This is a genomic window from Kitasatospora sp. Xyl93 (genome assembly GCF_055383135.1).
Window position 1 is genome coordinate 5,716,674 of the sequence record NZ_AP029185.1, and the last position, 56,094, is coordinate 5,772,767.

52 protein-coding genes and 2 pseudogenes (1 of these 54 cut by a window edge) are annotated in these 56,094 nt (G+C 72.0%); 29 read left to right on the forward strand and 25 right to left on the reverse strand.

The window, feature by feature from the left end; genetic code table 11:
• The 3 genes from ACZ5GH_RS25260 to ACZ5GH_RS25270 form a co-directional block, all read right to left on the reverse strand.
• On the reverse strand, window positions 1–435 hold the 5' portion of the coding sequence (locus ACZ5GH_RS25260; RefSeq protein ID WP_464335298.1) for a replication initiator. Its footprint begins 912 nt before the window's first position; the window shows 435 of its 1,347 coding nt (coding positions 1–435); its start codon is at window positions 433–435; its stop codon lies off the left edge, out of view.
• 136 nt (window positions 436–571) lie between these two features.
• Window positions 572–1,900 (reverse strand): FtsK/SpoIIIE domain-containing protein, encoded by a 1,329-nt coding sequence (locus ACZ5GH_RS25265; protein ID WP_464335299.1) that lies wholly within the window; start codon window positions 1,898–1,900, stop codon window positions 572–574.
• Window positions 1,900–2,226 (reverse strand): SCO3933 family regulatory protein, encoded by a 327-nt coding sequence (locus ACZ5GH_RS25270; RefSeq protein WP_464336866.1) that lies wholly within the window; start codon window positions 2,224–2,226, stop codon window positions 1,900–1,902. The genes ACZ5GH_RS25265 and ACZ5GH_RS25270 overlap by 1 nt, the downstream gene beginning before the upstream one ends.
• A 256-nt stretch (window positions 2,227–2,482) precedes the next feature.
• Here ACZ5GH_RS25270 and ACZ5GH_RS25275 point away from each other — a divergent pair, with 256 nt between their 5' ends.
• On the forward strand, window positions 2,483–3,328 hold the full coding sequence (locus tag ACZ5GH_RS25275; protein WP_464335300.1) for a GntR family transcriptional regulator: 846 nt from the start codon (window positions 2,483–2,485) through the stop codon (window positions 3,326–3,328).
• Window positions 3,329–3,398: 70 nt separating this feature from the next.
• Here ACZ5GH_RS25275 and ACZ5GH_RS25280 read toward each other — a convergent pair whose 3' ends face one another.
• Window positions 3,399–4,121, reverse strand: coding sequence for a GntR family transcriptional regulator (locus tag ACZ5GH_RS25280; protein WP_043409952.1), 723 nt, complete (start codon window positions 4,119–4,121; stop codon window positions 3,399–3,401).
• Window positions 4,122–4,276: 155 nt separating this feature from the next.
• Between ACZ5GH_RS25280 and ACZ5GH_RS25285 the strand changes: the two genes are divergently transcribed.
• The 3 genes from ACZ5GH_RS25285 (at window position 4,277) to ACZ5GH_RS25295 (ending at window position 5,822) form a co-directional block, all read left to right on the forward strand.
• On the forward strand, window positions 4,277–4,474 hold the full coding sequence (locus tag ACZ5GH_RS25285) for a hypothetical protein (RefSeq protein ID WP_339152252.1): 198 nt from the start codon (window positions 4,277–4,279) through the stop codon (window positions 4,472–4,474).
• The gene (locus ACZ5GH_RS25290) at window positions 4,471–4,701 is read left to right on the forward strand and encodes a DUF7848 domain-containing protein (RefSeq protein WP_464335301.1); all 231 of its coding nucleotides are present in this window, start codon (window positions 4,471–4,473) and stop codon (window positions 4,699–4,701) included. The genes ACZ5GH_RS25285 and ACZ5GH_RS25290 overlap by 4 nt, the downstream gene beginning before the upstream one ends.
• A gap of 707 nt (window positions 4,702–5,408) precedes the next feature.
• On the forward strand, window positions 5,409–5,822 hold the full coding sequence (locus ACZ5GH_RS25295; RefSeq protein WP_464335302.1) for a DNA/RNA non-specific endonuclease: 414 nt from the start codon (window positions 5,409–5,411) through the stop codon (window positions 5,820–5,822).
• Window positions 5,823–5,974: 152 nt separating this feature from the next.
• Here ACZ5GH_RS25295 and ACZ5GH_RS25300 read toward each other — a convergent pair whose 3' ends face one another.
• From ACZ5GH_RS25300 to ACZ5GH_RS25330, 7 genes are all read right to left on the reverse strand, one after another.
• Window positions 5,975–6,448: a DUF5959 family protein gene (locus tag ACZ5GH_RS25300; protein ID WP_464335303.1), complete on the reverse strand. Its 474-nt coding sequence runs from the start codon at window positions 6,446–6,448 to the stop codon at window positions 5,975–5,977.
• Between the two features lie 197 nt (window positions 6,449–6,645).
• Window positions 6,646–7,974 (reverse strand): tyrosine-type recombinase/integrase, encoded by a 1,329-nt coding sequence (locus ACZ5GH_RS25305; protein ID WP_464335304.1) that lies wholly within the window; start codon window positions 7,972–7,974, stop codon window positions 6,646–6,648.
• The gene (locus tag ACZ5GH_RS25310; protein WP_464335305.1) at window positions 7,974–8,183 is read right to left on the reverse strand and encodes a helix-turn-helix domain-containing protein; all 210 of its coding nucleotides are present in this window, start codon (window positions 8,181–8,183) and stop codon (window positions 7,974–7,976) included. The genes ACZ5GH_RS25305 and ACZ5GH_RS25310 overlap by 1 nt, the downstream gene beginning before the upstream one ends.
• Window positions 8,183–9,628, reverse strand: a complete 1,446-nt coding sequence (locus ACZ5GH_RS25315) for a replication initiator (RefSeq protein ID WP_464335306.1) — start codon at window positions 9,626–9,628, stop codon at window positions 8,183–8,185. The genes ACZ5GH_RS25310 and ACZ5GH_RS25315 overlap by 1 nt, the downstream gene beginning before the upstream one ends.
• Window positions 9,629–9,769: 141 nt before the next feature.
• Window positions 9,770–10,522, reverse strand: a complete 753-nt coding sequence (locus tag ACZ5GH_RS25320) for a DUF2637 domain-containing protein (protein ID WP_464335307.1) — start codon at window positions 10,520–10,522, stop codon at window positions 9,770–9,772.
• 41 nt (window positions 10,523–10,563) lie between these two features.
• Entirely contained in the window at window positions 10,564–11,958 is a 1,395-nt protein-coding gene (locus ACZ5GH_RS25325) for an FtsK/SpoIIIE domain-containing protein (RefSeq protein WP_464335308.1), read from the reverse strand.
• A 34-nt stretch (window positions 11,959–11,992) separates the two neighbouring features.
• Window positions 11,993–12,325, reverse strand: coding sequence for an SCO3933 family regulatory protein (locus ACZ5GH_RS25330; protein WP_464335309.1), 333 nt, complete (start codon window positions 12,323–12,325; stop codon window positions 11,993–11,995).
• A gap of 187 nt (window positions 12,326–12,512) precedes the next feature.
• Here ACZ5GH_RS25330 and ACZ5GH_RS25335 point away from each other — a divergent pair, with 187 nt between their 5' ends.
• From ACZ5GH_RS25335 to ACZ5GH_RS25360, 6 genes are all read left to right on the forward strand, one after another.
• The gene (locus ACZ5GH_RS25335; protein ID WP_464335310.1) at window positions 12,513–13,598 is read left to right on the forward strand and encodes a GntR family transcriptional regulator; all 1,086 of its coding nucleotides are present in this window, start codon (window positions 12,513–12,515) and stop codon (window positions 13,596–13,598) included.
• A 653-nt stretch (window positions 13,599–14,251) separates the two neighbouring features.
• Window positions 14,252–15,448, forward strand: a complete 1,197-nt coding sequence (locus ACZ5GH_RS25340; RefSeq protein ID WP_464336867.1) for a helix-turn-helix domain-containing protein — start codon at window positions 14,252–14,254, stop codon at window positions 15,446–15,448.
• A 134-nt stretch (window positions 15,449–15,582) separates the two neighbouring features.
• Entirely contained in the window at window positions 15,583–15,990 is a 408-nt protein-coding gene (locus ACZ5GH_RS25345) for a hypothetical protein (RefSeq protein ID WP_464335311.1), read from the forward strand.
• The gene (locus ACZ5GH_RS25350) at window positions 15,990–16,241 is read left to right on the forward strand and encodes a DUF7848 domain-containing protein (RefSeq protein WP_464335312.1); all 252 of its coding nucleotides are present in this window, start codon (window positions 15,990–15,992) and stop codon (window positions 16,239–16,241) included. Before ACZ5GH_RS25345 ends, ACZ5GH_RS25350 begins: the two co-directional genes overlap by 1 nt.
• A gap of 271 nt (window positions 16,242–16,512) precedes the next feature.
• Entirely contained in the window at window positions 16,513–16,848 is a 336-nt protein-coding gene (locus ACZ5GH_RS25355) for a hypothetical protein (RefSeq protein WP_464335313.1), read from the forward strand.
• An 8-nt stretch (window positions 16,849–16,856) separates the two neighbouring features.
• Window positions 16,857–17,096 (forward strand): hypothetical protein, encoded by a 240-nt coding sequence (locus tag ACZ5GH_RS25360; protein WP_464335314.1) that lies wholly within the window; start codon window positions 16,857–16,859, stop codon window positions 17,094–17,096.
• Between the two features lie 275 nt (window positions 17,097–17,371).
• Here ACZ5GH_RS25360 and ACZ5GH_RS25365 read toward each other — a convergent pair.
• Window positions 17,372–18,123 (reverse strand): annotated as a pseudogene (locus ACZ5GH_RS25365) (tyrosine-type recombinase/integrase); the annotation flags it as partial.
• Window positions 18,124–18,156: 33 nt separating this feature from the next.
• On the opposite strand from ACZ5GH_RS25365, the gene ACZ5GH_RS25370 reads away from it, so the two are divergent.
• The 4 genes from ACZ5GH_RS25370 to ACZ5GH_RS25385 all read left to right on the forward strand — a co-directional run bounded on the left by ACZ5GH_RS25370 (window position 18,157) and on the right by ACZ5GH_RS25385 (window position 21,221).
• Complete coding sequence (locus ACZ5GH_RS25370; RefSeq protein ID WP_464336868.1) at window positions 18,157–18,471, forward strand: DUF3710 domain-containing protein; 315 nt, start codon at window positions 18,157–18,159, stop codon at window positions 18,469–18,471.
• A gap of 58 nt (window positions 18,472–18,529) precedes the next feature.
• Entirely contained in the window at window positions 18,530–18,781 is a 252-nt protein-coding gene (locus ACZ5GH_RS25375; protein WP_464335315.1) for a hypothetical protein, read from the forward strand.
• Window positions 18,782–18,867: 86 nt separating this feature from the next.
• Window positions 18,868–20,973 carry a 4-alpha-glucanotransferase gene (malQ, locus tag ACZ5GH_RS25380; RefSeq protein ID WP_464336869.1) on the forward strand — a complete coding sequence of 702 codons (2,106 nt, stop codon included), beginning with the start codon at window positions 18,868–18,870 and terminating at the stop codon, window positions 20,971–20,973.
• A gap of 20 nt (window positions 20,974–20,993) precedes the next feature.
• A complete protein-coding gene (locus ACZ5GH_RS25385; RefSeq protein ID WP_387757927.1) occupies window positions 20,994–21,221 on the forward strand; it encodes a hypothetical protein in 228 nt (75 codons plus the stop codon).
• Window positions 21,222–21,375: 154 nt separating this feature from the next.
• On the opposite strand, the gene pepN is transcribed toward ACZ5GH_RS25385, so the two are convergent.
• Complete coding sequence (pepN, locus tag ACZ5GH_RS25390) at window positions 21,376–23,955, reverse strand: aminopeptidase N (RefSeq protein WP_387757929.1); 2,580 nt, start codon at window positions 23,953–23,955, stop codon at window positions 21,376–21,378.
• A gap of 164 nt (window positions 23,956–24,119) precedes the next feature.
• Window positions 24,120–25,766 carry an outer membrane protein assembly factor BamB family protein gene (locus ACZ5GH_RS25395; RefSeq protein WP_464335316.1) on the reverse strand — a complete coding sequence of 549 codons (1,647 nt, stop codon included), beginning with the start codon at window positions 25,764–25,766 and terminating at the stop codon, window positions 24,120–24,122.
• Window positions 25,767–26,237: 471 nt separating this feature from the next.
• On the opposite strand from ACZ5GH_RS25395, the gene ACZ5GH_RS25400 reads away from it, so the two are divergent.
• The 3 genes from ACZ5GH_RS25400 (at window position 26,238) to ACZ5GH_RS25410 (ending at window position 31,358) form a co-directional block, all read left to right on the forward strand.
• Entirely contained in the window at window positions 26,238–27,416 is a 1,179-nt protein-coding gene (locus tag ACZ5GH_RS25400; protein ID WP_387757932.1) for an ROK family transcriptional regulator, read from the forward strand.
• Between the two features lie 299 nt (window positions 27,417–27,715).
• Complete coding sequence (gene dxs, locus ACZ5GH_RS25405; protein ID WP_464335317.1) at window positions 27,716–29,623, forward strand: 1-deoxy-D-xylulose-5-phosphate synthase; 1,908 nt, start codon at window positions 27,716–27,718, stop codon at window positions 29,621–29,623.
• Window positions 29,624–29,831: 208 nt separating this feature from the next.
• Window positions 29,832–31,358, forward strand: coding sequence for an ArnT family glycosyltransferase (locus ACZ5GH_RS25410; RefSeq protein ID WP_387757936.1), 1,527 nt, complete (start codon window positions 29,832–29,834; stop codon window positions 31,356–31,358).
• Window positions 31,359–31,532: 174 nt separating this feature from the next.
• Here ACZ5GH_RS25410 and ACZ5GH_RS25415 read toward each other — a convergent pair whose 3' ends face one another.
• From ACZ5GH_RS25415 to ACZ5GH_RS25435, 5 genes are all read right to left on the reverse strand, one after another.
• On the reverse strand, window positions 31,533–33,680 hold the full coding sequence (locus tag ACZ5GH_RS25415) for a 3-hydroxyacyl-CoA dehydrogenase NAD-binding domain-containing protein (RefSeq protein WP_464335318.1): 2,148 nt from the start codon (window positions 33,678–33,680) through the stop codon (window positions 31,533–31,535).
• A gap of 2 nt (window positions 33,681–33,682) precedes the next feature.
• Window positions 33,683–34,900 (reverse strand): thiolase family protein, encoded by a 1,218-nt coding sequence (locus tag ACZ5GH_RS25420; RefSeq protein ID WP_387757939.1) that lies wholly within the window; start codon window positions 34,898–34,900, stop codon window positions 33,683–33,685.
• Window positions 34,901–35,181: 281 nt separating this feature from the next.
• Window positions 35,182–36,429: a ribonuclease D gene (locus ACZ5GH_RS25425; RefSeq protein ID WP_387757940.1), complete on the reverse strand. Its 1,248-nt coding sequence runs from the start codon at window positions 36,427–36,429 to the stop codon at window positions 35,182–35,184.
• 187 nt (window positions 36,430–36,616) lie between these two features.
• Window positions 36,617–37,342, reverse strand: a complete 726-nt coding sequence (locus ACZ5GH_RS25430; RefSeq protein ID WP_387757942.1) for a LuxR C-terminal-related transcriptional regulator — start codon at window positions 37,340–37,342, stop codon at window positions 36,617–36,619.
• Between the two features lie 342 nt (window positions 37,343–37,684).
• Window positions 37,685–38,347, reverse strand: coding sequence for a DUF3000 domain-containing protein (locus ACZ5GH_RS25435; protein WP_387757943.1), 663 nt, complete (start codon window positions 38,345–38,347; stop codon window positions 37,685–37,687).
• 146 nt (window positions 38,348–38,493) lie between these two features.
• Here ACZ5GH_RS25435 and hemE point away from each other — a divergent pair, with 146 nt between their 5' ends.
• Complete coding sequence (gene hemE, locus ACZ5GH_RS25440) at window positions 38,494–39,597, forward strand: uroporphyrinogen decarboxylase (protein ID WP_387757944.1); 1,104 nt, start codon at window positions 38,494–38,496, stop codon at window positions 39,595–39,597.
• A gap of 83 nt (window positions 39,598–39,680) precedes the next feature.
• On the opposite strand, the gene ACZ5GH_RS25445 is transcribed toward hemE, so the two are convergent.
• The gene (locus tag ACZ5GH_RS25445; RefSeq protein ID WP_464335319.1) at window positions 39,681–40,121 is read right to left on the reverse strand and encodes a 2-thiouracil desulfurase family protein; all 441 of its coding nucleotides are present in this window, start codon (window positions 40,119–40,121) and stop codon (window positions 39,681–39,683) included.
• Window positions 40,122–40,176: 55 nt separating this feature from the next.
• Here ACZ5GH_RS25445 and ACZ5GH_RS25450 point away from each other — a divergent pair, with 55 nt between their 5' ends.
• From ACZ5GH_RS25450 to hemQ, 3 genes are read left to right on the forward strand one after another with little or no spacing between them, the layout of a single operon-like run.
• Window positions 40,177–40,767 carry a Uma2 family endonuclease gene (locus ACZ5GH_RS25450; RefSeq protein WP_464335320.1) on the forward strand — a complete coding sequence of 197 codons (591 nt, stop codon included), beginning with the start codon at window positions 40,177–40,179 and terminating at the stop codon, window positions 40,765–40,767.
• Window positions 40,768–40,801: 34 nt separating this feature from the next.
• On the forward strand, window positions 40,802–42,232 hold the full coding sequence (gene hemG, locus ACZ5GH_RS25455) for a protoporphyrinogen oxidase (RefSeq protein ID WP_464335321.1): 1,431 nt from the start codon (window positions 40,802–40,804) through the stop codon (window positions 42,230–42,232).
• Window positions 42,229–42,954 carry a hydrogen peroxide-dependent heme synthase gene (gene hemQ, locus ACZ5GH_RS25460; protein ID WP_387757951.1) on the forward strand — a complete coding sequence of 242 codons (726 nt, stop codon included), beginning with the start codon at window positions 42,229–42,231 and terminating at the stop codon, window positions 42,952–42,954. The genes hemG and hemQ overlap by 4 nt, the downstream gene beginning before the upstream one ends.
• A gap of 83 nt (window positions 42,955–43,037) precedes the next feature.
• Here hemQ and ACZ5GH_RS25465 read toward each other — a convergent pair whose 3' ends face one another.
• The 4 genes and pseudogenes from ACZ5GH_RS25465 to ACZ5GH_RS25480 all read right to left on the reverse strand — a co-directional run bounded on the left by ACZ5GH_RS25465 (window position 43,038) and on the right by ACZ5GH_RS25480 (window position 47,006).
• Window positions 43,038–43,592: a hypothetical protein gene (locus ACZ5GH_RS25465; RefSeq protein WP_387757953.1), complete on the reverse strand. Its 555-nt coding sequence runs from the start codon at window positions 43,590–43,592 to the stop codon at window positions 43,038–43,040.
• Window positions 43,593–43,661: 69 nt separating this feature from the next.
• On the reverse strand, window positions 43,662–44,444 hold the full coding sequence (locus ACZ5GH_RS25470; protein WP_464335322.1) for a TIGR04222 domain-containing membrane protein: 783 nt from the start codon (window positions 44,442–44,444) through the stop codon (window positions 43,662–43,664).
• A 126-nt stretch (window positions 44,445–44,570) separates the two neighbouring features.
• On the reverse strand, window positions 44,571–45,632 hold the full coding sequence (locus ACZ5GH_RS25475) for a TIGR04222 domain-containing membrane protein (protein WP_464335323.1): 1,062 nt from the start codon (window positions 45,630–45,632) through the stop codon (window positions 44,571–44,573).
• 31 nt (window positions 45,633–45,663) lie between these two features.
• Window positions 45,664–47,006 (reverse strand): annotated as a pseudogene (locus ACZ5GH_RS25480) (MbnB/TglH/ChrH family RiPP precursor modification enzyme).
• A 337-nt stretch (window positions 47,007–47,343) separates the two neighbouring features.
• Between ACZ5GH_RS25480 and ACZ5GH_RS25485 the strand changes: the two are divergent.
• The 8 genes from ACZ5GH_RS25485 to ACZ5GH_RS25520 all read left to right on the forward strand — a co-directional run bounded on the left by ACZ5GH_RS25485 (window position 47,344) and on the right by ACZ5GH_RS25520 (window position 55,733).
• A complete protein-coding gene (locus ACZ5GH_RS25485) occupies window positions 47,344–48,279 on the forward strand; it encodes a GNAT family N-acetyltransferase (RefSeq protein WP_464335324.1) in 936 nt (311 codons plus the stop codon).
• A 248-nt stretch (window positions 48,280–48,527) separates the two neighbouring features.
• The gene (locus tag ACZ5GH_RS25490) at window positions 48,528–49,538 is read left to right on the forward strand and encodes an MBL fold metallo-hydrolase (RefSeq protein ID WP_464335325.1); all 1,011 of its coding nucleotides are present in this window, start codon (window positions 48,528–48,530) and stop codon (window positions 49,536–49,538) included.
• A gap of 88 nt (window positions 49,539–49,626) precedes the next feature.
• Window positions 49,627–51,636 (forward strand): ATP-binding protein, encoded by a 2,010-nt coding sequence (locus ACZ5GH_RS25495; RefSeq protein WP_464335326.1) that lies wholly within the window; start codon window positions 49,627–49,629, stop codon window positions 51,634–51,636.
• On the forward strand, window positions 51,633–52,064 hold the full coding sequence (locus tag ACZ5GH_RS25500) for a roadblock/LC7 domain-containing protein (protein WP_464335327.1): 432 nt from the start codon (window positions 51,633–51,635) through the stop codon (window positions 52,062–52,064). Before ACZ5GH_RS25495 ends, ACZ5GH_RS25500 begins: the two co-directional genes overlap by 4 nt.
• Entirely contained in the window at window positions 52,061–52,414 is a 354-nt protein-coding gene (locus tag ACZ5GH_RS25505; protein WP_387757962.1) for a DUF742 domain-containing protein, read from the forward strand. Before ACZ5GH_RS25500 ends, ACZ5GH_RS25505 begins: the two co-directional genes overlap by 4 nt.
• Before the next feature lie 100 nt (window positions 52,415–52,514).
• Window positions 52,515–53,072: a GTP-binding protein gene (locus ACZ5GH_RS25510; protein ID WP_387757964.1), complete on the forward strand. Its 558-nt coding sequence runs from the start codon at window positions 52,515–52,517 to the stop codon at window positions 53,070–53,072.
• Window positions 53,069–54,262 (forward strand): cytochrome P450, encoded by a 1,194-nt coding sequence (locus tag ACZ5GH_RS25515; protein WP_387757966.1) that lies wholly within the window; start codon window positions 53,069–53,071, stop codon window positions 54,260–54,262. Before ACZ5GH_RS25510 ends, ACZ5GH_RS25515 begins: the two co-directional genes overlap by 4 nt.
• Before the next feature lie 148 nt (window positions 54,263–54,410).
• The gene (locus tag ACZ5GH_RS25520; protein WP_464335328.1) at window positions 54,411–55,733 is read left to right on the forward strand and encodes an RNA-guided endonuclease InsQ/TnpB family protein; all 1,323 of its coding nucleotides are present in this window, start codon (window positions 54,411–54,413) and stop codon (window positions 55,731–55,733) included.
• Here the strand turns inward: ACZ5GH_RS25520 and msrB are convergent.
• On the reverse strand, window positions 55,680–56,087 hold the full coding sequence (gene msrB, locus ACZ5GH_RS25525; protein ID WP_387757971.1) for a peptide-methionine (R)-S-oxide reductase MsrB: 408 nt from the start codon (window positions 56,085–56,087) through the stop codon (window positions 55,680–55,682). The two genes, ACZ5GH_RS25520 and msrB, sit on opposite strands and share 54 nt — an antisense overlap.
• Between the last annotated feature and the right edge of the window lie 7 nt (window positions 56,088–56,094).

The window sequence follows — 56,094 nt, forward strand, 5'->3', positions numbered from 1 at the left end:
GCGGGCGGAGCCGCCCACGCGTCGCCCGTGCACGGGTCCGTATGACGGTGCGGTGAGGGTGGCGAAGACACGGGGATGGGTGGCGACCTGGTCGGGGATGTTCTTGCCGCCGCGCAGGCCGGCGGCGATGAGCTGGTAGGTGTCCTGACGGTAGAGCTCGGCGCAGGAGGGGCAGCGGGTGATGCGGCGGTTGCCGCAGCGGACCAGAAGGTGCCCGGCGGGCAGTTCCTTGGATTTCAGTTCGCGCAGGATCTCGCCTGTGAAGGCGTCGATCTCGGTGCGCTGGCCTTCGAGCCGGATCGGCTGGGCGCACCCGCCGAGCGAGGACAGCTGCCGTACCAGGCCGAGCAGGTCGCGGTACCCGGTGAACGTGGGCAGCGCGGCTGTGGCGGGTTCGGGGCGGGGGATTGTTGTGGTCGGGTCGCGCGGTGGCATGCTGGCGGGACCTCTCTGCACTGCGGCACACACGTGTGCCGTGGATGGATGGGAGGGAGGCCCCGGCAGGGGCGAGGGTTTGGCGACTACACGCCCTTGCCGGGGATCACTGCGAAACGGGACCAGGAGGAGGCGGTCACGCCGCCTTGCCCAGGTCAACGCGGTCGGGCAGCTCGCGGACCTTGAACCCTTCGGCGCACATGAGGTCGTTGATCTGCCAGCAGGCTTCGGTGGGCAGGTAGACCGAGCGCAGCCGGACGGGGGTGCGCATGTCACCGACGGAGGCGATGGACACGCCCTGGGGCATGGTGCGGTCGGCGGCGGTGATGTCCAGGTCCCGGCCGTCGGGGAAGAGGTGCAGGAAGTCCTCGATGGTGTCGACGCGGTGGCAGATCCGGGCGGACAGGTTGGTGCGTACGGCGGTGGTGAGCACGTCGGCGGAGGGTTTCTGGGTGAGCAGCCACAGCCGGATACCGAACTTGGCGCCCTGGCTGGCGATGGCCAGCAACTCGGCCTCGAAGCGTTCGCGGGCCTTGCGGTCGGGGTGGCGGGTGTAGTTCGCGACCTCGTCGATCACCACGAGCAGCAGCGGCAGTTCGGGGCTGAAGTCGGTGATGCGGTCTGTACGGCCGGACCAGAACAGCCGCTCGCGGCGCTGCATCTCCTCGCGCACCCAGCGCAGGATCTCGGTCGGCTCGTCTGGGTGAATGGCGTCGGAGACCTTGTAGGCGGTACGCCACCAGGGCGCGACCGCACCGAGGTTGGGATCGATCACGATCAGCCGCACGTCCCGCATGAGCGAGGCGTAGGCGAGGAGGGTGTTGACGGTGATCGATTTGCCGGAGCGGGTGAGGCCGGCGACGAGGGCGTGGGCGGAATAGGCGAGGTTAAGCACGATGGGGGTGCCGTCCTCATCCCAGCCGAGCAGCACATCATCGGTGGAGACGAACTGCCCCGGCCGGCAGACCGGGGAGCCGTCCGGGCCGAGCAGTGGTGAGCGGATCACCGCCTCTAGCGGCTCACGCCGAAACCCCCGCGCGACGATCACTCCGGGCTTGGGCTGACTGATCCGGATGCGACGCATCCCCCAGGCATCACACAGGCCCTCGCCGGCGTCCTGCCAGGCGCTGAGCCCGACCTGCGGCAGGGCATCGGCGGTGACGGTGACGCCGAAGGCGTCGGCGCGGGTGCGCAGGCCCGGCACCAGCACGCGCGGCTTGGTCGGTTGTTCCTGCGGGGCGTACTGCTGGAGCACGGTCGGGGTGGCGTCCTTGACCGCCAGGCCCAGCATCGGGGCGAGCCGCTTCCAGCCCCACCGCATCCGCCGCGCCTGCCGCAGACTGACCCGGGTCTCGGTATCGGCCCGGTACCAGCGGGTGAAGCAGTACCCGGCCCAGCCCAGCAGCCCGAGCACGCCGAGGCCGACCACGGCCAGGAGCGCGAGTCCGAGGGAGTTCCCGGTCATCAGGCACCGGCCTTGGCGGTGATCGCGTCGGCGCGCAGGGAGATGCCGTGGCGGTCCTTGCCGTTGATCTCGTTCTCCCAGGCCGACGCGACCAGGCCGGTGAAGACGACCGGCAGGCCGACCTTCAGGCCCTTGCCGAGACCCGGCTCCGGGACTTTCACGGTGATCACTTCGGCGCGGCCGTTGAAGGCGAACATCACGTCCACCAGGTGCAGGTGGGCGCCGGTAGCCCGGTCGATCGCGGGCTGCTGGCCGTCGCGGTCCTTGAAGTGCGGCCGGGACTCGGAGGCCAGGATCAGCATGGCCTGGGACTGGTCGATGGGCATGGTCTTCACGGCAAATCTCCAGGTAGAGGGGTGCAAGTCACCCGTGCGGGTGATCGTGTGCCGCAACCATACATTCATTCCATCCGAAGTCCATCCCTATTGAGTTCCATCCGTTCTTGCGGTGGTCCATCCATCAGGCGGCTACCCTGACCCCGTGAGGCCGCTGAACTGGTGAAACACGACAGCCAGCAAGCGGTCCGCGGGTGGAATCGGACTGGGACCAGGGATGGGCATGGCTGCTGCTGACGAAGCGCGCTTGACGTTCGAACGCATCGCCGACGACCTGCGGCAGCAGATCAGGGACGGCGCCTTGCGTCCCGGCCAGCTCCTGCCGACGCAGAGCCAGCTCATGCAGACCTACAAGGCATCGAGCCTGACCGTGCAGAAGGCGATCCGGCTGCTCAGGAACGAGGGCTGGGTCATCGCCCGCCAGGGGCGCGGCACATTCGTCACGCGCTCGGCCGACTTCGAGGACGCCTTCGAGAAGGTCGCCGGCGATCTCCAGCAGCAGATCTACTCCGGCACCCTGGCCCCCGGCGCCAGGCTCCCGGCCCGCGAGGTCCTGGCGGAGCACTACGCGGTGCCGCTCAACGTGGTCACCAACGCCATCGCCCTGCTGGCCGGCAACTTCCTCTTGCGCTACCCCGGCGAACTGCCCGGCGACGAGGTCTACGTACGGGACTGGGGCGACCACGGCTTTGCCACCCAGCTCATCCACGGCCGCCTGGTCCGCAAGATCAGAGACGGCTCACTGGCCAGGGGGGCCAGGGTCACCGTGGACGAGGTGGTCGACACGATCGGCGGCGACCCGGAATCCGCCGACCAAGCCCTGACCTTCCTCACCCTGGAAGGCAGGATGAAGAAGGCCCACCAGCGCAACGGCTCGATGGCGTACGTCGTCGTGGGAGGCGAGTTCGGCACAGAGGTGCCGGTCACGGTCCAGCCGGTGGCCGAGCCGGACGAACCGTCGACCGCCCCGCAGAAGGAGTTCCCGGCGGCTGCCGGAGTAGCGGATCTCGCCTACAAGCTGGAACGAGCCCTGGAGCGGATCGAGGAGCTGGAGGAGCGCGTCGAACGCCTCGAAGGCCGCGACGCGGACTGAGGCAGGCACGTGAACGACAGCGTCCCCGAAGGCCGCAGGCTGGCATTCGGGGACGCTCCGTGTGGATCGGTCAGGGCTGGTACTCGTAGCCGATGGTGAACCGGGGCGGCAGGCACCACTCCCCGTACTCGATGATCCCCTCCGCGTCCGACCAGCGGTGGGCGCCGGCCAGGATCGGGGAGCCGACCGGCAGCCCCAGTGCGCTCGCCTCGCGGGCGTCGGCGGGGCGGGCGTGCATGTCGTCGCGGGCGTGGGTGATCGTGCGCCCGGTGGCTTCCAGGACTCGGGCGGACAGTCCGTGGTTGCGGCCCGGGGCGGTGTTCAGCAGGTCCGGTACGAGGGCGGCGAACGGGGCCGGGTACCAGGTGACCGCGAACACGGTCCGGGTCTTGCCCCGTCCCGCCAACCACTCACGCCGCACCACCTGATCCCCGGCCTCCAGGTCGAAGATCTCCGCCACATACAGCGGCGGGATGATCAGCTCGGCGGCCGTCACCCGGCTTGTCTCGCCCTCGGCCAGGAATGACTTCACCCGCTGGACCCGGGCCAGCCGGTCCCGCGCCGACAGCGTCCAGCGCGGGTCATCGGCGACGTAGGTGCCCCGGGGGGTGGTGCGGATGAAGTTCTCCACCTGGAGAGCCTGCAACGCGCGGGAGACCGTGGCGGCTGCGGCCTGCCACTGACCGGCGATCTCCCGGTTCGTCGGCAGCTTGGCGCCCGGCTCAAGCTCACCCGACAGGATGCGCTCCCGGAAGTGATCCGCGATCTTCGTAAACGTCTTGGGACTGGGCATAAGGCGTGCCCCTCCGTTGAGTTGACGTGATGTCAGTGAGAGCACACTAGTGCACTACGAACCGTAGCGGGAGTGCTTCGGCCACTCGAATACTGAACTAGATCACCGACCTGTCAAGAGGTCGGCCATGTGACGTTCGAGAGGTGGCGATGTGCATGACGGAGCCGACCAGGTACTCCACCCAGCCGGTCGAACTCCCCTTGCGCCTGGACCCGGACCCGGCACCCGTCGAGGGCTGCGCGGGCTGCGCCGAACTGGCCAACGTACGCGACCGGGCCCGCGCGGTCGGAGACATGACCACCGTCAGCGACTGCAACGTCTACATGCGACGCCACCCCGAGGGTCACCAGTGAGCCCCCGCGCCGTCTACCGGCACATCGCCCACACCATCCGCCACGCCCCTGAAGGCGGCATCACCTACGAGGCGTTCTGCACCGCTGCCAACTGCGACGCCGAATTCGGCCCCCACGACGAGCAAGAAGCCGCACAGGACTGGGCACTCCGCCACACCGGACGCACCGGCCACAACCTGTTCAGACGCGTCGTCACCGACCACGCCAAGGTCACGCGAGCCGAATAGAACCACCACCGCCAGCCTGAACAGGACCCACAACCCGCAGACCATCGCCCCAGGTCAGCAGCCAGCCGGACGCTCGGCAACCGACCACGGCGTACCCCGAAGCGGGATGCGTCCAAACTTTCTCTACGTCTTCAAGGCGACCCGCTGACGCGGGTCGCGCGCGGCACGGCCGCCCACCCGGCCCGCTCTCGGCTCCGCCACCGCGGGCCGGCCAGCGACCAGGCCGCGCAAAGACAGCACAGCGGACGAACGGAAGCGCGGAGAAAGCCGGACGCGCCAGCACGGCGAGCGCCAGGCCGACGGTGAAGCGACGGCGGGGGGTTGGCCGGGGCGTAGGCCCGGGGGTGGGGCCGGTCGGCTCCGTGGGCTTTACCCACCTCCCCGGGCCGGGGCCCGCGTCGGGCATGGCCAGGGGGCCACTCGTTCAAATTCCGGGCCGGTCCAAAGCCTGCCCGAGTTGCCGGGCCAGCGTACGGCCCCCTGACCATGCCCGACCCCAACCCGGGCAGGACACCGGCCAAAGCCCACTCCACCGCCCTCATGTGCGTAGCCGTCTGACGGCAACGCCGACGGCAACAGAGGCGCACAGCACGGCACTTCCATGCACACCCACGGACAGGCCGGAATTCGCTGACCAGCGAAAATGCAGGTGACGCCCGCCCGGCGAGCACACGTACTATGTGCTCGCAGGGGCCACTCCGGTCCTGGTGCATAACTGCGGCGAAATCGATTACGGAAGTATCGACGCTGATGGGCGACGTTCCGGAATAGTTGCAGAAGTTACGCCGCAAATGGTCGGCACTGGAGATAAAGCATCGACCAGGATGCGGCCGCCAGGTTTCGTAAGTGGTGCCAACGGTGATGCACGTGGGCATCTTCTTCCGAAGGCGCTGGGCGGATCAGGAAATACGCCGGAAAACTTCGTCAGGACGACAGCCGCCATCGATAACGGTCCCATGAACGAGTTCGAGAAGGAAGTTGCCGAATACGTCTCAAAGGGTAATACCATTATGTATTCGGCGACGCCGCACTACCGCCCAGGAAGCAATATTCCATTTGCTGTGTCAATTGAGGCATTCGATGATACAGGATGGTTTATGGGTAGGACGTTCATGCAATAGCGGCAACTGGTGATGGATGCGGCTGGCCCAGTGGCTATGGGGGGCTCATCCGAATCGCGAACCGATAAATGACGTACGGGCAGAGCTTTCATCAAAGCTCTGCCCGTACGTTTCTCGGCTAGTCGAAGCCTGTTGACTTCGAAGTGAGTCGTTCAGTGGCGCCATTCGTAAGTGCCTGGTGACGTCTTCAGCACCTCGCTTGGCCAATTTCGCACCACCTCGCGGAGGTGCTCGCGCTGTTCCTCGATCCATCCGTCATCCAGGACGATCGGGATGGTTGCCAATGAGCCCGAGCCGGACGCGTCCTCGATAAAAACTGCTGGGACATCGCAAGCATCGCTGGGCAAATCGATCCTAATTGCTGGGCCATTGCCACTGTCCAGCCATTCGACATTCTGACCCGCACTGAGGGCGTCAAGCGCCAGAGACCACTCCTCCAGATCCGAGAGATAGAAGCAGATACTGAGGCGCCCTCTAATGAAGCTGCTCTCCACGATGATCTCCGCATCAAGCAAGTCGTGCACCGGCAGGACCCCGGGTCCTCGCCGGCCCAGAACGTGCACGCGGACGCTGTTGTCCCCGTCCGACAGTTTGATCAAATCCATGTTGTCATCCTGATATTTCATAACCGTCTACAGTTTCGCATTCACTATGATCATCTGCCGGTAGCGCGTCCGAGGGGGCGGCGCGGTCGGCTTCATCGGACGCGCGCCCCCTGAGTTCTCTGGCGCGACAGCCGGGGCAATAGTGGTTGCACAGAGTTCATTCTGGCAGGGCCACCGCGGTTTTGTGGACGGTCTGACGGCAGTAGTTGACGGCAACGTCAGCGGACGACGGCTGCACAAAGCGGCGGCTCGTCGCCGTCGTCGGGTTGGCTGACGGTCTCTGCGGGATCGCGGAGGGCGCGCCCGAGGAGGTCTATGGCATCGCGCTGCAGGCGGAGCCGGACGTGTGCGTAGACGGTGGCGGTGACGCCGATGTGGGCGTGGCCGAGGAGTTCCTTGATGACGACGAGTTCGATGCCCTGTTCCAGGAGGAGGGTCGCGGTCGAGTGCCTCAGGTCGTGGAACCGGATCGCCCTCAGGCGGGAGCGACGGAGGAGCGCGTTGAAGTGGCGGGTGAGGGTGGCGGGTTCGATGGGGTGGCCGTCCGGGCGGGTGAAGACGAGGCCGTTGTCCATCCACTCTGCGCCGGCTTGCTCCTTCTCGCGGGCCTGCCGGTCACGGTGTGCGCGGAGCGAGGCGAGGCAAGGGGCTGGGAGAGCGATGCGGCGTTCCGAGCTGATCGTCTTGGTCGGCAGGATGGTCAGGCCGCCGGTACGTGTGCGCTGAAGCGTGCGGCGGATGCTGGCGGTCCCGGCGACGAGATCGAGGTCTTCCCAGCGCAGGCCGAGGAGTTCGCCCTTGCGGAGTCCGGTGCGGAGGGCGAGTTCGAACAGGGCGTACAGGCGGTCGCCCTGCGCGGCGGCGAGGAAGGTGCGGGCCTCGTCGGCAGTGAGCGGGTTGAAGCGGCGTGGCCGGGGCGTCCCGGTGCGGACGTTTCGGGCGACGTTGCGCGGGATCTCCTCCTCCCGGACAGCGTGCTCCAACGCGGACTTGAGGACGGAGTGGATGTAGGCGAGCGTCAGCGGGGAGAGGTACTTGCGGCAGCACTTCCCGATGGCGCAGCAGCGCGGTCGGCGGCCGGCCGGGGCGTCGGGCTTGCGGCGGGCGTCGATGCCGCGTGCGCAGCACTGGCAGACGGTCCGCAGTCCGTTCAGCCAGGTGCGCACGTCCTTCGCCGCGAGCTTGGCAAGCTTCTTCTTGCCCAGGCCGGGGATGAGGTACTGGGTGACGCACGCGGTGTAGCGGGTGTGGGTGGTCTCGCGGAGCTGGTGGACGGCGACCGCCTCCAGCCAGTACGTCAGGTAGGCGGCCAGGCTGCCCTGGGCGGAGACCGCGGGGACGCCGCGGTTGCTGGTGGCGATCTTCTCGGTGAGTTTGGCGAGGGCTTCCTTGCGGGTGGTGCCGTAGACACGGACGCGCTTGCGGGTGTCGCCGGGGGCGAGGACGTAGCCGGCGGCTTCCCAGCGGCCGTCTTTGCGCTGGTAGACGGTGCCGTCGCCGTTGGCGCGGACGCGGCGGGATGCGGGGGTGTCGCGGGGTGTGGTCATCAGGCGGCGTCCTGTTCGAGTCGGGTGCGGATGAAGTCGGTGAGGGCGTGGGTGGGGATGCGGCGGGCGCGGCCGAGGGTGATGGAGGCGAGTTCCCGGGTGCGGAGCAGGTCGTAGACGGCGGAGCGGCCGAGCTGGAGGCGGGCCATGACCTGGGGGACCGTCAGTAGGTCTTCGCCCGTGCTTGGAACCGTGAGCACCGTGGTCATCAGCAGCCGCCCTCTGCGGTGAACTGCCGTTCCAGTTCTCTGCGGTGCCAGACGGTGGCGGCGAGGAGTTCCGCGCCGGGGCTGTAGCCCGAGCCGTGGTAGGCCCAGTGGCCGATGACGAGGGTTGTGCTCGGGTCGAGGTCGGGCAGGCCGGCGTGTGTGCGGGCCTGTTCGGTGCGCCAGTTGCGGCGGTCGTCGCGCAGTTGGCCGAGGGCGACGGAGTAGCAGCGGGACTTGGTGGAGAAGTGGCCTCGGAAGCCGAGCATGTGCGCCCACTTCCAGAGCTTGAGCGCTTCGAACTCTGGGCGTTTGCCCAGTTCCCAGCAGGTGCGGATCATCTGGCGCACGTGGCGTTCGACGGCGAGGCGGGGCAGGGGGCGGGCTTGTCCGGTGCCGCCGCAGGCGGTGCACGTGAGCGGGGTTCCGTGTGCGGTCAGGGTCATGCCGCGTCCCTGGCAGGGGCGGCAGAACAGGGCGCGGTCGAGAGCGCCGGATGAGTCGGCGGACTTGGTGGCGTACTTGGCCACGTAGGCGGCGACCGCGTGATCGGTGAGTTCGGCGTCGGTGCCGAAGGCGGCGATCTCGCGTACGTCGAGCTGTTCGCCCCAGGTGAGTTCGCGTTCCCCGACGGCGTCCGAGACGACGCTGACCGAGACGCGGGCGGCGGCGGCCCGGATGGCGTCGGCGAGCAGGGTCACGGTGGCGGACGGTGGTGGGGGCTGGGTGCTGCCGTCCGGGCCGTCAAGGCGGATCACGGCGTGGAAGTGGACCAGGCCGCGCTTCTGGTACTCGGCGACCTTGGCGAAGGAGACGCGCAGCACCGCGCGGGCCGCTTTCTGGGTCAGGCCGAGCCGGGCGGCGATCTCACGGCGCAGGTAGATGGTGAAGCGCGCCCACAGGGCTCCGGCGTGGGCGTTGAACAGCACCGCGCCCGGGTAGTCGTAGGTCTTCGGGTCCAGCGGCGTGCTGAGCAGCGCATCTGCGGCTTCGTGGCGCTTGCCGCAGCGGCAGGGCCGGAGAACACCGCCCGTGTCGGTGGGGCGGTTGTGGACGGGGCCGAAGGACGGCGCGGTGAGTGTGGCGAACACGCGGGGGTGGGCGCGGACGGTGTCCGGCACGTTCTTGCCTCCGGTCAGGCCAGCCCGGATCAGTTGGAACGTGTCGGCGGCGTAGACGCGGGAGCAGGCTGGGCAGCGCGAGGCGCGGCGGTTGCCGCAGGACGTCAGCAGGCTGCCCGTGGGTTCATCGGCGGTGTTGTAGGAGCGCAGTACCTCACCGGTTGCCGTGTCGATGGTGGTGGTCTGGCCGAGCAGGCGCACGGGTTCGGTGCAGCCGCCGAGGCGGTCGATCTGCTGGTGCGCGCGGTCGAAGTCGGGCAGGTTGACCAGGTGGATCAGGTCTCGCAGGGCGGGGCTTGCCACGTGGCGCAGGTCCAGGGCGACCATGTCGGGGCGTGTCCCTTCTGTCGGGTGGGGTGGCCCCGAGCAGCTACCAGCCAGTCAGGAAGGCGCGTTGGTGCTGCTCGGGGCGTGGGAAGCCGAGCCCGGTCGGGTGGGGTCGGTTAGGTGGGGAAGGGGCCGGCGGGCTCAGGCGGAGAGCTGAGCGTGTGCGGCGGTGGCCAGCGGCAGCGTGACGCCCAGGCGGGCCTTGAGCTGACCGGGCGTGATGTGCTCGCCCTGTTCGGCGTGATGCGTCTCGGCGATGCGCCGGGCAGCGATCAGCAGGGCCTCAGGGACGGCCGGGAGAGCGGCGGACGCGGTCCTCCTGGCCGGCACGGAAGCAGGCTCAGGCTCAGCGGCGAGGATCACAGCCGGGGCAGGCGCCGGCCCGGAGGACGGTACGCGGACGGGCTCCGGTGCGGGGTCGAGCGATGCGAGCGGGTTCGGCAGGTGTTCCACAGCCGGAACCGGGATGGGGTCCTCTGCTGGCTTCGGCGCGGTCAGGGTGTGGAAGTGGCGGAGGAACTGGGGGCCGACCTGGCCCCAACCGAGCAGCAGCAGCGGCGCGACCGCATCGACGGCGGCACGGCCGAAGTGCCCGGCCGCCAGGGGTTCGGCGATGTTCAGGGCCAGGGTCAGCAGGCCACACAGGTGCATCAGACGGGTTGCGGCCGTCAGCTCCTCTTGCGGGACGCCGCGCAGGGACAGCAGGCGCAGACCGACGAGGAGCCCGATCACGGACAGGTCAACCATGGGGGCGATCAGCGGCGCGACCGGGTGGGGCACCCCCAGGCGAAGGGCCAGTGCCCAGACGTTGCCGAAGGAGAACACGAACGCCAGCAGGGCGATGACCGCCATGACCACGGTCACGGTGCGCTGTGTGAGGCGATCTTCGGCCATCAGGCCAACTCTCCTTTCTTGATAGCGAGTTACACGAGTCGTCAGGCTGCTTTGGTCATCAGGGTGTCGGCGTTGTCGTCCATGAAGGCGGGCTTCCAGTCGACCGGGCCCGGGTAGACGTCGAGGTACGCGGCCGGGTCTTCGGTCAGGTGGGCGGTGTTGTCGGCGACCCGGGCCGCGTCGGCGTCGGACACGTACGGGGTGCGCACGCGGGTGAAGCCCGGGCGGCCCTGCACTCCCATGGAGGCCACCCCGACGTAGGCCGGGTCCTGGAGGTTAACCGGGTTCGCGTCCGGCCAGTTGCGAATGTCGTCCCCGAGCGCGGCCACGGAGGCTTCCGCCGTCTTCTGCGCGAAGGACAGCCCCAACGGGCACACGTCCCGGATGAACGTCGGGATCGCGTCGCCGGTCGCCTTCTGGGTGGCCAGGATGACCATGATCCCGACGCTGCGGCCCTTCTTCACCAGGTCCTCGACGAGCCGGGCGTTCTCCGCCGAAAGGGCCGCCAGCTTCTTCGTCTCGGCGTCGTTGCCCTTGTACTCACGGAAGTAGGTGTGCGCGTCGTCGATGATCAGGATCGTCAGCGGCCAGATGCGGGACGGCCCGACGTGCCACATGTTCTTCACGCCCAGCACGGGGCGGATGGACGAGGACCGGCCCCGCCGCAGCTTCACCATGCGCTTGAACAGCGCGTTGGCCTCCGCCAGATCGTCACCCGCGAAGGCGAACAGGCGGGGCGTCAGATCTGCGTAGTCCCCTTCGTGGGCGGTGGAGACCTTGCCGTCCGCCACGGCGAACTGCACCGCGTCGGAGGGCGCCAGGTCGCAGACGAGCTTGTTGATCAGCGACGTCTTCCCGAAGCCGGGCAGGCCGGCCACGGTCACACCGGGAACGTTCGCCAGCGGCAGGCTCACGTCGTCGGCGTACTCGTCCAGCCCCAGCCCCCACATGTCCAGGCTCCCCGGCACCATTCCCGTGGGGACGTGCTCGGTCGGCGTGATGAGCGGGTCCAGGCGCACGGCCCGGATCACCACCCGCCCAGGGCCATCCGGCAGCACGGACACCCGCGTGCAGCGCCAGGCGTCAGCGAGGAAGCGCGCCGAACGCTGGAACTCCTCCAGCCCCACCTTCGGCAGGCACTTGGCCCGCACCACCACCCCGAACCGGTCCGGCCTCACCTTGATGCGCGGCACAAGGACACGGGGTTTCGGGGTCTCGCCCTCACGGCTGACCAGCTCGGCGAGGAAGGTCGGAGTTCGGTCGGTCACCGACAGTCCGGCCATCTTCGCCAGACGCTCCCAGCCGAACCGGATGCGTACACCCTGGCGGATGCTGGCCCTCGTCTCACGGTCCACCCGCAGGTAGCGCACGAGAGTTACCAGGAGCCAGATCACGGTGAGGGCAACGGCGCCCCACAGCAGCAGATCGGGGTTCACTTCACGCCTCTCACGTTGTCGATGGATCCGCTGGTCACTTGACGAGCTCCAACTTGGCCGCGCGGTAGGCGATGCCGTCCGAGAGCTGACCGTTGAAGACCCGTGCCCACGGGGTGGCGAACAGGTCTACCGGCCGCACCATCACGCCCGGCTTGAGCCCGGCCGGAATTCCGGACTGCGCGACGGTGATCTTCAGGATGTCCGCCCGCCCGTCCTCCATGAGCATCACGGTGACCGTGTACAGGTGCTCGCCCGTCTCGCGGTCGGTGGCGACCTCGCCGGTCTGCGGGTCCTTGATCTTCAGCGTGGCCTCGGTGCCCGCCATGCAGACGGCAGACGGCAGCAGCCCAACGCGAATCCTGGCCATGGCCATAGGAGTTCCCCTCACTCGGCCGGCGTTTCCGACCTGCCATGACCATAGCGCCACACCCGCACACTCGCAACGGTCGCACGCACGCCAAGGCGATACGCCCGATACAGATGGGGTCGCTGCACCCGCTACGGGCGAGCGCACGGGCGTGTCATCCGTGCGGAACCGCCGCTACCCTCGGTGTATGACGTTGCCGCTCGAAGAGGACCCCCGGCCGCCGTACCTCCAGGCCGCCGACGTGCTGCGTGCCGAGATCCTCGAAGAGCGGATTCGGCCCGGCGAGAAGCTCCCCTCCACGCGCACGCTCCAGGAGCGGTACGGGATCGCCAGCTCAACCGTCCAGAACGCCCTGCGGGTACTCAAGGGCGAAGGGCTCATCTACTCCGTCCAAGGACGCGGCAGCTACGTCCGCAGCCACGAGAAGGAGTACCGGGAGAAGGCCCTGTTGGAGGAGCTCCAGCAGATCGCCGACCAGGCCAAGGCGGAGCGGGAGCAGGCCAACGGCCGTACGCAGGAAGCCTCCACCGGTTCCGGGGCCGACCAGCCGCCCGTGCTCCAGGCGATCTGGGCCATTCGCGAAGCGATCCTTGACGGACGCTTGAAGTTCGAGGACACGATCCCCGAACCCATCAGGCTTCAGCTGATGTTCGCGACCGACAGCGAAACCGTCGAACGGGCCCTGCGGCACCTCACGAACGAGCGCCTCGTCTACCGCGGACCCCGAGGCACTCTCATCGTTGGCCTCATCGGCGGGCGCCATGACCTTCGGCGCACGATGCTCGCGCGAGAGCGCGTCGAGGCCCTACGGCGTGCGGCCGAACGCGAGGGAGAAACCCTGGCCGACGACTACACACTCGATGAGCCGCTGGAAGAGGACTCGCGACCGCCCTACATCCAGGTCGCCGACATCCTGCGCCGGGAGATCCTCGACGGCGAGCTGACCCCAGGCAGCCAACTGCCGGCCGCGCGAGCTCTCCAGGAGCGTTTCGGGGTCGCAAGCTCGACCGTCCAGAACGCCCTGCGTCTCCTCAAGGGCGAGGGTCTGATCTACTCCGTCCTCGGACGGGGTAGCTACGTCCGCAAGACGCAGGCGGGCAAGGCCCCGGAACCTGACGCACCAGTCGAACGTGTCAAGGAGCCCCGGACAGCAGAGGACGATGCCGAGGAGGTCATCCGCCTGCGGCAGCAGGTGGCACAGCTCCAGAAGACGCGCCACCAACTGGAAGCCGAAGTCAGCCGCCTGACCAAGGAACTTGAGCAGCGAGGGTAAGTCAGGGCAAGGACGAGCGAGGCCGATGGTTCAGCTGTCGAGCTGTTCAGAGTTTCTTTACTGGATCAAGGCGGCCCGCTGTCGCGGGCCGCGCGCGCTCCGGCCCGGCGGGGCCGCCGCCCGCTCCTGTCTCCGCCCCGCTCAGCGGCACCCCCGCCCGTCCGGGCGCGCAACACCAGCGAGAGCAACGCAGTCCGCAGGGCTCTACCTCAACCCTTGCCCTCCCTCCGAGGGACCGGGGGCCGAGCACCGGTGCGGCACCGTCGTGGTGAGAGGTCGCGGGTCACGGGTCGTACCCCTCGCCGGCCGGTCCCCGGAGGCGTACCAGGAACCCCCGGGGGCCGCCAAGGCCGAGCGCCAGCGTCACGGTGTGAGCCTTGGCGGCCCCCGGAGAACCCTGGTCCGGCGAAGCTGCCCGACCGACGAGGGACCCGTCCCGCTCAGGCCCGCAGCCTGCCGAAGGCTCCGGCGCCTCGCCGCTCCAGTAGCCGTGTGCCCGACGCTACGCGGGGCGGTGGGTCACCGTCCTGGGTGGGTATCTGCCGGGAGAGCTCGGTCAGTTCGCCCACCAGGCGTACCGTGGCGCTGGAGGTGGTGAGCAGATGACGATGGAACTCGCGGACAACGTACGGAAGTACCGGCGTCGCGCCGGGATGAGTCAGGAGGAGCTTGCCCACGCGGCGGGCCTGTCCCCGGCTACGGTCCGGAAGGTCGAGCAAGGCGGAGCGGTCCGCATGGAGACGCTTCACGCTCTGGCCCGCGCTCTGGGCATCCCCACGGCGGCACTCGTCGCGTCCGACGCACCGGAGCCCGTGGGACGGGCGGAGGAGCCGAACCGGCTCAACCTCATCCAGCTTCGCGCCGCGCTCACCCCGGCGGTGGGGCTCGTGGACCAGGACGCCCAGGCCGTGGGCGAGGAACCGAACCTGCGCGCCTACGCCCGAACGGTTCGAGACGCGCGGGTGCTGTACTTCTCCGACAGCTACAAGAGCGTCGCCGCCCAACTGCCCGGCCTGTTGCGGGACGCCGCGCGGGCCGTCGCCCACTACGACAGCGGAGACGAGCACCGGCAAGCCCTGCTCGCCCGGGCCGAGGCGTTGCGCCTGGCCGGCACCTACCTCACGCAGGTGAGGCAGTACGACATCGCCTACACGGCCCTGCGCGGAGCTATCGCGGACGCACGGGAGGGCGGGGACCTGCTCGCCGCCGGGTCCGGAGTCGGCTGCATGTGCTGGCTGCTGGTACGCCAAGGCCGGCTGGAGGAAGCGGAGCGGATCGCCGCGCAGAGCATGGACGTGGTGGAGCCGAAGATCATCGGAGCCGCGCCCGACCACTACGCGGTGTGGGGAGGGCTGGCCATGGAGGCCGCAGCCGCAGCGGCACGCAACAACCGCCCGGACGAGGCCAAGGAGTACCGCAGGGCGGCGCGGGTGGCGGCAACCGCCGTCGGCACGGCGCACCGCAACGTCTCCCGGCACTGGTCCGTCTTCGGACCGGTGACCGCCGCCATCAAGGCACTCGAAGACTCCATGGTCGTCGGCGACGCCCGCGCGGTGGTGCGCAAGGCCGGCGAAGAAGCCGAGCTGTCACCGAAGGCGTGGAAGCGACTGGGCAGGCCCAGCACGAACGACGGGAACCGCTTCACTCTGGACATGGCGCGCGCCCACACTCGAACCGGAGACCTGTCGGCCGCCATGGACGAACTGACCCGCGCTCGCGAAGCCGCCCCCGAGTGGCTGAGGCACCAGAACTCGGCGGCCGAGACGATGCTGGAGATCCTGAGCAAGCGCAAGCGCACGCTGACCAGCGACATGCGCGAGATGGCCGGCTACCTGGGCGTCGTCGGATAGCTGCTACGCAGCGTGGCAGTTCGCGGCCCTTGCGTTTCGATCTACCCTGTTGGGTCCGTGGATTGACGTGTGGTCAGGTCGTTACGGTCGCCGTGTCCTGTTTCAGCGACCGAGGCCGGGGATCCACTGTGGGCATGCCGAGGAGCGACGCGGACCGTCTGCGTCGCAGGGAGTTGCACGAAGCGGCGTCGGGCATGGCGGGCCCCCGCCTGCTGCCATGGACCACCGAGGACGGGCGCCCCTGCTATCTGAGCACCGACGGCAAGGGCTACATCTCGACGCTCGCCGACGGCATCGAAACCGTGCAGCTCGGCATGGGTCAGGAGCTGCTGGAGTACGCCCGGGGCATCCTGGCCCCCGGAGCCAAGGCGCAGTCGGCCATCGAATACCGCTGGCTCGCCTGCCGGCTGACCGAGGCCCTGTCGGACGCGCTCAGGGTCGCGGACTCACGCGGGCAGCGCATCCCGGCGCCGCAGGAGGACGCGGCCGAGGAGGGCGAACCCGCGAACGCCAACCCCCTTGGCGGACAGGAGGAAGGCTGATGGGCAAGGCCACCCGCTACCGCTTCCGCGAGTACCACGTGACCACCGTGACCGACCCCTTGGCGCTGCCGACCTTCGAGGCGGTCTGCGTCACCGGCGAAGAACGGAACTGCGCTGCCGCGTCCGGCGAGCTGCACACCCCCGAGGAACTCACCCGCTGGATCGCCGGCCACTGCGCGCAGACGGGCCACCAGTCGTACGAGCAGACCACCCGCACCATCGTCCGCGCCGAGCCCGGAGCTTGGCAGTAGGATCACGCGCGCCGCCGTCGGCGAGGGCGATTGGTCTACACATCTGACGGCAGCGGCGACGGCAACAACCACGGACTTCAGCGCACATCCACGGATGCCGACGGACCGTCAAATCACCGCTGACCTGCGGAAAAGCAGGTGGAGAGGGGTCGCGTAGCACACGTACTATGTGCTCGCAGGCGCCAAACCGGTACTCGTTCATAATTGCGGGGTCACGCGAGGTGGCGACGAAAGTACATACTCTATCTCGCACGAGGCGAGCGGAAGCGGTGTGATTGCAGACCTTGACGGCAAAGGCATCCTGACAATGATGATGCACAATAATCCCGATAAGGGATCGCCGTTGCGCGGCAAGGAAATGTTCGATGAAGTAATGGGTCACTTTGGGGACCGGGTCCAGGGGGTTCAGGGGATCTGGGTCTACGGAGATAATCTTGGCGGCTTCAATGATGCTGTGCGTGGCGGCGCGAGCCTAGTGGCCGCAGCCAAGGGGACCTGGACTGGCAGGCAAGCGGCCCGGTATGGATTCACCCGCGCGAAGATCGATGAAGCAGTTCCGAGGCTGGACGGAGACTTTCAGCACGTCCTTGCCACATTCCGAAGGTGAAGGAACCAATGAATGAGGAATTGGAGCGGTTGGCTCGCCTGGCCGCCGGATATCGCGACATTGGCTGCACTGTCGTAGAGGTTGCTGATCTCATGATTGAGAATCATCCGAGCCTAAGAGGGGTTCCCTTTAATCTGGCTCAGATTCTCCGATCGACCTTCGGTCTGCCGGTCCGTGACTTGCAGTACATCAATGCCTGGCTGCAGGGTGAAATTTCGCGAGAAACCCTTGAGGAGAGCCTTGGCTAATTGACGGAGCGGGCAGGCATTTTTCACATGCCAAATAGGTGCCTGAAGGGCCCCGCCGAAGGAAGTCTTCGGCGGGGCCCGGCACCTCTGACGGCAATGTCAGCGGACGGGGTCTGCACTTGGCGGGTCGTCGTGCCTATCAGCGGTCCGGAGAGCCTCGCCGAGGGTGTCGATGGCTTGGCGTCGGAGACGGAACCGGATGAGGCGGGGCCTGGCTGTCTGGCACAGCGTGGCGGAGTGCCGGGTCAGGGTGGATGGTCCCCGGCGTCGCGGTCGAGGAGTTCGCCCTTGCGGAGTCCGGTGCGGAGCGCGAGTTCAAAGAGGGCGTGCAGGCGGTGGCCCTGCGTGGAAGCGAGAAAGTTGCGGGCCTCGTCGACAGTGGGCGGGTTGAAGCGGCGCGGCTGGGGCGGCCCGGTGCGGACGTTGCGGGCGACGTTGCGCGGGATCTCCTCCTCACGGACGGCATGCTCCAGGGCCGACTTGAGCCCGGAGTGGATGTAGGCCAGCGTCAGTGGCGAGAGGTGCTTGCGGCAGCACTTGCCGATGGCGCAGCATCGCGGCTGGCGGCCGGCCGGGGCGTCGGGCTTGCGGCGGGCGTCGATGCCGCGTGCGCGGCACTGGCAGACGGTCCGCAGCCCGTTCAGCCAGCTCCGGATGTCTTTGACGGCCAGCTGGCGAGCTTCTTCTTGCCGAGGCCGGGGATGAAGTACTGGTTGACGCAGGCGGTGTAGCGGGTGTAAGTGGTCTCCCGGAGCCGGTGGACGGCGACCGCCTCCAGCCAGTACGTGAGGTAGGCGGCCAGACTCCCTTGGGCGGAGACCACGGGGACGCCACGGTTGCTGGCGGCGATCTTTTTCGTGAGCTTGGTCAGCGCCTCCTTGCGGGTGCTGCCGTAGACGCGGACGCGCTTGCGAGTGTTGCCGGGGGCAAGGACGTATCCGGTCCCAGCGGCCGTCCGGCGCTTTCGTGGGAGTTGCCGTCTGGAAGGGACACGAGACCGCGCTGCAGCTTCAAGCCTTTCGCCCACTCTGTCGGGCTCCTGGGCCAGGGATCGTGAGCAATCGCGGACAGCGTTCGGCAGCTCGGCGGAGAGTCGAGAGCCTGGGCGGGCCAGGCCGGGGCGGAGCTCAGGTGCGAGGTTCCGGCGAGGGCGAAGTCGGGCGAGACGGGGATGCAGATCATCCGCGTGATCGGCTGCGGCGGCCCGGGCTGGCTACTGCGGGGGATCGTGGCTGGCGAGGGCGCCACTGTCGACAGCCGTGACGAGTGGGGCGTACGAGTTCTTCGAACGGACCGTGGTGAGTCCCGTCCTTCCAGCAGGTTTCCGCGGCACTTTTGTCCCCAACGGGTTTCGTCGGTATGCGCTCCGCACTGACGATCAACCGATTCCGCTGCGTCGACCCGACTGAGCCACCCGGCAGCGCGGAGTCGCGGTGGAGGTGCATCGCTTCGATGCGCCAGTGGACGCGGGCGCGCGGGCCCGGTTCGGTGCTCCGATCCGGGCCCTGCGTCATGCCGGGAGGCCCATCGAGGTCCCGTTCCTCTTCGATGGCTTCCAGCGAGCGGGACGTCGTGAGTTCCGGTCGATCCTCATACCTGCGGCCCGGACCGCCGACCAGCCGGAACGCGACACGGACGGCTCGGCCGTCGTGTCGCGCTGGGTGATCGTGGTGTCACGCGGGTAGGACTGTGGCTGTTCCGACCGGGCGTTGCCGAGACATCGCAGGAGCCGCGAGTGGCCGCTTACCACGACAGTGACGGAGCCGAGCAGGTGCCGGCGCAGGATGCTCCGCCGCCGCCCGCCGAACTGGTGGCGCTGGCGCAGGCGTACGGGGTGGACACCCGGTACCCGGGGCCGGGCGGGCAGGCGGTGGGGACGCGGACGCTGGTCGCGGTGCTGGGGGCGATGGGGGTGGCGGCCGGGTCGCCGCAGGAGGTGCGGGAGGCGTTGGAGCGTCACCGGGCCGGGCAGCGGGGCCGGTTGCTGCCGCCGTGCGTGGTGGTGCGGCAGGGGAGGAGGACGGCGCTGGACGTGCCGGCGGACGCCCGGTTGCGGGTGGAGCTGGAGGGCGGCGGCAGTTGGGAGCTGCCGCGGGGGCACTCGCACTGGGTGCCGGGGGACCTGCCGCTGGGCCGCCACGTGCTCACGGCGCGGAGCGAGGGCCGGACCGCCCGGGCCGCGCTGGTCGTCGCGCCCGAGCGGCTGCCGCAACTGCCCGGCCGCAGCTGGGGGTTCCTCGCCCAGCTGTACTCGGTGCTGTCCGAACGCTCCTGGGGCATGGGCGACCTCGGCGACCTCGGTGAGCTGGTCCGGTGGGCGGGGGCCGGTCTCGGGGCGGGCTTCGTGCAGATCAACCCGCTGCACGCGGGCGTGCCCACCAGCCCCTCCGACCCCTCCCCGTACCGCCCGTCCTCGCGCCGCTTCGCCGACCCGGTGCACCTGCGGATCGAGGCCGTTCCCGAGTACGCCTATCTGACCGCGGAGCAACGGCGGAGCGCCGAGGAGCTGAGCCGCCGCGCCGCCCGGCTGCGCGAGGAAGTGCTCGTCCACGACGCCCTGATCGACCGGGACGCCGTGTGGCGGCTCAAGCGCGAGGCCCTGGAGCTGCTGTACGAGGTGCCGCGCGGCCCCGGGCGGCAGGCCGAGTACGAGGCGTTCCGGCGCCGCGAGGGCGAGTGGCTGCGCCGGCACGCGCTGTGGAACGCGCTGGCCGAGGAGCACGGCCCGGACTGGCACCACTGGCCGAAGGGCCTGCGTCACCCGGACGGCCCACAGGTCGGGCAGGCCGAGAAGGAGCTCGCGGAGCGGGTCGGGTTCCACCGCTGGCTCACCTGGCAGGTCGACCAGCAGCTCGCCCACGCCCAGCGGGCGGCCCGGGACGCCGGCATGCCGGTCGGCCTGATCCACGACCTGGCGGTCGGCGTCCACCCGGACGGCGCGGACGCCTGGGCGCTGCAGGACGTGCTGGCCGCCGGCATCTCGGTCGGCGCCCCGCCGGACGCCTTCAACGCCCACGGCCAGGACTGGGGTCTGCCGCCCTGGCGCCCGGACGCGCTGGCCGAGGCCGGCTACGCCCCGTTCGCGGAGCTGCTGCGGGCCACCGCCCGGCACGCCGGGGCGGTGCGGATCGACCACGTGATGGGCCTGTTCCGGCTCTGGTGGGTGCCGGAGGGCCACCCGCCGACCGAGGGCGTGTACGTGCGCTACGACGCGGAGGCGATGCTCGGCGTGCTGGCGCTGGAGGCGCACCGGGCCGGGACGGCGGTGATCGGGGAGGACCTCGGCACGGTGGAGCCGGGCGTTCGGGAGGAGCTGGCGGCGCGCGGGGTGCTCGGCACCTCCGTCCTCTGGTTCGAGCGGGACTGGCAGGCCGACGGGGCTCCGGTCCTCGGTCCGGACCGCTGGCGGCCGGGCTGCCTGGCCACCCTCACCACCCACGACCTGCCCAGCACGGCGGCCCGGCTCTCCGGCGAGCACGTCGAGCTGCGGCACCGGCTGGGCCTGCTGGCCCGGCCGCTGGCGGAGGAGCAGGCGCAGGCGGCGGCGGAGCTGGCGGACTGGCGGGCCGAGCTGGCGCGGCTGGGGCTGCTCGCCGAGGACGAGCCGCTGACGGCGCCGCTGCTGTACCGGTTCCTGCGGGCCACCCCGGCGGAGCTGGTCGGGGTCTGGCTGCCGGACCTGGTCGGCGACCCGCGCCCGCAGAACCTGCCCGGCACCTGGGACCAGTACCCGAACTGGCGCCTGCCGGTCGCCGACGGCTCCGGTGCGCCGGTCACCCTGGAACGCCTCGCCGCCGCGCCCGCCGCCGGCCTGCTCTCCCAGCTCCTCGCCCCCGCCGCCTCCGTCAGGCCGACCCCGACGCGCGCCGTCCCATAAGCGGCGGGTAAGTTGGAAACGTGGACAAGAGGAACGCTTTGCGAGCCGGCGCGGTCTCCGCAACGGTCACGCTGATGATGCTGCTGACGTCGCCCGCCATGGCCTTCGCCCGGGACGACGGTGACGACCCGGGCTCCGGCCTGAGTGTCGGTGAGACCCTCGGCCTGTACGTGTTTCTGCCGCTCGTGGCCTTCGCGCTGATCGCCGGGCTGGCCGGCCTGCCGTACGGCAAGGGCAAGAAGAAGTAACTCCTCGAGGCAACGCCTCACGGCAACGCTTCTAGGCACCTCCTCTAGGCAGCTCCTCGGAGCAAGCCGACCGTCGCGTCCACCAGGACCCGCACGACCCCGAAGGGGCGCCGGACGATCCCGTCCGGCGCCCCTCCGTGGTTCCGGGGGACCGTCAGCGGGCCCCCGCCGCACGGTCGGCCGCCTGCGCCCTGAGCGCGCGCTCGACGCCCGCCCGCGCCTCGACGACCTGGCGCCGCAGCGCCGGCGCCGGCTCGGCCGAGGCCAGCCACGCGTCGGTCGCGTCCAGCGTCTCCTGCGTCACCTGCAGGGCCGGGTACAGTCCGACGATGATCTGCTGCGAGATCTCGTGGCTGCGGGTCTCCCAGACGTGCTTCACCGCCGCGAAGTACTTCGCCGCGTACGGCGCGAGCAGCTCGCGCTGGTCGGACTGCTGGAAGCCGGCGATGACCGCTTCCTGCACATAGTTCGTCAGCTTGTCGGACTCCACCACCGACGCCCAGGCCTCCGCCTTGGCCTCGGCGGTCGGCCGGGCGGCGCGGCAGGTGGCCGCGTGCTCCTGGCCGGCCGCGGTGTTGTCCCGCTCCAGCTCGGCGGCGATGGCGGCCTCGTCGGCCCGGCCGGTGGCCGCGAGGCGCACCAGCAGGGTCCAGCGCAGCTCGGTGTCCACCGCGAGGCCCTTGATCTCGGCCGAGCCGTCCAGCAGCCCGGCGAGCAGGCCCAGCTGACCGTCCGTGCGGGCGACCGCGGCGAGGGCGCGGGCCCAGGCCAGCTGGTGGTCGCTGCCGGGCTCGGCGGCGCGCAGGTGCTCCTCCGCGGCGGCGGCCCAGCGGTCGAGGCCCTCCTCGCGCCACGCCGGGTCGGCGTAGGCGTCGAGGGCGAGCTTGACCTGGCGATGCACGGACTGCACCACGCCGATGTCGCTCTCGCGCCCGATGCCGGACAGCGCCAGCGACAGGTAGTCGCGGGCGGCCAGCTCGCCGTCGCGGGTCATGTCCCAGGCGGAGGCCCAGCACAGCGCGCGCGGCAGCGACTCGGTGAAGCCGCCGAGGTTCTCGGTGACGACGGCCAGCGAGTCCTCGTCGAGCCGGATCTTGGCGTACGAGAGGTCGTCGTCGTTCAGCAGCACGACGGCCGGGCGGTGCCGGCCGACCAGCTCGGGCACCTCGGTGCGCGGGCCGTCGACGTCCAGCTCGATCCGGTCGGTGCGCACCAGCGCGTCACCGTTGAGCTCGTACAGGCCGATCGCGATGCGGTGCGGCCGCAGCACGGCCTCGCCCTTGGCGCCGGCGGGCAGCGCGGGGGCCTCCTGGAGCACCGCGAAGGACTCGATCTCGCCGTCGGTGTTCAGCACGACGGACGGCCGCAGCACGTTGATGCCGGCGGTCTCCAGCCAGGCCTTGGACCAGGCCTTGAGGTCGCGGCCGCTGGCCTCCTCCAGGGCGCCGAGCAGGTCGCTGAGCCGGGTGTTGCCCCAGGCGTGGCGCTTGAAGTACGCCTGGACGCCCTGGAAGAAGGCGTCCTGGCCGACGTACGCCACCAGCTGCTTGAGCACCGAGGCGCCCTTGGCGTAGGTGATGCCGTCGAAGTTGACCTGGACGTCCTCCAGGTCGTTGATCTCCGCCATGATCGGGTGGGTGGACGGCAGCTGGTCCTGCCGGTACGCCCAGGTCTTCATCTGGTTGGCGAAGGTGGTCCAGGAGTGCGGCCACCTGGAGCCGGGGGCCTCGGCCTGGCAGACGGCCTCGGCGAAGGTCGCGAAGGACTCGTTGAGCCAGAGGTCGTTCCACCACTCCATGGTGACGAGGTCGCCGAACCACATGTGGGCGAGCTCGTGCAGGATCGTCGCGGCGCGGGCCTCGTAGGCGGCGTCGGTGACCTTGGAGCGGAACACGTACTGGTCGCGCAGCGTGACGGCGCCCGCGTTCTCCATCGCGCCGGCGTTGAACTCCGGGACGAAGAGCTGGTCGTACTTGGCGAACGGGTACGGGAAGTCGAACTTCTCCTGGAAGTAGTCGAAGCCCTGCTTGGTGACCTCGAAGACGGCCTCCGGGTCCAGGTACTCGCGCAGCGAGGGCCGGCAGTAGACGCCCAGCGGCACCTTCTGCTCGCCGTTCTCGTAGGTGTCGAAGACGCCGACGTACGGGCCGGCGACGAGCGCGGTGATGTAGCTGGAGATCCGGCCGGTGGGCTCGAACGTCCAGACCCGGGTGTCGCCCTCGCCGACCGGCTCCGGGGTCGGCGAGTTGGAGACCACGACCCAGCCCGCGGGCGCGGTCACGGTGAACGCGAACGCGGCCTTCAGGTCGGGCTGCTCGAAGTTGGCGAAGACCCGGCGGGCGTCCGGCACCTCGAACTGGGTGTACAGGTAGGTCTCGCCGTCGACCGGGTCGACGAACCGGTGCAGGCCCTCACCGGTGTTGGTGTACTCGCAGTTCGCGACGACCCGCAGCTCGTTCTCGGCCGCCAGGTCCGGCAGCGGGATGCGGCTGTCGGCGAAGCTCGCCGGGTCCAGCCGCACGCCGTTGAGGGTGATCTCCTCGACGCTCGGGGCGACGAGGTCGATGAAGGTGTCCGCGCCGGGGGTGGTGGCGGTGAACCGGACCACGGTGGTGGACCGGAAGGTACCGCCCTCGCGGGCCGAACCGAGGTCGAGCTCGATGTCGTACGCGTCCACGTGGAGGAGGTCGGCCCGGGTGCGGGCCTCCTCACGGGTCAGGTTTGTGCCGGGCACTCGCTGCACTCCTTTGTCAGACTGATGGTCCGAATCCTCGCACGTCCAACGGACCGGGCGGCCGGAAAATCACGGGCGGGGCGGGCCCGGGCGATCAGCCCCGGCCCACCCCGCCCGGGTGGTTCACCGTGTCGGTCCACGACGGGGGCTGCAAGCCCCCGGCGTCACTTCTTCCACTTGGTCAGCGGACCGTCGCTGGCGCTGTAGCGGCGGAACGCGTAGACCGCGGCGCCGTCGTCCGAGATCAGGTACTCGGTGCTGCTGCTGCCGATGCTCATGCTGCTCGGCATGGCCATGGTGCCGAGGTCGGTCAGCGAGCCGTCGGTCGGCGAGAGCGTCACCAGGCGGGCCGGCTTGTTGTAGCCCTGGTCGACGACGGCGCGGACCTTGCCCTCCTTGTCGGTCCCGGCCACCAGGCGCATGTCGTTGCTGGCCGAACCGGAGTTGGCCGCCCACAGCCGCTTGCCGGTGTTCAGGTCGTAGGCGTTGATGCCCGCCTTGCTGCCGCTGACCTGGACGTACAGCGTGGTGCCGCTGACCACGTTGCGGGTGACGGCCTCGTCCTGGCCGGAGAGCCGCAGGCTGTCCGAACCGGGCTCCTTGACGGACATCTGGTTGCCCGGCTTGTTGTCCTTGTCGAACGGCAGGACGTAGTCGCCCTGCGGACCGTTGGACATCAGCAGCACCAGCGGCTTGTCCTGGACGACCGAGTCGACCTCCTCGATGCTGCCGGTGAGGGTGATCGGGGTGCTGGCCGGCTTGCCGGTCTCGGCGTTGACGATCACCAGCTGCGACTTCGGGCCGCTGGTGCCGTAGCAGCGGTCGCTGACCGCGATCTGGGTGCCGGCCGCCTTGGCGCGCAGGATGCAGTCCTTGTCACGGGGCTGGTACTGCCAGGCCGGCTGGCCGTTGGCGATGCTCAGGGCACCGACCATGTTGCCGCCGACGGCGACCACGTTCTCGGTGACGCTGAGGGTCGGCGAGGACATCCGGTCGGCCGAGACCTTGACGCTCCACAGCAGCTTGCCCTGCGCCAGGTCGACGGCGCCGACGGTGGAGCAGTCGCTGTCACCGGTGTTGAAGGAGACGGCGGCGATGCCCTTGGAGTTGGCGCCGTACGAGGCGGTGCACATCTCCTTGCTGCCGGCCGGGACGGGGATGGTCCAGGCCTCCTTGCCGTCGGTCAGGTTGTAGGCCTTGATGCCGGAGCTGTCGGCGCGCACGGCGAGCTTGTCGGTGCCCCAGACGCCGAGCAGCTGGCTGGAGCTGTCCGAGGTGGCCGGCTTGGGTGCGCTCCAGGCGACGGTGAAGGTGCCGCCCTTGGTGCCGGGGCCGGGGCCGCCGGTGGTCCCGCCGTTGTCGGTGCCGCCGGTGGCGACCGGGCCCGGGCCCGGGTCGGGCTTGGGATCGGGGTCCTTGAGCAGGACGACCAGGGCGATCACGATCGAGATCGCCAGCACGCCGCCGATGATCCCGCCCCACAGCATCACGGGGTTGCGCTGCTTGGGCGCGACGGGCGCGACCGGGTAGCCGTACCCGGGCTGCTGCTGGTAGTTGTAGCCGCCGGTGTTGTAGCCCTGCCCGGCGTCCGGCGCGCCGTACGGGGCGCCGGGGACCGGGTCGTACGGGCCGACCGGCGCGGCGCCGGGCGGCGGCGGGGCCTGGGTGGGGAACCCGGTCGCGGTCGGCGCGTACGCCGCGTACTCCGGGCTGCCGACGGGCGGCTGCGCGGGCGGTGCCGGCGGCTGGGCGGGCGGCGGGCCCGCGGGTGCGGCCGGGCCCGGAACGGCCGCGCCGTCGAGCTGCGTCATCTGGTCCGCGACGGCGGCCGGATCGACACCACCGCCCGGCGGGCGCCCGAACGAGACGCCCCGGTTGTCCTGCGGACCGTTGCCGGGCGTTTCGCCTGCCCCCGGCGTAGGGTGATCCCCTGCCATCTGATTCCCCGTCATGTCTGGAAGCGTCCCCCTGCCGGTGCCGTCCACGGCTCCGATGGGACGGGTGAGAATTGGGCACCATGGTAGTGGTGTGCGGATTTGCGCCGCCGCCAGGACCGCGGATCCCCGTCCTCGCAGGTCCAGGCCGTGCAACACCTTCACCCTCCGATCACCGGGCCGCCACGCCCGCGCCCCGCGCCACGGCGCGCGCCGGTGCCCCGCCGTCCGCGCTCCCCGGGCGCCCGCCGGCTCCCACCGGGGCCCCCGTCCGGCCCCCCGGGCCGTACCCTTCAGGAGTTGAAGGGGACGCCCGGCGGAGGGGTCCCCGCCCTGGGAGGGTGGATCATGTCGACGGACACACCGGGCTCGCAGTCCTCGCTGCACCGGGCGAACCTGGAACGGGTGCTCCGCGCGGTGCGGATGGCCGGCTCGCTGACCCAGGCCGAGATCGCCCGCGGCACCGGCCTGTCCGCGGCCACCGTCTCCAACATCGTGCGGGAGTTGAAGGAGAGCGGCACCGTCGTGGTCGCCGACACCTCCTCCGGCGGCCGCCGCGCCCGCAGCGTCTCGCTCAGCGGGGACGCCGGCATCGTGGTCGGCATCGACTTCGGCCACACCCACCTGCGCGTCGCGGTCGGCAACCTGGCCCACCGGGTGCTGGCCGAGGAGAGCGCCCCGATCGACGTTGACGTCTCCGCCCAGCAGGGCTTCGACCGCGCCGAGGCGATGGTGGAGCGGCTGCTGGCGCAGGCCGGGTTCCGCCCCGACAAGGTGATCGGCGTCGGCCTCGGCGTGCCCGGCCCGATCGACGTGGAGACGGGCGCGCTCGGCTCCACCGCGATCCTGCCCGGCTGGACGGGCATCGCCCCGGGCCGGGAGCTGGCCGAGCGGCTCGGCATGCCGGTGCACGTGGACAACGACGCCAACCTGGGCGCGCTCGGCGAGCTGGTCTGGGGCGCGGGCCGCGGGCTGAGCGACCTCGCCTACATCAAGGTCGCCAGCGGCGTCGGCGCCGGGCTGGTGGTGAACGGCCAGATCTACCGCGGCCCGGGCGGCACCGCGGGTGAGATCGGGCACATCACCCTGGACGAGGCCGGGCCGGTCTGCCGCTGCGGCAACCGCGGCTGCCTGGAGACCTTCGTCGGCTCCCGCTACCTGCTCTCGCTGCTCGTCTCCACCCTCGGCCCGGACCTCAGCCTGCCCCGGGTGGTCGAGCTGGCCCACCAGGGCGACCTCGGCTGCCGGCGGGTGATCGCCGACGCGGGCCGGCAGATCGGCACCGGCGTCGCGACCCTGTGCAACCTGCTCAACCCCCGCCGGGTGATCCTCGGCGGGGACCTCGCCGAGGCCGGTGAGCTGGTGCTCTCCCCGATCCGGGACTCGGTGGCCCGCTACGCGATCCCGAGCGCCGCCCGGCAGCTCTCGGTCGTGCCCGGCACCCTCGGCGGCCGGGCCGAGGTGCTCGGCGCGCTGGCCCTGGTGATGAGCGAGATGGGGGAGTCCGGCGCGCTGGGCCGCGCCTGAGGCCGGCGGCGGCGCGGCCGGCCGAGGCGGCCGCCCGGGGTCGCGCTCGAACAGCCGCGCCGACCGGATGAGCGAGCCCGAACGTCCGTCCGTCAATCCGGGGTGACCCGCCGCCCCGGCCCGACCTCCCGGAATGGCGGTAACCGAACCGTGGCACCGGGCGCGCCGCTCGGTGTCCGGCAGGCGGACATTAGACTCGACCGGTCGGCACCGGCCGGGACCGTCGGCCTGCCGCCGGACCGGGCAGCGACGCCCGTCGGACCGTCCGTGGTCCGCGAACACTGAACGAGGAGGAACGGGTGGCCCTGCTGACCCGCATTCGGGGACCGCGCGATCTCGACCGGCTCACGCCCGGACAGCTGGCCGCACTGGCCCAGGAGATCCGGACCTTCCTGGTGACCGAGGTCTCCAAGACGGGCGGACACCTCGGCCCCAACCTCGGCGTGGTCGAGCTCACCATCGCGCTGCACCGGGTCTTCGACTCGCCGCGCGACCGCATCCTCTTCGACACCGGCCACCAGAGCTACGTCCACAAGCTGCTCACCGGCCGCCAGGACTTCTCCCGGCTGCGGATGAAGGGCGGCCTGTCCGGCTACCCGTCCCGCGCCGAGTCCGAGCACGACGTGATCGAGAACTCGCACGCCTCCACGGTGCTCTCGTACGCCGACGGCCTGGCCAAGGCCAACCAGCTGCTGGGCAAGAGCGACCCGGTCGTCGCGGTGATCGGCGACGGCGCGCTCACCGGCGGCATGGCCTGGGAGGCGCTCAACAACATCGCCGACGCCAAGGACCGCCCGCTCGTCATCGTCGTCAACGACAACGAGCGCTCGTACTCGCCGACCATCGGCGGCCTGGCCAACCACCTCGCCACCCTGCGCACCACCCAGGGCTACGAGCGCTTCCTGTCCTGGGGCAAGGAGGCGCTGCAGCGCACCCCGGTGGTCGGCCAGCAGCTGTTCGAGACGCTGCACGGCGCCAAGAAGGGCCTCAAGGACTTCATCGCCCCGCAGGGCATGTTCGAGGACCTCGGCCTCAAGTACATCGGCCCGATCGACGGCCACGACCTGACCGCCCTGGAGTCCGCGCTGACCAAGGCGCGCGGCTTCGGCGGCCCGGTGATCGTGCACTGCCTCACCGAGAAGGGCCGCGGCTACCACGCCGCCGAGAACAACGACGAGGACCGCTTCCACGCGGTCGGCAAGATCCACCCGGAGACCGGCCTGCCGATCCAGAGCGGCGGCGGGAGGAGCTGGACCTCGGTCTTCGCCGAGGAGATGGTCGCGCTCGGCCACGAGCGCGAGGACATCGTCGGCATCACCGCCGCCATGCTCCACCCGGTCGGCCTGGCCCCGTTCGCCGAGGCCTTCCCGGACCGCATCTTCGACGTCGGCATCGCCGAGCAGCACGCCGTCACCAGCGCCGCCGGCCTGGCCACCAACGGCCTGCACCCGGTCTTCGCGGTCTACGCGACGTTCCTGAACCGGGCCTTCGACCAGGTCCTGATGGACGTCGCCCTGCACAAGCTGGGCGTCACCTTCGTGCTGGACCGGGCCGGGGTCACCGGCGACGACGGCGCCTCGCACAACGGCATGTGGGACATGTCGATGCTGCAGATCATCCCGACCCTGCGGCTGGCCGCCCCGCGCGACGCCGAGCAGGTCCGCGCGCTGCTGCGCGAGGCCGTCGAGGTCGAGGACGCCCCGACCGTGGTCCGCTACTCCAAGGGCACGGTCGGCCCGGCCGTCCCCGCGGTCGGCCGGATCGGCGGCATGGACGTGCTGCGCGCCGCCGAGGAGCCCTCCGGCGCCCACCGCGCCGACGTGCTGATCGTCTCGGTCGGCGCGATGGCCCCCACCAGCCTGGAGGTCGCCGACCTGCTGGCCGCCCAGGGCATCACCGCCACCGTGGTGGACCCGCGCTGGGTCAAGCCGGTGGACCCGGCCCTGCCGGGCCTGGCCGCCGAGCACCGGATGGTCGTCACGATCGAGGACAACGGCCGGGTGGGCGGCGTCGGCGCGGCCGTGGCGCAGGCGCTGCGGGACGCGGACGTGGACCTGCCGGTGCGCGACTTCGGAATCCCGCAGGAGTTCCTGGACCACGCCAGCCGGGCCGAGATCCTGGCCGAGATCGGCCTGAACGGGCCGGACATCGCCCGGAAGGTGGAGACCCTGGTCGCCAAGCTGGACGCGGCGCCGGTCGAGGCCTGACGGACACGGCGGGCGAAAGCGCCGGTGGAAGGCCCGCACCGGGCACGCCGAAGGGACCGGCGGTCCGTTCGTGTCGGACCGGTCACCCGTTCCGCCGCCGACTGTTCGTCGTAACTTCGTAACAGTTCGTCACGAAACAAGCTGACAATCGCACTGAAAGGCGGGACCGGCGCCACCGGCGCCGATCCCGCCCGGTAGGTTGTCACCCGTGCCGACCCCCACCCGCCTCCGCCTCACCGGACTGGCCGAGCGCCTGCCCGAGCGCGTCCGTACCCGTGTGCTCACCGGGTACTGGACCAGGCTGGTGCCGGTGCTCGCGCTGGTCGCGCTGCTCACCCACATCCCCTCCTTCGCCCGGCCCGTCTGGAGCCCGGACGAGGGCTTCCTGGCCACCCAGGCCCGGATGCTGGCGGACGGCGGAGTGCTGTACGACACCGTGGTGGACCGCAAGCCGCCGCTGCTGCCCTGGCTCTACCAGGCCTGCTTCGCGGTCTTCGGCTCCGCCTCGCTCTGGCCGCTGCGCACCCTGGCGGTGGTGGCCCACCTGGTCACCGCGATCCTGCTGGCCTCGATCGCCCGCGGCCGCTGGGGCAACCGGGCCGGCGCCGGGGCCGGGCTGCTCTACCTGCTGGTCTCCATCGGGCTCTCCCCGGAGGACACCCAGGCGGCGACCTTCGAGGTCTTCATGCTGCCCGCGATGGTGGCCGCCTTCCGGTACGCCGAACGGCGCCGCTGGCTGGCCGCGGGCATCGCGGTCGCGCTGTGCTCACTGACCAAGCAGACCGGCGGCGCGGTGCTGCTGCCGGTGCTCTGGATGCTGTTCCAGGACACCCGCCGGCGCGGGGTGCGCTGGCCGCCCGCGCTGTTCAAGATCGGGTTCGGCTTCATCCTGCCGATAGCGCTGGTCGCGGTGATCCTCACCAAGCCCAAGGGCTTCCTCTTCTGGGTCGTCACCGGCAGCGGCGACTACGCCTCCTTCGGCGGCGCCTGGCTCCAGATGGTCGGCCGGGCGCTCGGCAACTCGGCCATCCTGGCCGGGGCCGGCCTGGGCTTCCTGCTCCCGGTCGGGCGCCGGCTCTGGCTCAAGCGCCGCCACCGCCCGCTGCCGGTGGCCGGCGAGGAGCACGGCTCGACCACCGACCTGTGGGTCTGGCTGCTCTCCTCGGTCGTCGCGGTCAGCGTGGGCTTCCACTTCTTCGGCCACTACTACCTCCAGCTGATGCCGCCGCTGGTGCTGCTGGGCACCGGGGCGGTCGCCACCTCGGCGGTCCGCTGGAAGCCCGTCCTGGTGTACACCACGGCCGCCGCGACGGTGTTCTGGGGCCTGGCGCTGGCCTGGCCGGGGGAGCGGCTCAACCGCACCACCGAGGTCGCCACCGCCATCGCCGCCCAGACCACTCCCAAGGACACCCTGCTGGTCTGGGGGATGCACCCCGAGCTGTACTGGCTGGCCGACCGCAAGCCCGCCACCCGCTACCTGACGGCCGGCTTCCTCACCAACTACAGCGGCGGCAAGGACGGCAACCAGAACGTCGGCGAGCAGTTCAGCGTCGCCAACGCCTGGCAGACCTTCGACAAGGAGCTGGCCAACGGCCTGCCCGAGGTCGTGGTCGACGACTCCGGCATCGCCCCGTACCAGCCGGTGATGGTCCCGCGGATCGAGAACCTGCTGGACACCCACTACGAGATGGTCGGCGTCTTCGCCGACACCGTGGTCTACCGCCTCAAGCACTGAGACCCCGGTCCGCGGCCGGCCGGGCGACCGCTCCGTACACGCCCGCCGCTCGGCGGCTCCGTACACAGACATCCGGCTCGTACACAGGGCACCCTGGCGGCAGCTCCGTACACACGGGAGAGCCCCGGCGACCATGCGGTCACCGGGGCTCTCCCGTGTACGGGCGGGTGTGCCTTACGCGGGCACCGAGGCCACGCCGGGGGCGAGGAAGCGCTTGCCGTTCACCCGCTCCGAGACGCCCTCACGGTCCAGGTACGGGGTGATCCCGCCCAGGTGGAAGGGCCAGCCGGCACCGGTGATCATGCAGAGGTCGATGTCCTGCGCCTCGGCGACGACACCCTCCTCCAGCATCAGACCGATCTCCTGCGCGACGGCGTCCAGGGCGCGGGCGCGGACCTGCTCCTCGGTGAGCACCGAGTCGCCGAAGGTCAGCAGCTCCAGCACCTCGGGGTCGAGGACCTGCTGGCCGTCCGTCCAGGTGTAGAAGCCGCGCTTGCCGGCCTTGACCACCTTGGCGAGGTTCTCCGAGACGGTGAACCGCTCCGGGAAGGCGCCGTGCAGGGTCTCCGAGACGTGCAGGGCGATGGCCGGGCCGACCAGCTCCAGCAGCACGATCGGGGACATCGGCAGGCCGAGCGGCTCGACGGCCTTCTCGACGTCGGCGATCGGGGTGCCCTCGTCGATGATGCTCTGGATCTCGCCCATGAAGCGGGTCAGGATCCGGTTCACCACGAACGCCGGGCGGTCCTTGCAGAGGACCGAGGTCTTCTTCAGCTTCTTGGACACCGCGAAGGCGGTGGCCAGCGAGGCGTCGTCGGTCGAGTCGCCGCGGACGATCTCCAGCAGCGGCAGGATCGCGACCGGGTTGAAGAAGTGGAAGCCGACGACCCGCTCGGGGTGCATCAGCTTCGAGGCCATCTCGGTGACCGACAGCGAGGAGGTGTTGGTCGCCAGCACACAGGTCGGCGAGACGACGTCCTCCAGGTCCGCGAAGACGGCCTGCTTGACGCCCATCTCCTCGAACACGGCCTCGATGACGAAGTCCGCGTCGCCGAAGGCGGCGGCCTTGTCCAGCGAGCCGGAGACCAGGCCCTTGAGGCGGTTGGCCTTGTCCTTGCCGATCCGGCCCTTGCCGAGCAGCTTGTCGATCTCGGCGTGGACGTAGCCGACGCCCTTGTCGACGCGCTCCTGGTCGATGTCGGTGAGGACCACCGGCACCTCCAGACGGCGGGCGAACAGCAGCGCCAGCTGGGAGGCCATCAGACCGGCGCCGACGACGCCGACCTTGGTGACCGGGCGGGCCAGCGACTTGTCCGGCGCGCCGACCGGGCGCTTGGCCCGGCGCTGCACCAGGTTGAAGGCGTAGATGCCGCTGCGCAGCTCGCCGCTCATGATGAGGTCGGCCAGGGCCGCGTCCTCGGCGTCGAAGCCGGCCTGCAGGCCGGCCTTGTCCGCGAGGTCGAAGTCCTTGGCGGCGGCGATGATGTCCAGCGCCTTGTAGGCGGCCGGGGCGGCGCCGTGCACCTTGCCGTCGGCGACCATGCGGCCCCAGAGGACGGCGTCGTCCCAGGCCTTGCCGCGGTCGATCGCCTCGCGCTCGACGACGTGGTCGCCCTTGAGGACCTTGGCGGCCCACAGCAGCGACTGCTCCAGGAAGTCGGCCGGCTCGAAGATCGCGTCGGCGATCCCCAGCTCGAACACGTCCTTGCCCTTGAGCTGCTTGTTCTGGTTCATCGAGTTCTCGACGATGACCTTGACGGCCTTACCGGCACCGATCAGGTTCGGCAGGATGGTGCAGCCGCCCCAGCCGGGGACGAGGCCGAGGAAGACCTCGGGCAGCGAGAACGCCGGGACGCCCGCCGACACCGTGCGGTAGTCGCAGTGCAGGCCGACCTCGACGCCGCCGCCCATCGCCGCGCCGTTGTAGAAGGCGAAGGTGGGGACGGGCAGCGCGGCGATCCGCTTGAAGACCTCGTGGCCGCCCTTGCCGATGGCCAGCGCGTCCGCGTGCTGCTGGAGCACCTCGACGCCCTTGAGGTCGGCGCCGACCGCGAAGATGAACGGCTTGCCGGTGATCGCCGCACCGACGATCCTGCCCTCGGCGGCCTCGGCCTCGACCTGGTCCAGCGCCTCGTCCAGCTTGAGCAGCGAGCCCGGGCCGAAGGTGGTCGGCTTGGTGTGGTCGAAGCCGTTGTCCAGGGTGATCAGCGCCAGCCTGCCGGCCTGCAGCGGCAGGTCCAGGTGGCGGACGTGCGCGGTCGTGACGACCTCGCCCGGGAACAGCTCGGCGCCGCGCTGGAGCAGCTCAGTGGTGTTGCTCATCGTCACTTACCACCCTCGAAGTGGGGGTTCTCCCAGATGATGGTGCCGCCCATGCCGAAGCCGATGCACATCGTGGTGAGGCCGTAGCGGACGTCCGGGCGCTGCTCGAAGCGGCGGGCCAGCTGGTTCATCAGGCGCACGCCGGAGGAGGCCAGCGGGTGGCCGAAGGCGATCGCGCCGCCGTACGGGTTGACCCGCTCGTCGTCGTCCGCGATGCCGTAGTGGTCGAGGAAGGCCAGGACCTGGACGGCGAAGGCCTCGTTGACCTCGAACGCGCCGATGTCGTCGATGGTCAGACCGGCCTTGGCCAGCGCCTTCTCGGTGGCCGGCACCGGGCCGATGCCCATGACCTCGGGCTCGACGCCCGCGAAGGCGAAGGAGACCAGGCGCATCTTGACCGGGAGGCCGAGCTCCTCGGCGACGTCCTCGGCCGCCAGCAGCGAGGCGGTGGCACCGTCGTTCAGACCGGCCGAGTTGCCCGCGGTGATGTTGCCGTGCGGGCGGAACGGGGTCTTGAGGCCCGCCAGGCTCTCCATCGTGGTGCCCGGGCGCAGCGGCTCGTCCACGGTGGCCAGGCCCCAGCCGGTCTCGCCGACCTCGGGGTTGGTGTTGCGGATCGAGATCGGCACCAGGTCCGGCTGGATGTCGCCGTTGGCGTACGCCTTGGCGGCCTTCTCCTGCGAGCGCACGGCGTAGGCGTCGCAGCGCTCCTTGGTCAGGTGCGGGAAGCGGTCGTGCAGGTTCTCCGCGGTCATGCCCATGAACAGGGCGGACTCGTCGACCAGCTTCTCGGAGACGAAGCGCGGGTTCGGGTCGACGCCCTCGCCCATCGGGTGGCGGCCCATGTGCTCGACGCCGCCGGCCACGACCACGTCGTACGCGCCGAAGGCGATGCCGCCGGCGGTGGTGGTCACGGCGGTCAGCGCGCCGGCGCACATGCGGTCGATCGCGTAGCCGGGGACGGACTTCGGCAGGCCGGACAGCAGGGCGGCGGTGCGCCCGATGGTCAGACCCTGGTCGCCGATCTGCGTGGTGGCCGCGACGGCGACCTCGTCGATTCGCTCGACGGGCAGGTTCGGGTTACGGCGCACGAGCTCCCGGATGCACTTGACGACCAGGTCGTCGGCGCGCGTCTCGTGGTAGATGCCCTTCGGGCCGGCCTTGCCGAACGGGGTGCGGACGCCATCGACGAAGACGACGTCCCTCGCGGTACGAGGCACGGGGGCTCTCCTCCCAGGGACCAACATTTGAGGTGGGCGGGCTGCCGCCGTCGAAGACCCGAGCGGCGCCGCATCACGGCCATGCTACCCGCCGGTAACCAACCTGCCCAGGCCCCTCGGAGGGATCCGACCATGTGTCCCCGGACACGTTCCCGCCCCGTCCCACCAGCAGTGCCGTTCGCAGGGACGACGAAGGGGATGTCGCCCGTACGGACGACATCCCCTTCGTGCTGCTGCCGGGTCGGCCCGGACCGCGGCGGCCCCGCGCCGGACCCGGGTGGTCAGTCCTGGGTCGCGGCCGCGGCCGCGGCGAACGCGGCGGCCACCGCCGGCGCCACCAGGTCCACCTGCCACTGCCGGGCGCCGAGCCCGCGCAGCGCGGCGGCCACGCCCTCCGGGCCCGGGTCGGCCGGCGGCTGCCAGGAGACCCGCCGGACCAGGTCCGGGGTGATCAGGTTCTCGGCCGGCAGGTGGTACCGCTCGGCCAGCTCGCTGATCGCGCTGCGCGCGCCGGACAGCCGGGCGGCGGCCACCGGGTCCTTCTCGGCCCAGGCCCGCGGCGGCGGCGGTCCGTCGTGCGGCGCGGCGGCCGGCGGCAGCAGGTTCTCCGGGATCTCCCGGGCGCGCTGCACGGCCGCCAGCCACTGCTCCAGCTGGCGCCGGTGCACCCGCGGGCCGAAGCCCTGGACGGCCTGCAGGGCGGCGATGTTCAGCGGCATGGCCAGCGCGGCGTTGACGATCGCGGCGTCCGCGAGCACCCGGCCGGGGGAGACGTCGCGGTCCTGCGCCATCCGGTCGCGGACGAGCCACAGCTCGCGCACCACGGCCAGCTGACGGCGGCGGCGGATCTTGTGCAGCTGCGAGGTGCGGCGCCACGGGTCGGTGCGCGGGGCCGGGCGGGGCGCGGCGGCGATCGCGGCGAACTCCTCCAGCGCCCAGCCGAGCTTGCCCTGGGCGTCCAGCTCCTGTTCGAGTGCGTCGCGCAGCTCGACCAGCACCTCGACGTCCAGAGCGGCGTAGCGCAGCCACGGCTCGGGAAGCGGGCGGGTGGACCAGTCGACCGCGGAGTGCTCCTTGGCCAGGCTCAGGCCGAGCACGTTCTCGGTCATCGGCCCGAGGCCGACCCGGGCGAAGCCGGCGATCCGCCCGGCCAGCTCGGTGTCGAACAGCCGCCGGGGTCTCATGCCGACCTCGGCCAGGCAGGGCAGGTCCTGGGAGGCCGCGTGGACCACCCATTCGGCGTCCTCGACGGCCTTGCCGAGGGCGCTGAGGTCCGGGCAGGCGATCGGGTCGATCAGGGCGGAGCCGGAACCCGCGCGGCGCAACTGGATGAGGTAGGCGCGCTGCCCGTAGCGGTAGCCGGAGGCCCGTTCGGCGTCGACGGCCACCGGTCCGGTGCCCGCGGCGAAGGCCGCGACGACATCGGCCAGCGCCTGCTCGTCCGCCACCACGGGCGGGATCCCCTCCCTCGGCTCGAGGAGCGGGACCGGGGCTGCTTCTTCTGGGATGGCTGCTACGGCGTCGGTCACCCCCCAAGGGTACGACGGTCCTCGCGGCCGGGAGTGTTGTCGGACTGGTCAGACTGCCACTCGGCCGGGGGCACGCCCGCCCGTCCCGGCGGTGCGGCCCGCGTGTCGCGGGCGCCGGGGACAGCGCTGCGGCGGCCGAGGAGGAAACGTTCCTCCTCGGCCGCCGCAGCGGTCCGGAGCGTCCGGCTCAGTGGATGATGCCGGTGCGCAGCGCGACCGCGACCATGCCGGCGCGGTCGCCGGTGCCCAGCTTGCGGGCGATCCGGGCGAGGTGGCTCTTGACGGTGAGTGCCGACAGGCCCATCGCCACGCCGATCGCCTTGTTGGACTGCCCTTCGGCGACCAGTCGCAGCACCTCGACCTCGCGGCCGGAGAGTTCGCGGTAGGCGGCCTGTTGTGCGCCCGGCGCTCCGGGGGCTCCGGGGGCTCCGGGCGCGCCCGGAGCACCGGCCGCGCCCGGCATGCCCGGCATCCCGGGGCGGCGCATCCGGCCGGCCAGCCCGGCGGCGCCGAGCGGCAGGCCCGGGCGGCCCGTCATCGCGACGTTCGTCCGGGTGCCGGTCACCACGTATCCCTTGACGCCGCCGGCCAGCGCGCTGCGGACCGCGCCGATGTCGTCGGCGGCGGACAGCGCCAGGCCGTTGGGCCAGCCCGCGGCGCGGGTCTCGGCGAGGATGGTCAGCCCGGAGCCGTCCGGGAGGTGGACGTCGGCGACACAGATGTCACGAGGGGTGGAGACCCGGGGGCGGGCCTCGGCGATCGAGGACACCTCGATCACGTCCCGGACACCGAGTGCCCACAGGTGGCGGGTGACGGTGTTTCGGACGCGGGGATCGGCGATGACCACCATGGCGGTGGGCTTGGTCGGCCGGTAGGCGACCACGTTTGCGGGGTGCTCAAGAAGGACCGACACCAGGCCTCCTGCGGGGAGTGGCGGACGGAACCCCGATGGGGGCGGTCGGAGTGTTCCGCGTTCGGAAAGGGTCACAGTCTGCTTCGGCAGCAACCGCGCCCGGCTTTAGCGAAAGATCACGATCTAGTGAGTAACAATACGGACAAATCGCGCAAATGATTGATGCGACATGCCCGGTATTCGTACAAAATCGATCAGATTTGGTGCCGATTGGTCAGTATCGACCGATGAATTGACGCAGAGCGGGGTCCGAAGTCACACTCCGTCAGCCCCGGGGGCGTCCCGTCAGCCCTGGGGGTGGCGTCCGGCCGTCCGGGCGCCGTCCGGACCGCACGCCACCCGTCAGTGCGACCGGGGGCGTCGCCGGGCCGGCATCGGGACCACTCCACCGAGTGAAGGAACCTCGGCGGGCCCCTGCGGGGCCGGGGCGGCCGGCGGCAGTCCGGCGCTGATGCACAGCAGGTCCGCCCAGGCCGCCAGGTGCCGCTCGAAGCGGCCGTCGGCCGGGGTCCAGGAGGCCCGGATCTCGATCTCGGTCGACGACGGGCGGTCCGCCAGACCACCGAAGTACTGGGAGGCGGCCAGGGTCACCGTGCCGGACGGCTCCGCGTACCCGGCGCCGTGCGCCTGCAGGGCGTCCAGCAGCCAGGCCCAGCCGACCTCCGAGAGCATCGGGTCGCCGGCCATCTCCGGCTCCAGCTCCGCCCTGGTCATCGTGACCACCCGGAACTCCCCGTTCCAGGCCTCCTGTCCGGCCGGGTCGTACAGCAGCACCAGCCGGCCGTCCGCCAGCTCCTCGCCGTCCACCTCGACCGAGGCGGTCACCGCGAACGAGTACGGGGCCGGCCGGCGCGGGGCCGGCGCGGGGGAGAGCTGCACCTCGGGCCGCAGCCGCGCCCCGTCCAGGGCCGCCACGGCCGCCCGGAACTCGCTCGGCGCCCCCTCGCGACCCGCTCCGCCACCTGCTCCGCCACCCTGCGCGGGGTGCCCTCCGACCGCTGCCATGCCCCGAAGACTAGGTCGAAGCGCGGGGTTATCGCCGCAACTTCTCTCCCAGCGGCGTGCCGGAACGGCAAACCCGGACAGATCTTGGAGGAACCGACGAGACCGGCCGGGAAACCGGGCCCGGCACGCGTGCGAAGATTTGACGCGTGAGCGAGACTACGGCAGACACGACGGCGGCCACCCACGACGGCCCGACCACCCCCGCGCGCCGCGGCGCCGCGTACGACTCCGCGTTCCTGCGCGCCTGCCGGCACGAGCCCGTGCCGCACACCCCGGTGTGGTTCATGCGCCAGGCCGGCCGCTCGCTGCCCGAGTACCTGAAGGTCCGCGAGGGCATCCCCATGCTGGAGTCCTGCATGCGGCCCGAGCTGGTCAAGGAGATCACCCTGCAGCCGGTGCGCCGGCACAAGGTGGACGCGGCGATCTTCTTCAGCGACATCGTGGTGCCGCTCAAGGCCGTCGGCATCGACGTCGACATCAAGCCCGGCATCGGCCCGGTGATCGCCGACCCGATCCGCACCGCCGAGGACCTGAAGCGGCTGCGCCCGCTGGAGCCGGACGACGTCCCCTACATCACCGAGGCCGTCGGCCTGCTGGTGGACGAGCTCGGCGAGACCCCGCTGATCGGCTTCGCCGGGGCGCCCTACACGCTGGCCAGCTACCTGGTCGAGGGCGGCCCGTCCAAGAACCACGAGAACACCAAGGCCATGATGTACGGCCAGCCCGAGCTGTGGGCCGCCCTGGTGGACCGGCTCGCGGACATCACCTCGGCCTTCCTCAAGGTGCAGATCGAGGCCGGCGCCTCGGCGGTCCAGCTGTTCGACTCCTGGGTCGGCGCGCTCGCACCGGACGACTACCGCCGCTCGGTGATGCCGGCCAGCACCAAGGTCTTCGACGCCGTCGCCGGCTACGGCGTGCCGCGGATCCACTTCGGCGTCGGCACCGGCGAGCTGCTCGGCCTGATGGGCGCGGCCGGCGCGGACATCGTCGGCGTCGACTGGCGGGTGCCGCTCAACGTCGCCGCCGAGCGGGTCGGCCCGGGCAAGGGCCTGCAGGGCAACCTCGACCCGGCGGTGCTGTTCGCGCCCACCAAGGTCGTGGAGACCAAGGCCCGCGAGGTGCTGCACGCCGCCCAGGCGCTCGGCACCAGCGGCCACATCTTCAACCTCGGCCACGGCGTGCTGCCGTCCATGGACCCGGACGCGCTCAGCCGCCTGGTCGCCTTCGTCCACGAGGCCAGCGCGCGCTGACCTCCCGGTGGCGGGCCCCCGGGAGCCGGGGGCCGGCCACCAGGCCTGCCCTCGGACCCGCCTACGCGGGACGACGGCAGGCCCTATCCGGCCGCGACGTCGATCCCGGCCCGGCGCAGCAGCGCCGCCGTCACCCCGTCGCCGGGGCGCAGCTGCCCGGTGAACGTCCCGTCGTAGACCTGCCCGCAGCCGCAGGACGGGCTGCGCGCCATCAGCACTGCCCGCCGCGCCCCCGACTCCTCGGCGGCGGCCAGCGCCGCCCGGGCGCCGGCCAGGAACTCCTCGGTGCAGTCGGTGCCGGTGGCGTCCACCACCCGGGCCCGCCCGTCCAGCACGTCCGCGCCGTCCCCGCCCACGATCTCCGCCGGCGGCCGCGGCGTCGGCAGCCCGCCCGCCCCCTCCGGGCACACCACCACGGCCCGCCCCTCCCCGACCAGCCGCACGGCGCCGTCGGAGGTCTTCGCCCGCCCGTCGTACCGGCAGGGAATCCCGGCCAGACACGCGCTCACCACGATCGGTTCCACAGCACACAGATTAAGTGGAACCTCGCGGCGGTCTCGAACTCGCTATCTTGGCACTATGAGCGAGCTGCCGGACTGGATGTACGCGCCCAGAGACGAGGGCTGGTTTGCCGACGACCTCGACCACCTGCCGCAGGCACCGCGGCACACCGAACTGATCGACGGAGCCCTGGTCTTCATGATGTCGCCGCAGCGTTCGTTTCACGGCCGGGTCGTGCGAAATCTGACCGCTGCTCTGGAGTCGTTGCTGCCGGACGGGATGATGGTCGAGGACCAGATGACGGTCAAGCTCGACCGATGGAACCGGCCGGAGCCGGACGTGGTGGTTGCTTCGGCGGACTACGACGCGAACCGTACGTGGTTCGACGTGGCCGACGTGGTGCTCGTCGTCGAGGTCGTCTCGCCGGAGTCCGCACACCGCGACCGTACGGTCAAGGTCCGCAAGTACGCCGAGGCCGGGATCCCGCACTACTGGATCGTGGAGGAAGAAGAGGGCCTGCCGGTCGTGCACGCCTTCGAGCTGGAGACGGTGACCTCCTCCTACGCCCCGGCCGGGATCTTCCGCGGCAAGCTCGAACGCCCGGTGCCGTTCCCGATCACGATCGATCTGGACGGGCTGGTGCCGGGCGGCAGGCGTGCGGGGGATTGAGGGTTCGGCGTAAGGACCTGCGAGACTGCGGAGCATGTCGGATGCACAGGTCGTCGTCGTCGGTGGTGGGATCGCGGGGCTGGCTGCGGCCGCCTTCCTGAGTGGGGCGGCCGGGGGGCCGGCGCGGGCGCGGGTGACGGTGCTGGAGGCGTCCGCGCGGGTCGGCGGGAAGCTGTGGGGCGGTGAGGTCGGCGGGGTCCGGGTGGACCTCGGGGCCGAGTCGGTGCTGGCCCGGCGGCCGGAGGCGGTGGAGCTGGCGCGGGCGGTCGGGCTCGGCGAGGCGCTGGAGCCGCCGACCACCGCGAAGGCCGCGATCTGGACCCGCGGCGCGCTGCGGCCGCTGCCCGGCGGGCAGGTGATGGGCGTCCCCGGTGACCTGGCGGCGCTGGCCGCCTCCGGGGTGCTGACCGACGAAGGACTGGAGCGGGCCCGGCACGAGCAGGCCACCGAGGTCGGCGACGACGTCGCGATCGGCCGCTACGTCGCCGACCGGCTGGGCCAGGAGGTGGTGGACCGGCTGGTCGAGCCGCTGCTCGGCGGCGTCTACGCCGGCCGCGCCGACGAGATCTCGCTGCGTGCCGCCGTCCCGCAGCTGCTGTCGATCGCGCGCGGCGGCGGCTCGCTGGTCGAGGGGGTGCACGAGCTGGCCTCGCGGCCGAAGGTGGTCGGCACCCCGGTGTTCCAGGGCCTGCGCGGCGGCCTCGGCACCCTGCCCGGCGCGGTGGCCGCGGCCTGCGTCGAGGCGGGGGTGGACGTGCGCACCGACGCCCCGGTGGACGAGCTGCGCCGCACCCCCGGCGGCTGGCGGGTGGTGACCGGCGGCGAGGTGCTGCACGCGGACGCCGTGGTGCTGGCCGTCCCGGCCCCCGCCGCGGCCCGGCTGCTGCGCGAGGACGCCCCGGCGGCCGCCGCCGAGCTGGACGCCGTCGAGTACGCGGGCATGGCCCTGGTGACCCTCGCCTTCCGCCGCGCCGACCTGGCCGAACTCCCGAGCGGCAGCGGCTTCCTGGTGCCGCCGGTGGACGGGCGGCGGATCAAGGCCTCGACGTTCTCCTCCAACAAGTGGGGCTGGCTGGAGCGTTCCGCGCCGGACGCGTTCCTGCTGCGCACCTCGCTGGGCCGGTACCGCGAGGAGGAGGCGCTGGGGCTGGCGGACGAGGAGCTGGTGGCCCGCTCGCTGGCGGACCTGGAGGAGGCGGTCGGGCTGACCGCCAGGCCGTACGACACCTTCGTCTCCCGCTTCTCGGCCGGTCTGCCGCAGTACCCGGTGGGGCACCTGGACCGGGTGGCCCGGGTGCGGGCGGCGGCCGGACGGGTGGGCGCGCTGGCGCTGTGCGGCGCCGCGTACGACGGGGTGGGCATCCCGGCGTGCATCGGTTCGGCGGCGGCCGCCGCCGCGGCCGTCGACAGACTGTTGACCCCGGCGACCGGGGAAGGTTCCACGGAGAGGACAATGGGCGCATGACTGAGAGCGTTGAGCGGGAGCCGGAGCAGCGGCCCGAGAAGAAGAAGGCGCGCGACCTGAACCAGGTCATCCGCTACACCATGTGGTCGGTGTTCAAGCTCAAGGGCGCCCTGCCCGAGGACCGCACCGCGCTGGCCGCCGAGGTGGACGAGCTGTTCGCCCAGCTGGACGCCAAGGACGTGACCGTGCGCGGCACGTACGACGTCTCCGGTCTGCGCGCGGACGCCGACATCCTGGTCTGGTGGCACGCCGCCGACTCGGACGACCTCCAGGAGGCGTACAACCGCTTCCGCCGCACCGGCCTGGGCCGGCTGCTGGAGCCGGTCTGGTCGAACATGGCGCTGCACCGCCCGGCCGAGTTCAACAAGTCGCACATCCCGGCCTTCCTGGCCGACGAGCGCCCGCGCGACTACGTCTGCGTGTACCCGTTCGTCCGCTCCTACGAGTGGTACCTGCTGCCGGACGAGGAGCGGCGCGCGATGCTCGCCGAGCACGGCATGATGGCGCGAGGCTACCCGGACGTGCGGGCCAACACGGTGGCCTCGTTCGCGCTCGGCGACTACGAGTGGCTGCTCGCCTTCGAGGCGGACGAGCTGCACCGGATCGTCGACCTGATGCGCGACCTGCGCCCGTCGCGGGCCCGGCTGCACGTCCGCGAGGAGGTGCCGTTCTTCACCGGCCGCCGCAAGCCGGTCGGCGAGCTGCTGAACGGCCTGGTCTGAGCGGACCCGCGGTTCCCGGAGGCCGGTTCCCCTGGTGGGGAGCCGGCCTCCGGCGTTCCCCGGGGCCGCTGTCGGACAGGGCCCTACGGGCGCGGCCCGGCGAACTCGCGCAGCACGGCGGTGTAGTAGTCGCCGAGGTCGACCCGGGTGACGTCGGCGAAGCGGACCTTCGTCGGCTCCGGGTGCCAGCGCGCCTCGGGGTCGACCTCGTGCAGCCGCAGCGAGGCGGGGCGCAGCGCGGTGACCGTACCGACCCGGCAGACGTCGGGGTCGCGGTGCTCGGTGTGCAGGGCGATCAGGCCGTACTCGGCGCAGGCGGCGGTGAGCAGGCCAGGCAGGTCGTCCAGCGGCAGGTCGGCGCCGGGCGGGTGGGCCGGCCACAGGCCGCGGCGGCGCAGCGCCCGTACGGTCAGGCCCTCCGGGCCGCCGCGGTCGCGGACCGTGCGCAGGTCGGCGGTGCGGACGGCGGTCCAGCCGTCGAGACGGTGGTCGGTGCAGACGGCGAGCAGGGTCCAGACCGGGCCGGTGCCGAGGACGAAGCCCTCCAGCCGGTCCGCGCCGGGGATGGCGCGGCGCAGCCGGACGAGCCGCCCCTCGGCGCGGGCGCGGTCGAGCACGTCGTGGTCACCCTGGTCCATGGGCGGAAGTCTGCCCTGGTCGGCGGGGTGGCGCAGCCGCCTTTCGCGGGACGTCTCCTGCGGGCGGGCTCAGGTCCGGTGCGGGCGCAGGGCGGCGCGGAGCCGGGCGTCGGGCAGGACGGCCGGGCCCTTCATGGCGACGGCGGTGAGCAGCTCGCGCTCCTCGTCGTCGGCCAGGCCGCGCTGGCGGGCCGGGCGGACCTCGCGCAGCACCTCCTGGCCGATCGGGGAGGCCCAGCGGGTGTACGGGTAGACGTCGACCCGGGCCATCAGCAGGGTGCCCGAGGTGAGCACCAGCGGCAGTGAGAACCAGGCGAGCGGGGCGAGGGTGTCACCGCCGGTGAGGCCACCCAAGGCCAGCGAGGCGGCCAGCAGGACCAGCCCCAGCAGCAGTGCGTGCCGGACCTGCCGGATCACCACCACGGTGTTGCGCTGCACCAGGGCCGGGGTGGCCAGGCCCGCCAGGGCGAGCCGGGCGCCGATCTCCAGCACGGTGGGGTGCTCGGCCATCGCCCGGCGCAGCTCGTCGGTCCGGCACTGGCCCTCGGAGCCGACGGTGGCGATGACCGCCCGCTCCAGGCGGCTGCGGCCCTTGGGGTCGACCACGGTGGTCCACCCGGTGTGCGCCAGGTGGAGCCGGCCGCGGCCGGCCATCAGGACGAGGGCGAGTTCGACCACCCGGTCCGGGCCGCCGGCCAGGTAGGCGGTCTCGTAGAGGCCGATGCCGACGGCTTCGGGGGGCCGCAGACCGCTCTGGTCGGTGAGGGCGTCGGCGGTGGCGGTCATCCGGACCAGTCGGAGGCAGGACAGGACCGCCGCGACACAGGCCGGTATGAGGAACAGCAACCACATGGGCTTGTTGTATGCCTGCGTCGACGGCGCGCGGAACGCCTTCCCGGTCCGCGATACCGAACTGTGACGTCCGGCGGTGGCGTCGGAGGTGCGCGGAACCGGGCCGCCGAGCGCCCCCGGCCGGCCTCAGGAGCCGCAGCCGCCGCCGCAGCTGGAACCGCAGCTGGAGGAGGACGAGGAGCCACAGCTGGAGGAGCTGGACCCGCAGCTGGAGGAGGACGAGGAGCCACAGCTCGACGAGGACGACCCGCCGCTGGACGACCCGCAGCCGGAGTGGGAGGAGCCGGAGTCGGAGGAGCCGCACCAGGAGGCGGAGGAGCACGAGGAGCCCGACGACGAGGACGACGACGAGGACGAGGACGACGCGGAGGCGTTCGCGGTGACCGCCTGCCGTGCGGCCTCCTCCTCGGCCGACGCGGCCAGCATCGCGGCCTCCAGCTCCGGGTTCTCCAACCCGGCGGCGGCCAGGCCGCCGAGCGCGAGCGCGCCCAGCAGCGCGCCGCCGGCCAGCCGGGGCGGCATCCCGGAGTTGGGCGTCCACGGGCGGCCCTGCATCAGGGAGAGCTGGCGCCGCCCGGCCGGGGTGATCCGGCCCTTGACCGGCGGGGTGGCGAGCAGCGAGACGAAGCCCCCGGCCAGCAGGAGGCCCGGAACCCAGAGGTTCGGGCGCTCGTGGCCGGCGGCGCCGTCGTCGAGCAGCAGGGCGGCCGCCGCCGAGGCCACCACGACGAGCATCGCGAGCCAGAGCAGCCGGCGGGCGGTGCGGGCCCGCCGCAGCCGCTCGGGGCGGCGCAGCAGGCCGCGGTCGGCGAGCCGGTCGCCGATCTCCTGGACGGCGGCGGAGCGCATCACCGTGCGCCGCAGCGGGCCGAGTTGGCGGCTCCCGGTCGGGCCGACGGCGTCCTGGACGGCCTGGTCGACGGCGTCGTACGGCTTGCCGCCGGTGAGCGTGACCAGGCCGGAGCGGCTGATCACGACCTGCTCGGCCAGGTGCATCCGGACCAGGGCCGTGTCGACCACCCGCCCGGGCCCGCCGGACAGGAACGCGGTGTCGAGCAGTGGCAGGCCGCGGCCGGGCAGGCCCTTGGCGTACCGGACCCGGCCGATGCGCTGCCGGGTCTGGGCGGCGTACAGGGCGGCGGCCACCAGCAGGGCGGCCGGGACGATGAAGTAGTCGTTGTGCCACATGGGCGGTTTCCCCCGGGATGGTGACGGTTGGTCAGGGTGCGGTGGCGCCGTGGCCGCCGGTGGCCGGCTGCCGGCGCAGGGCCCGGCGCAGGCGCGCGAGCGGGCCCGGCGGTCGTGCCGGTGCCGGGCGGAGCCACTGCTCCAGGGCCCGGCGGTGGTCGGCGGCGAGCGGGCCGCCGTCGGTGAGCGCCCACTGCGCGAAGGCCCGGGCGTCGGCGCGGTAGCCGCCGGTCTGCGGGTGGGAGCGGGCGTAGCCGAGGAAGAGCGGCCCGTACCGCGCCCCGAGCAGGCGGCGCAGGTCCGGGGCCACCTTGGCGGTGGTGTCCCGCCGCTTGGCGGCCAGGCCGGTGGACTGGGCGCGGACCTGGCGCTCGTCGAAGCCGGGCGGGACGGGCCCGCCGGCCACCAGGGCGGCCAGCAGCTCCTCCTGGCGCCGGGCCAGGCGCCGCCGGGCGGCGGCGGTGTCCTGCTCGGCGGCGGGGGCCCGGTCGGCGTCCCGCCGTGCCGGTGTCGTCAGGTCGCTCATCGCGGGGTGCTCCCCTCCAGCACCCGGCGGATGGCGTCCAGTTCACCGGCCAGCTCGCTGGGCGGCGGGAAGTTGGCGTCCCGCTCCAGCAGCACCCCGGGCGGGGCGACCCGCGCGCAGAGTTCGGCCAGCACCTCCAGCACCGGTTCGGTGACGGGGTGGGCGTGGGTGTCGTGCCAGACGCCGTCGACCAGGGTGCCGCCCGCGACATGGACGTAGGCGAGCGCCTCCAGCGGCAGGCGGTCGAGCTCGGCGGCCGGGTCGATGCCGAGGTTGACCCGGTTGGTGTGCAGGTTGGCGACGTCGATCAGCAGCCGGACACCGGTGCGCTCGACCAGTTCGGCGAGGAACTGGCCCTCGGTGAACTCGTCGTCCGGCCAGGCGAGCTGCGCGGCGACGTTCTCCAGGGCGAGCGGCACCGGGAGGTGGTCCTGGGCGATCCGGACGTTCTCGGCGATCACCCGCAGCGAGTCCCGGGTGCGGGGGACGGGCAGCAGGTGGCCCGCCTCCAGGCCGCCGGCCCGGACGAACGCCAGGTGCTCGGTGACCAGCGGGGAGCCGAGCGCCAGCGCGGCCCCGGCGAGCCGCTCGAGGCGGCCGGGGTCGGGCAGGTCGGCGCCGCCGAGGCCGAGGCCGACGCCGTGCGGGACGACGGTGACGCCGCGTTCGCGCAGCACGGTCAGGGAGTCGGGCAGGTGGTCGGCGCAGATGTTCTCGGCGACCACCTCGACCCAGTCCAGGCCGGGCTGGCGTTCGACCACGGTGTCGATCTCGCCGCGCCAGCCGAGGCCGACGCCCAGTCGGGACGGCGTTTCGCGGCCGGCGGCCGCTCGGGGCGCGCCGTTCACGGGCACGGCGGCGGAGCCGGGCAGTTCCAGGGCAGGGGAAGTCATCGGTTCGCCCCCTTCTGAGGGCCGGGTGGGAGGGCCGTCGACCGGTGCGGGCGTCGTCGCCGGAACCGCGCGGCCGTGCTGCTGAGAATGTCCCCGGGCGGGGTGGCTGCCAAGCCTCACCCGGTCTTCTCAGAGCATTATTTGAGCATGTCGGCCCGGGGGTGAGGGACTTTGGTCCCGAGCCCGGGTCGTCCGCGCAGGTGGGGCGCCCTTCCGGGCGGGAAAATCCGAGGCGTCGGGCGGGCGGGCGGGGCTAGCGTGGGAATCCATGACTTCTTCCTCTTCTTCTTCCTTGACGGTCCGTGACTTCCAGCCCGGGGACGCCGAGGCCGTGGTCGCGGCCCACCGTGCCGGGCGCGAGCACCTGGTGCTCTCCGCCGAGGCCCTGGTCTGGCTGAACGCCCGGCCCAGTCCCGAGGAGCACTTCCGCACCTTCGTCGCCGAGCTGGACGGCCGGGTGGTCGGCGCGGTGCGCTGCGGGGTGGTGCTCGGGACGACGACCGCGGGCGTCGGCTACGCCAACGGCAGCGTGCTGCCCGGGTTCCGGCGGCGCGGCGCGGCCTCGGCGCTGCTGGCCGCGGCCGAACGGCACCTGACCGGCCACGGGGTGACCGAACTGCACACCTGGCTGGACGACGAGCCCGCCTCGCTGGCCTTCGCCACCGCCCGGGGCTACCGGCTCGGGCGCGCCATGCACTTCGCCGGACGGGACCTGGCGCTCCCGTTGCCGCCCGCGCCGGTACGGCCGGCCGGTGTCGAGCTGCGCCCGGCCGCCGACTGGGCGGCCGACCCGCACCCGGTGTTCCTGGTCGAGGCGGACGCCATCCTGGACGAGCCCGGCAGCGAGGTGCCGATGGACGCCCTGGAGTACGAGGACTGGCTGCGCGACGACTGGTCCCGGCCGGACCGGGACCTGGCGCTGAGCGTCGTGGCCGTGGTGGACGGTCGGCCGGCCGCGTTCAGCATGGCGCAGACCGACGGGGAGGGCCGCTACTGGTCGGCGTTCACCGCCTGCCGCCGGGAGTTCCGCGGCCGGGGGCTGACCAAGCTGGCCAAGCTGGAGTCGCTGCGGCTCGCCGCGGCGGCGGGCCACCGGTACGCGTACACCAGCAACGACACGACCAACGGGCCGATGCTGGCGATCAACGCCTGGCTCGGGTACGAGCGCTGCGCGGGGGAGCGCAAGGGCGTCAAGCGGCTGGAGCGGCCGTCGGAGCAGGAGGGCTGACGCGCCGGCCCGGCGGGCCGAGCGGGCGTGCCCGGCCGCGGGCGGGGACAGCCGCGGCGGGGAAGGGCCGCGGCCGGGGAGGGACCGGCCCGTGCCCGCCCGCGGCCGGCGGGCCGAGCCACTTCGGCCAGATGTGGTCCAGACCAGGTGGGACGAATCGGGACGGTCCGGGTTGCTCCGGGCGTGAAGTGGCTTGAACCGCAATGGTTTTGCTCCACTCCTGTCACCGGATGGGGATAATCGCGCACATGACGATCAGCCGTGCGAACGTGAGCGCGATTGCCGAGGACCTGTACGTGTGGCTCCCGCCGAAGCGGGGGTGGGGCCTGGCCAACTGCGGGCTGCTGGTCTCGGAGACCACCGCGCTCTGGGTCGACACGCCGTACGACCCCTCGATGGCCGGGGAGTTCCTCGCCGCGAGCCGGCGGCTGCTGCCCGACGGGGTCGGGATCGACCGGGTGGTCGTCACCCACGCCAACGGGGACCACCTGTGGGGCGCCGGGGTGCTGCCGGACGCCGAGGTGATCGCCACCCGCGAGGCGCTGGAGCACATCCACTGGGAGCCCACCCCGCAGCAGCAGCACGCGCTGGTCGCCAACAGCGACCCGGACTCGCCGCTCGGCGGCTACCTGAAGGAGCACTTCGGGCGGTTCGACTGGTCCAGCACCGAGCCGGTGCGCCCCGACACCGTCTTCACCGGCGAGCTGGAGCTGACCGTCGGCCGCTACCCGGTGCGGATCACCAGCCTGCCCGCCGCGCACACCGGCGGCGACCTGCTGGTCCACCTCCCGCACCAGCGCACGGTGTTCACCGGCGACGTGATCTTCTCCTCGACGCCCGAGCAGCCCGGCGACCACCCCTCGCACTGGGCCGGACCGCTGGAGAACGTCATCGGCGCCTGCGAGCAGGCCCTGGCCACCGGCGCGGAGATCTTCGTGCCCGGCCACGGCCCGGTGCTCGACCGCGACGGCGTCCAGCAGCACATCGGCTACCTCGCCTACGTCCGCGAGCGCGCCCACACCCTGCACGCCGCCGGGATACCCGCCCTGGACGCCGCCCGACGGGTGATCGCCGAGCAGCGCCACCCCGAACTCGGCCTGCCCGAGCGGCTGGTGCTCACCGTCGCGGCCGAGTACCGGCACCTGGACGGCTCGGCGGCCCCGGGCGCCCTGGAGGCCCTGGGCCAGGTCGCCCTGGTGGCCCGGGAGCTGGCCGAGGACGCCGCCCGCGCCCCGCGCCCGCGCACCGTCCGGAACTGACCCGGTCCGCGCCCCTCCCCACCACCAGCCCGGCGGGCCCGGCCGCAGCGCCCGGTCCGACCCGCAGCAAGCACTCCCGAGGACTCCGATGACGCAGATCGCGCTGATCGTCCTGGCGCTGGTCGCCGCCGTGGCCGCGGCCGTGCTCGCCCGCGGCCGGGCCGGGGCCGTCGCCCGGGCGACGGCCGCCGAGGCCGCGCTCGACCGGGGCGAGGAGCGCACCCGGGCCGCCGAGGCCGCGCTCGACCGGGGCGAGGAGCGCACCCGGGCCGCCGAGGGCCGGCTCGCCCGCGCCGAGCAGGAGCAGCGCGAGGCGCAGGAGGCCGCCCGGCGCTCCGCCGAGGAGGCCCGGCGGGCGGAGGAGCGCGCCCGGGCCGCCGAGGACGGCGCCCGCGAGGCGCGGGAGGCGGCCCGGCAGGCCGAGGACGCCGCCCGGGACGCCGTGCGGCAGGGTGCCGCCGCGACCGCCCGGGCCGAGCAGGCCGACCGCGCGCTCGCCGAGGCCGAGGCACGGGGGGCCGCGCTGCTCGCCGAGGCCGAAGCCCGCGGTGCCGCGCTGCTCGCCGAGATCGGCCACCTCGCCCAGGAGCGGATCGCCGCCACCGCCGTACGGCTCACCCACACCAACGCCCCGCTGGTCGGCCCGCTGGACCCGCAGGCCGTCGGCCCCGAGGCCGTCCGGGCACTGCAGGCCGTGCTGGACGCCGCCCAGGCCGCGCTCGCCGACGAGCGCGAACGGGTGGACGCCGCCGCCCGCGCCGCCATGCGCGGCGCCACCTCCCGGATCCAGACCCTGCTGTACCAGATCCAGAGCCTGGTCCAGCAGCTCCAGCACGAGAACGACGACCCCCGGCTGCTGGAGGTCGACTTCCGCAACGAGGTCGCGCTGCGCCGGATCCAGACCGTCGCGGTGCTCTGCGAGGCCTGGCCGGGCCTGGCCCGCACCGACTCGCCGCTCGCCGAGGTGGTCGTCGGCGCGCTCTCCCGGGTGCCCGGCTACGCCCGGATCAAGGTCGCCAACCACCTGCGCGAGCAGCGCCTCGCCGTGGTCGCCCGGGCCGCCGAGCCGGTCGCCGTCACCCTCGCCGAGCTGCTCGCCAACGCCACCGCGTACTCCCACCCGGAGACCGACGTCCCGGTCACCGTCCAGCAGGGCGGCCGCGGCGCGCTGGTGATCATCGACGACAGCGGCATCGGCATGGACGAGGACCAGCTGCGCCGCGCCCGCCGGCTGCTGGCCGGCCCGCCGGACATGCTGCTCACCGAGCTCGGCAACCCGCCCAAGACCGGCTTCGCGGTGATCGGCAAGCTGGCCCGGCAGTACGGCTTCTCCTGTCACATCGAGCCCTCGCCTTACGGCGGCATGCGGACCATCCTGCGCATCCCGGCGGCGCTGGTGACCGTGGTGGACGACGAGCAGCCGTTGTCGGTGCTCACCCCGCTGCCGCTGCGGGCCGGTGCCGGGCCGGCCCCGGCGCCCACCGTCGCGGCCGTCCCGCCGATGCGCGACGCGCAGGAGCCGGACGGCCCGCGGCTCGCCGACCGCCACGACCAGCCGGGCCCGCACCCGGCGCCGGCCATCCGCGTGGTCCCCGATCCGGTCGCGGAGGGGCCCGCGGCGGACGGCCCCGCGCCCGAGACCCCCGCGCCCGAGACCCCCGCGCCCGAGACCCCCGCGCCCGAAACCCCCGGGACGGGCACTCCCGCGGCCGAGACCCCCGCGGCCGACGACGGCACCGGCCTGCCCACCCGGCGCCGCCGCCGTCCGCTGACCGCCGAACGGCCGGCCGCCGGGGAGCCCGCCCCCGCCGCCGCCCCCGCCGCCGAACGCACCCCCGAGCAGGCCGCCGCCCACTGGCAGGCGCTGCAGCGGGGCACCGACTCCGGCCGGGCCGCCGTGGCCCGGGCCGCCCGGGAGGAGGCCGCCGCCGGTACCGCGCCCGGCCCGGCCGCCCCCGCAGGCGGCGACAGCACCACCGGCACCCCCGCCACCTCCGGCGACACCACTCCCGGCGACGCCACCCCCGGCGACACCACCGCCGGCCGCGCCCCCGCCGACCGCGGCGCCGGTCCGACCTCAGAAGGAGCCGAGCAGTGAGCAGCACGCCCAGCCCGACCGCCACCGACGAGATCTCGTGGGTGCTGACCCCGCTGCTGGAGCTGCCGGGGGTGCTGCACGCGGTCATCGCCACCGGGGACGGCCTGGTCGAGGGCGCCTCGGGCGGTCTGGAGCGCGCCTCGGCCGAGCGGGTCGCCGCGATGACCGCCACCGTGCACGCCGCCGCCCGGGCCTTCACCGCCGCGTTCACCGACGCCGAGCGGCCCCGGCTGGCCCAGACCGTGGTGGAGTCCGACCTCGGCTACGCCGTCGTGGTGCCCGCCGGGGAGAACACCTCGCTCGCGGTGTTCACCTCTCCGGACGCCCAGCTCGGCAACGTGGCCTACCAGATGCAGCTGCAGGTCGCCGCCCTCGGTCGCGCGCTCGCGAGCCCGGCCCGGCGGCAGGACGACGACGACCGGTCATGACCGCCGCCCCCCGCAGGCGGATGGTGCCCGCCTACCTGGCCACCGGCGGCCGCAGCCGCCCCGGCACCAAGGGCTTCGAGCGGCTGACCGTGCTGTTCGCCGACCGCGCCGACCCGCCGGACGCCCTCGAACCCGAACACCGCCGGCTCTGGGAGCTGCTGCGCCCCGGCGCGCTGACCGTGGTGGAGGCCGCCGCGCACCTGCGCCTGCCGGTCAGCGCCACCGTCTTCCTCGCGGCCGACCTGGTCGAGGCGGGCTGCCTGCACGCCCGCGCGCCGATCCCGCGTGCCCAGCAGACCGACCGCTCCATCGTCGAGAGGCTCCTCGTTGGACTCCGTGCGCTCCGGTGACCCGGCCGGACGGCCGGGCCCGGAAGACCAGACAGGACGGCCCGCAGGGGCGGAGCAGCCGGGCCGGGTCGGCTACCTGCCCGACCGGGACCAGACGCTGATGAAGCTGGTGGTGGCCGGCCCGTTCGGGGTCGGCAAGACCACCCTGATCCGCACCCTCTCCGAGATCGCCACCCTGCACACCGAGGAGGCGATGACCGAGACCGGCCGCCCGGTGGACGACCTGGCCGGCCTGCCGGGGAAGAGCACCACCACGGTCGCCGTCGACTTCGGCCGGCTCACCCTGCCCGGCAACGTCGTGCTCTACATGTTCGGCACCCCCGGACAGCGCCGCTTCTTCCCGCTCTGGCAGGACATCGCCCGCGGCGCCGTGGGCGCCCTGGTGCTCGCCGACACCCGCCGGCTGGCCGACTCCTTCGAGATCATGGACATGGTCGAGGAGCAGGGCCTGCCGTACGCCGTCGCCGTCAACCGCTTCCCGGACGCACCGGACCACCCGGTCGAGGTGCTGCGCACCCACCTGGACCTGCACGCCGCCACCCCGCTGCTGCTCTGCGACGCCCGGGACCGCGACAGCAGCCTGGACACGCTGATCGCGCTGGCCGAGCACGTCCTGGACGCCCTGCCCGCCGCCCCCGCCACCCCGGAGCAGCCGTGACCGCCGAGTCCCGCCCGACCCCGATCCACGGCCCGGCCTTCGCCGCCGACCCCCAGCTGGTCTACGAGCGGCTGCGGCGGCACGGCGCGGTCGCCCCGGTGGAGGTCGCGCCCGGCGTCGACGCCCTGCTGGTCACCGACTACCAGGCGGCGCTGGACCTGCTGCGCGACACCGACACCTTCTCCAAGGACTCCCGGGCCTGGCAGCGGACCGTCCCGCCGGACTCCCCGCTGCTGCCGGTGCTCGGCTACCGCCCGACCGCGCTGTTCAGCGACGGCGAGACGCACGCCCGCTACCGGGCGGTGATCACCGACGCCCTCGCGCTGTTCGAACCGCACCGGCTCCAGCGCCAGGTCGCCGAGACCGCGCACCGGCTGATCGACCGCTTCGCCGCCGTCGGGCACGCCGACCTGATCGCCGAGTACGCCCGCCAGCTGCCCGCCTTCGTGCTCACCACCTGGTTCGGGGTGCCGGAGGAGCAGCGGGCCGAGGTGGTGGCCGCGATCACCGGGCTGATCGAGTCCACCGCGAAGGCCGGCGCCTCGTACGGCAAGCTCCTGGCGGTGGTCACCGCGATGGTCGCCGAGCGCCGCGAGCGCCCCCGGCACGACCTCGCCTCCTGGTACGTCACCCACCCGGTCGGCCTGGACGACGACGAGGTGATCCGGCAGATCACCCTGACCCTGATCGCCGGGCATGAGCCGACCACCAACCTGATCGGCAACGCTCTGCTGCGCCTGCTCACCGACGCCCGCTACGCCGGTTCGCTGTTCGGCGGCGCGATGACCGCCCACCAGGCGATCGACGAGGTGCTCTGGCACGAGCCGCCGATGGCCAACCTCTCGGCGCACTACCCGCGGTACGACATCACCTTCCACGGCCGGGAGATCAAGGCGGGCACGCTGGTCCTGGTCTCGTACGCGGCCGCCAACTCCCAGGCCGCGCCGCCGACCGGCGACGGCGGGCTGCGCAGCGGCGAGAGCGCCCACCTGGCCTGGGCGGCCGGGCCGCACGCCTGTCCGGCCCGGGATCCGGCCCTGCTGATCGCGATCACCGCCATCGAGCAGCTGGGCAGCCGCCTCAGCGACCTCGAACTGTCCACTCCCGCCGAGGAGCTGCTCTGGCGCCCGGGCCCTTTCCACCGGGCGCTGACGCACCTCCCGGTCCGCTTCGAACCGGTGAATGGTTGAGGCGGGGGCGTGATAGCGCAACGTTGGACATTTTCGGTGACTTGCGTTCAGTTCGTGGGCGATTTCCATCGCCGGTGCCGCCTGGGCGCCTTGTCGGCTAGATTGGGGTCGACCTTACGGATTCACGGTTCGAACGGGGTCTGCGACTATGTTGTTCGGGCGGCGATATCGACTCGAGCTGACGACTGGCCAGGTCGAGCTGTGCGGCAGTTTTGGCGATATCTGTCGGGCCGTGTGGAACACTGCCTTGGAACAGCGACGTGAGTATCGGCGGCGCGACGCATGGATGAACTACGTGCCGCAGGCGGCGGAGCTGGCCGAGGCCAAGCGAGAGTTCCCATGGCTGGCAGAGGCCCCCTCTCATATTCTTCAACAGACACTGCGAGACCTTGAACGAGCCTGCCGGGAGCGCGGGACATTCGGCGTGCGGTGGCGGTCCAGGAGGCGGTGGTCGCCATCGTTCCGCTTCCCGGACGCGAAGCAGATCGCGGTTGAGAGGATTGGCCGCAAATGGGGCCGTGTGCGGCTCCCCAAGCTCGGTTGGGTTCGGTTCCGCTGGTCTCGACCGCTTGGCGGTTGTGTTAGGTCGGCGACGGTTGCTCGTCGGGGGCGGCACTGGTTCATCTCGTTTCAGATCGAGGACGGACAGCCCACCCCGATGGGGCACCCGTTGCCTGGTCGCGCCATCGGCATCGACAGAGGGGTGAAGGTAGCCGTAACGACATCGGACGGCGAGTTCTATGATCGACCATTTGTCACGCCGGGCGAGGCCGCAAGGCTGCGTCGGCTACAGCAAAAACTGGCGCGGCAGAGGAAAGGGAGTAACCGCCGCCGAGAAACGGTGGTGGCGATCCGAGCTCTGACGACTCGGACTCGTAACCGACGCGCGGACTTCTGCGCCTGGACGGCGAACACGATCGCGAATCGGAACGCACTGGTGGCTCTGGAGGATCTGCGCATCAGGTCCATGACCGCCAGAGCGTCCGGAACCGGTGAAGAACCGGGCCGAAACGTCAGGCAGAAAGCCGGCCTCAATCGGTCCATTCTTGACAAGGGCTGGAAGCTGTTCGAACTCGCGCTTCGCAACAAAGGGCGCACCACCGGCACACTCGTCGTGCTGGTGAACCCGGCGTACACATCCCAGAAATGCAATGTGTGCGGGCATCTGGACCGGAAGTCGCGCAAGAGCCAAGCCGACTTCCGATGCGCTGCCTGCGGACACGCCGAACACGCTGATGTGAATGCCGCGAAGAACATCCTCAGCGCCGCAGGGCATGCGGTGCCAGGGCGTGGAGACCTCGGGGCTGCCCGGTCTGTGATGCGCCAACCGCCGGTCGCGTCCACCGCATGCGGCGGACGCGACCGGAATCCTCGCTCGTCGAAGCGGGGAGGGAGTCAAGCAGTAGCGCTGGTCGGCTCAGTCTCCAACGGGCTTCAGAGTCAGGGAGATGCTGTTGATGCAATACCGTAGATCCGTCGGCGTGCCGTATCCCTCGCCCTCGAAGACGTGGCCCAGGTGCCCGCCGCACCGCTTGCAGCGGACCTCTACCCGGCGCATGCCGAGGCTGTTGTCTTCCAGCAGTTCCACGGCATCGGAGTTGCGCGCATCGTAGAAGGACGGCCAGCCGCAGTGGCTGTCGAACTTGGTCTCGGAGCTGAACAGTTCGGCCCCGCAGGCCCGGCAGCCGTAGACGCCGACGGTCTTGGTGTCGGTGTACTCACCGGTGAACGGGCGCTCGGTGCCCGCCTCGCGGAGCACGTGGTACTCCTCGGGGCTGAGCTGGGCGCGCCACTCGGCCTCGGTCTTCTCGATCTCGTAGCTCATCTCACGG

Coding starts and splice junctions, on each gene's coding strand:
- ACZ5GH_RS25270 (WP_464336866.1), bottom strand. CDS start 2,226: ATGCCCATCGACCAGTCCCAGGCCATGCTGATCCTGGCCTCCGAGTCC.
- ACZ5GH_RS25505 (WP_387757962.1), top strand. CDS start 52,061: ATGACCGCCGCCCCCCGCAGGCGGATGGTGCCCGCCTACCTGGCCACC.
- ACZ5GH_RS25345 (WP_464335311.1), top strand. CDS start 15,583: ATGCCGAGGAGCGACGCGGACCGTCTGCGTCGCAGGGAGTTGCACGAA.
- ACZ5GH_RS25315 (WP_464335306.1), bottom strand. CDS start 9,628: ATGGTCGCCCTGGACCTGCGCCACGTGGCAAGCCCCGCCCTGCGAGAC.
- ACZ5GH_RS25350 (WP_464335312.1), top strand. CDS start 15,990: ATGGGCAAGGCCACCCGCTACCGCTTCCGCGAGTACCACGTGACCACC.
- ACZ5GH_RS25490 (WP_464335325.1), top strand. CDS start 48,528: ATGACGATCAGCCGTGCGAACGTGAGCGCGATTGCCGAGGACCTGTAC.
- ACZ5GH_RS25510 (WP_387757964.1), top strand. CDS start 52,515: ATGAAGCTGGTGGTGGCCGGCCCGTTCGGGGTCGGCAAGACCACCCTG.
- ACZ5GH_RS25495 (WP_464335326.1), top strand. CDS start 49,627: ATGACGCAGATCGCGCTGATCGTCCTGGCGCTGGTCGCCGCCGTGGCC.
- ACZ5GH_RS25465 (WP_387757953.1), bottom strand. CDS start 43,592: ATGGACCAGGGTGACCACGACGTGCTCGACCGCGCCCGCGCCGAGGGG.
- ACZ5GH_RS25475 (WP_464335323.1), bottom strand. CDS start 45,632: ATGTGGCACAACGACTACTTCATCGTCCCGGCCGCCCTGCTGGTGGCC.
- ACZ5GH_RS25310 (WP_464335305.1), bottom strand. CDS start 8,183: ATGACCACGGTGCTCACGGTTCCAAGCACGGGCGAAGACCTACTGACG.
- ACZ5GH_RS25520 (WP_464335328.1), top strand. CDS start 54,411: ATGTTGTTCGGGCGGCGATATCGACTCGAGCTGACGACTGGCCAGGTC.
- ACZ5GH_RS25335 (WP_464335310.1), top strand. CDS start 12,513: ATGACGTTGCCGCTCGAAGAGGACCCCCGGCCGCCGTACCTCCAGGCC.
- ACZ5GH_RS25320 (WP_464335307.1), bottom strand. CDS start 10,522: ATGGCCGAAGATCGCCTCACACAGCGCACCGTGACCGTGGTCATGGCG.
- ACZ5GH_RS25285 (WP_339152252.1), top strand. CDS start 4,277: ATGACGGAGCCGACCAGGTACTCCACCCAGCCGGTCGAACTCCCCTTG.
- ACZ5GH_RS25265 (WP_464335299.1), bottom strand. CDS start 1,900: ATGACCGGGAACTCCCTCGGACTCGCGCTCCTGGCCGTGGTCGGCCTC.
- ACZ5GH_RS25330 (WP_464335309.1), bottom strand. CDS start 12,325: ATGGCCAGGATTCGCGTTGGGCTGCTGCCGTCTGCCGTCTGCATGGCG.
- ACZ5GH_RS25300 (WP_464335303.1), bottom strand. CDS start 6,448: ATGAAATATCAGGATGACAACATGGATTTGATCAAACTGTCGGACGGG.
- ACZ5GH_RS25340 (WP_464336867.1), top strand. CDS start 14,252: ATGAGTCAGGAGGAGCTTGCCCACGCGGCGGGCCTGTCCCCGGCTACG.
- msrB (WP_387757971.1), bottom strand. CDS start 56,087: ATGAGCTACGAGATCGAGAAGACCGAGGCCGAGTGGCGCGCCCAGCTC.
- ACZ5GH_RS25400 (WP_387757932.1), top strand. CDS start 26,238: ATGTCGACGGACACACCGGGCTCGCAGTCCTCGCTGCACCGGGCGAAC.
- ACZ5GH_RS25415 (WP_464335318.1), bottom strand. CDS start 33,680: ATGAGCAACACCACTGAGCTGCTCCAGCGCGGCGCCGAGCTGTTCCCG.
- ACZ5GH_RS25305 (WP_464335304.1), bottom strand. CDS start 7,974: ATGACCACACCCCGCGACACCCCCGCATCCCGCCGCGTCCGCGCCAAC.
- ACZ5GH_RS25395 (WP_464335316.1), bottom strand. CDS start 25,766: ATGACGCAGCTCGACGGCGCGGCCGTTCCGGGCCCGGCCGCACCCGCG.
- ACZ5GH_RS25280 (WP_043409952.1), bottom strand. CDS start 4,121: ATGCCCAGTCCCAAGACGTTTACGAAGATCGCGGATCACTTCCGGGAG.
- ACZ5GH_RS25470 (WP_464335322.1), bottom strand. CDS start 44,444: ATGTGGTTGCTGTTCCTCATACCGGCCTGTGTCGCGGCGGTCCTGTCC.
- hemQ (WP_387757951.1), top strand. CDS start 42,229: ATGACTGAGAGCGTTGAGCGGGAGCCGGAGCAGCGGCCCGAGAAGAAG.
- ACZ5GH_RS25450 (WP_464335320.1), top strand. CDS start 40,177: ATGAGCGAGCTGCCGGACTGGATGTACGCGCCCAGAGACGAGGGCTGG.
- hemG (WP_464335321.1), top strand. CDS start 40,802: ATGTCGGATGCACAGGTCGTCGTCGTCGGTGGTGGGATCGCGGGGCTG.
- ACZ5GH_RS25435 (WP_387757943.1), bottom strand. CDS start 38,347: ATGGCAGCGGTCGGAGGGCACCCCGCGCAGGGTGGCGGAGCAGGTGGC.
- ACZ5GH_RS25360 (WP_464335314.1), top strand. CDS start 16,857: ATGAATGAGGAATTGGAGCGGTTGGCTCGCCTGGCCGCCGGATATCGC.